This window comes from Xanthobacter oligotrophicus (assembly GCF_008364685.1).
GTDB classification, from domain to species: domain Bacteria; phylum Pseudomonadota; class Alphaproteobacteria; order Rhizobiales; family Xanthobacteraceae; genus Xanthobacter; species Xanthobacter oligotrophicus.
In genome coordinates, this window is sequence record NZ_VTTL01000002.1 from 392686 (window position 1) to 448616 (window position 55931).

Sequence of the window (55931 nt, forward strand, 5' to 3'; positions counted from 1 at the left end):
TCTTCACCCCTCATGATGCATCGCCCCCTTGCACGTCCCCCCCGCATGTGGCAGAGGAAGCCGCCTGACGACGGCAATGCCCGTCGCCTTCCGGGCCGGCGGAACAGTCCCTCTCGGGATAGTCCCAGGTCCACCCGGCGCGCTGCGGTAGCTCAGTGGTAGAGCACTCCCTTGGTAAGGGAGAGGTCGAGAGTTCAATCCTCTCTCGCAGCACCAGCCCAAAGAGTTCTCTGGCCTTAGCTTATTGAAAATTAGGGATTTTCGGGTCGCTCACTGGTACACAGGAGCGGCACACAATGGCCCTTCGCATGCCCCGTCCCGTCCGTCGCCCCGACACCTCATTCCTATCCTTCCGCGCCCGAGTCCCTGCGGATATCGTTGATGCAGTGAAGGGGCTGACCATTGCCCTGGCTTTCCCTGCCGAAGCCGGAGAACCGGAACACGTCGCCCTTGTCAGGCCGGGGCGGGAAGTGAAGTTCTCGTTGCGCACCCGCAATCCGGCCGTCGCCAAGTCCCGCCACGGCATCGCGCTTGCCCAGCTTGAGACGCGGTGGAACGCGATACGCTCCGGCCCTAGGCCCCTTTCCCACCGCCAAATCATCGCACTATCGGGCGAGGTGTATCGGCTGTTCGTGGAACGCTTTGAGGAGAACCCCGGTCCTCCCGAAATGTGGGCCGCGGTGAAGGCCTTCAATCGCGCGGCCCGTGAGGGGCGTATCTCGACTGCGCCCCGGCTGTCGGCAGAGGAAGTGGACAGCAGCGTTGCAGCCGCCGAGCCGTGGCACCCGGACCTGACGGGCTCCGTCAACTCCCTTCCCCGCGACACCACGAATCGCCTGGAAGCAATGGAGAGCCGTTTTGGCTGGTTGGCCGACTGGGTGCTGGCGACCCATGGCGTCGTGACCGATGGCCTGAGCCGTGTCCGCTTGTTGGATGCCGTGGAACAGGCCGCGACGGATGCGGCATGGCGCCTGAAGCGAGCTGCAGCTGGGGACTATTCTCCCGATCCTGCGGCCCAGCGCTTTCCGGCCTTTGCTCTCGCCTCCGTTGCTCCACCACCGCGGGCCACGTCCCGCCGCAAGGCCGATGTTTCTCTCTCCGCCCTCGTGGAAGCTTGGGGGCGGGAGCGGCAACCGAGAGCAAAGACCCTGTACGAACACCAGCGAGTGGTTCGCGCCTTTGAGAAGCATTTGGCCCACGACGACGCCGCGGCGGTGACACCCGAGGACGTTGTGGCTTGGAAGGACGCGCTTGTCGCCACGGGCAAGCTGGCCCCCAAGACGATCAACGCCAAGTATCTCACCCCGCTCAACACCGTCCTGAACTGGGCCAAGGCGAACCGTCGCATTCCGACCAACCCGGCCCAGGGCATTCGCTCCGCAGGCAAGGCGCTCCCTCGCGCACGGGATCGCTCCTTCACCGCCGAGGCCACCACGATTCTGAAGGCGGCGCTTGTGGCTTTCGCGTCTCCGGGGCGCAACACGCGCGAGACGCTGGCGGCTCGGCGGTGGGTGCCGTGGATCTGCGCCTATTCCGGTGCCCGCGTCGGCGAGGTGGCACAGCTCCGGGGGCAGGACTTCCAAGAGGTGCAGGGGGTGTGGGTCTTCCGCATCTCGCCGGAGGCTGGCGCCGTGAAGACGGACAAGCCGAGGACGGTGCCACTACACCCCGACCTCATCCGGCAAGGCATTCTGGAGTTCGTCCGCGAGCGCGGCGAAGGCCCGCTGTTTTATAGGGAGACGAGAGCCCGTCGCGGCGGCAAGGCCCAGGCCCATCCCTCGAAGACGGTAGCCGGGCGGCTCGCCGGGTGGGTTCGCCTCGTCGGCGTGAAGGACCCGAACGTGCAGCCGAACCACGGCTGGCGGCACCTGTTCATGACGTTGTGCAGGGCTCATGGCGTGGGCGAGGAAGCTCGCTACTTCGTCGTCGGGCACACCAAGCGGGATACGGGACAGCACTACGGCGAGGCGTCGGTTGTCGCGCTCCATCGCGAGATATCCAAGCTCCCAGCCTTCAAGGTGGACTGAGCCCGCGACACCCCATCACAGCTTGCCGCCGGCTTTGCCCGCCACCGCCCGTCGCAATGCATCGTCTATCCGGGCCTGCCAACCGGGGCCGCCAGCCTTGAAATACTCCACCACATCGCGGCTGAGCCGGATCGAGACAGGCACCTTGGTCGGTGTCCGCTGAGGGCCGCGGACTCGGCGGGCTGCCTCGGCAAGGTCTGGGAAGGCCTCGGCGAACGGCCGGGCCTGCGCCAGCTCCGCCTCTGTGGCTTCGGGCGCGTCGGACACGGCATCCCAATCGGGCTGCGTGTAGCCGTGGCCCGGCTCGAATTGCTTTCGCTTACGGCTTGCCATCAAGCACCCTCCGTTCCTTCGCGCTGGCGCGTCGCATGCTGATGATGGCGACTCCTTCCGCACCAAGACGGGCAAAAACTACCGCCACCGTGCCATCCGCCAGACGCCCGATCGCCATGGAGCGCCCAAGCTTGACCGGGACCACCACCGAGGACAGGAAGAATTCCACGTCCAACGCCGCGAAATCGAAGCCGTGCTTGTCGATGTTCGCGAGGCGCTTGGGCTCATCCCAGGTGATGATCATGTAAATTGTATATGCAATTTGCATAGACCGGTAAAGCGTGATGACGGCAATAAGCCGCGCGATCAGCGGCGCCCCCTTGCTTTCCCGTCCGGCGAACCGCCCTCAAGCGACGCAATCTACCCACTCGACAGGGCATTAGCGACCGCGCCCACAGGCACCAGAGACGCGCAATAGGCCCCTGTTTTCTTGGGCTTTTGGCCGGTGGAGGGCCATTTCTGACGCCTCCAGGCGCCTCCGAAATAGGTCTCACCCTAGGCTAAACTGGACCGTTCGCGCAGCATGGCTCGCCCGGTCCCACGCCCGCCCCACACCTGCACCCGTCGCGTCCCCAGACGGCACCCCTGCGGCCGGGGCCTATCCCTCCTCACATCGGACACACCATGACCTCTTCTATCCTCCCCGCTCCCCGGCGGGGCACGGCCGCGTTCGGCCGAAACATCCGCCAAGCCCTCACCTCCCGCATGATCATCGCCATCCTTCCCCCCGCCCTCCTGCTGCTCACGCGACATGGCGTCGCAGCCCTTCTCCCGGCCGTGGGAGGCGCCGCATGATCACGGCCCACGCAGATGGCTCCTGCCTCGGCAATCCCGGCCCCGGCGGCTGGGCAGTGGTGATCGTCGAAACCGACGGCGCTGCCCGCTCCCTCACCGGCTCCGCTCCCGACACCACGAACAACCGCATGGAACTGACGGCCGCCCTCGCGGCGCTGAGGGCATTGCCCGCCGACGTTCCGTCCGTGCTGTTCTGCGATAGCGAATATGTGGTGAAGGGCCTCACTGCATGGCTGCCCGGCTGGCAGGGGCGCGGCTGGAAGACGGCCCAGGGCAAGCCCGTCGCCAATCCCGACCTCTGGCAGGAGCTCGGCGCGGCGAAAGCGGCACGGCCCTGCACACAAGTGCGCTGGGTGCGCGGCCACGATGGCGACGCCATGAACGAGACCGCCGATCGTCTGGCACGGGCCGAAGCGGAGAAGGCGAAGCTGAGGCTGCGTCGGGCCGTCGCCTCGCCTCAGGCTCCCGCACCGTTCGGCCGCGTGGTAAGCGCTGCGCGATGACCCGCCCCCATTGCCCTTCCGATGGCCTTCCCGCGAAGGCCGCCGGCTCCCCCATCACCACCTGCGTGGACATCGCCGACATCATCACCCGCGCCGACTGGCAGGTGCGGGTCCGGATCGATGATGCCACCGTGCGGAGCTATGCCGGCATCATGCGGAGCGGGGGCGGGATGCCCCCCGTCTCCATCGCCCGCATCGACGGGGCGCTCTATCTCGTGGACGGCTGGCATCGTCTGGAGGCCACCAAGCTCAACGGCGAGACCTTCGTCGAAGCCACCGTCTGCGGCATGAGTGAAGAGGCGGCGCGATGGGCAGCCGCGCGAGCGAACCTGACCCACGGGCTGCCCCTCAAGCCTCGGGAAATACGCTCGGTGTTCCGGGCCTATGTGGGCAGCGGTCATCACCGGGACGGTGTCCGGTTCAAGTCCTACCGTGACATTGCCGCCGACCTCGCCCATCATGTGCAGCATACCACTGTCAGGAACTGGATGCGGCAGGATTTCCCGGCCGTGTTCGCGGCCATGGGCGGGGGCGAGCCCGCCGAAGAGACCGGGGACGCTCGGGACATCCCCACCGTCTCGCCGCTCGCGCGAGCCAAGGCCAGCCTTGATCAGGCCGTGGCGGAGGCCCGGCGGCTCTCGGCGGAGGACCGTCGGGCGTTGCTGGAACACCTACGGGAGGCGGAGAAGCGCCTTGCGGAGGCTGCGCCCTGGGAGCCCTTGGACGACGCCGGCCCCGACTTCTGAACGGCGCTGGGGGTGCTGTTCAAAATGAACGCCTCAAGACACCAGAAGGGGCCGCAAGGCCTTCTGCGACAAAGGCCTGGGGCGACGCGCCCCGTGTTCGCGTCCGGCGCCGGCACCGAGCGGCAGACATTGGCGGAAATTTCCGAAGCCCCATCGATCCGATAATGCTCCTGCGTTTCCCCCCGTGGCGCCCTTCGCGCCATGTGGGGGCACCCGGGGGGCCGGCCTGGACCGCTTCCCGCCCGCCGCCGTCTCGGAGGACTTCACGCCGCCTCGGAGAAGGCCGTGGGCCTATACCGAAACCCTCCCCGGAAATCGGTCTTCCCGCCCCTGCACCCATGCGGGTTTGCGCAGCTGGCTTGACGCATTCCGTAAACAGTTGTTATCGGTATGGACACCGTCAGCTTCCCGGAGCCCTGCCGTGTCCCGCAAGATCGCTCGCCGCGTCGCCCTCTACCTGCGCGTCTCCACCTCCGAACAAACCACCGAAAACCAGCGTCGCGAGCTTCAGGCCGTGGCGGAGAAGGCCGGCTGGGAAGTGGTGGCCGTGTTCGAGGATGCCGGCATCTCCGGTGCCAAGGGCCGCGACCAGCGCCCCGGCTACGACGCCATGCTGAAGGCCGTGACCCGCCGCGAGGTTGATATGGTGGCCGCGTGGTCGGTGGACCGCCTGGGCCGCTCCATGGCGGACCTCGTGGCCTTCCTCGGCGACCTTCACGCCCGTGGCGCCGACCTCTACCTGCACCAGCAAGCCCTCGACACCTCGACGCCCTCCGGCCGGGCCATGTTCCAGATGATGGGCGTGTTCGCCGAATACGAGCGGGCCATGATCCGGGAGCGCGTGAACGCCGGGCTGGCGCGGGCGAAGGCGGAGGGGAAGAAGTTGGGCCGGCCCACGGTGGGCGCCGAGACCGAGGCCCGGATCAAGGAGCTTCGGGCGCAGGGCATGGGGATGCTGAAGGTGGCGAAGACGCTGGGGGTGGGCGTGTCGGCGGTGCAGCGGGTGGTGGGCAGTGAGACGCAGGACGGGGCGTGAGGGCCGGGGATTTCCCTCGCGTCCCTCTGCCCATCTGTTTTTTTGTCGGCGCTGTGGAAGAAGAGCCTTTTGGGATTGCTGTGAGAGCCGATAGGGGCGCGATGTGCGGATCGTCACGTGGAATATGGACAAAGGCTTCGCCTGCAAGTCAGAGCACGTCAGGCGCCTCCGGCCCGACATCGCCATCTTGCAAGAAGTCGACGAGAAGAGCCTGCATGAAACGGGGCTCTTTCCAGATGCACCTTGGATCGGGAATGTCGGGCGATCGGGATTGGCTGCTGTCGCCTTCGGGGATTGGCGCATAAGCCGTGCACCTGTTTCGGTCAACGAACCGTGGTTCATGCCGCTGGTGGCAACCGATGGCATCGCCGCCGTGCAGATTATCGCCGTGCAAGTGTCGACGCCTCATCGGTATGGGGCTGCAACTCTGAATGCCATAGCACAGCTTGGTGACTTCATCCGGTCCGCGCCTACACTCGTCGCGGGCGACTTCAATAACAGCGTAGCTTATGATTATCGCAAGCCACGAGGTAAGAGGTTCTGTGATGTTCTCTCGGCGTTGGACGCACATGGGCTGACCAGTGCGTGGCACGCCTACACGGGAGAAATGCACGGAGAGGAGAGCGCGGCCACGCTATACTACCGGAGGAAGGCGGACCGAAGGTTCCACATCGACTACGTATTTCTTCCGGCATCCGCTCGGATTGAGAGAGTCGCAATCGGGACCTTTGAGGAGAGCGCTCAAGCCAAGATCAGCGACCATGCACCCATCGTGGTGGACTTCACCCACGCGCCGTCCCCAATGATCGCCCCCGCAGAAGCGCGGAGCGATGCGCTGTGTGACATCGTCCCAGCACAACCATCGAGTTAGACATTCCTCGGACGTTCTGGGAGATTGGGCTGCGGATGGTCGCGACCGCCGAGGGGGGAATGGGCTCGGTCAACTTCGGCTTTCTCGACGCGCATGACGCCAAGCTGTCGGCCCTGGGGGCACTCGCGGAGCGCTATTTCCGCGAGGACCCCTCCACGTCGATCGTGAAGCTGCGCCAGTTCGCCGAGTTGACGGCCAAGATCATCGCCGCCCGCCATGCCTCCTATCGCGGCGAACGCGAGACGTTCGATGAGACGCTGAGGCGCCTATCCTACGATCGCGTCATCCCCAAAGAGGTTGCCGATGTGTTTCACGCCTTGCGCAAGGTCGGCAACGCCGCCGTGCACGAGGCCAAAGGTGGACATGCGGACGCGTTGACAGCGTTGAAGCTCGCCCGGTCGCTCGGCGTCTGGTTCCACCGCACCTACGCGCGGCTGCCCAATTTCAATCCCGGCCCCTTTCTGCCACCGCCAGAACCGATAGATGCCTCGGCGCCTCTACGTGACGAGATCGAGGCGCTACGCCGCAGGGTGGCGGAAAGCGAGGATGTTGCCGCAGCCGCGCGTCGTGAGGCCGAAGAGCATGCCCGCGCCCGCGAGACGCTGGATGAGCGGCTGAGGCGGGAAGCCGAGGAGAGGACGGCCTGGGAGCAGCTCGCCCAGGAGACGGAGGCACAGAAGACTGCGATCGCCGCAAAGCTGGCGAGCCTCCAGTCGCAAGCCGAGGCCGCCCCGCGGCAAGAGGCAATGGAGCTTGTGGAGCGCGGCGAAGAGGCCGCCGCCCGGCTTGAACTGGACGAGGCAGAGACCCGCGCCCTTATTGACCAGCAGCTTCGGGACAGGGGCTGGGAGGCCGATACGAAGGCCTTGCGCCACAGCGCTGGCGTTCGTCCGGCAAATGGACGCAACATGGCCATCGCCGAATGGCCGACCGCAAACGGGCGGGCGGACTACGCCTTGTTCGTCGGCACCACCCTCATCGGGGTGGTGGAAGCCAAGCGCCAGCGCAAGAGTGTCTCGGGCGCCATCGACCAATCGGAGCGCTATTCCATAGGCATCCGCAACGGCGACGACTTCGCATATGCGGGTGGACCATGGGGTGAGCACCGCGTCCCCTTCGTCTTCGCGGCGAACGGCCGCTCCTACCTGAAGCAGATCGAGACCGAGAGCGGCATCTGGTTTCGCGACACGCGCCGAGGGGCGAACCACCGCCGAGCCTTGGTGGACTGGCCCACGCCCCAGGGCCTCACCGGCCAACTGGAGGTGGATAAGGACGCGGCCGATGCGGCGCTCAAGGCACAGCCCTTCGTCTTCGGCTTCCCGCTCCGCCCCTATCAGGAAAGCGCCATCCGGGCGGTGGAGGAGGCGCTGGCGAACGAGCGTCGCTCCATGCTGGTGGCCATGGCGACGGGGACCGGCAAAACCAAGCTCGCCATTGCGCTGCTCTATCGGCTGCTGTCTGCCAAGCGCTTCCGCCGCATCTGCTTTGTTGTGGATCGCTCCGCGCTCGGGCACCAGACCGAGGGCGAGTTCTCAACCACCAAGGTCGTGTCGGGCAAGACATTCGCGGAAATCTTCGGGCTGAAGGGCCTCGACGACGTGACACCCGATCTGGAAACGAAGGTGCACATCTGCACCATCCAGGGGCTGGTGAAGCGGGTGCTCTATGCGGCGGACGGGTCCGAGGCGCCGCCCATCGACCAGTATGACCTCATGGTCATCGACGAATGTCACCGCGGCTACCTGCTCGATCGTGAGCTGTCCGACCCTGAACTCGGCTTCCGGGATGAAACCGACTACATCTCCAAATATCGGCGGGTGCTGGAATATTTCGACGCGGTGAAGATCGGCCTTACCGCCACGCCCGCCCTGCACACCACGGATATCTTCGGCGAGCCGATCTTCCGCTATTCCTATCGCGAGGCGGTCGTCGATGGCTTCCTCATCGACCATGAACCCCCGGTGCGCATCGAGACCGCCCTGGCGCGGGACGGCATTGTCTTCGCGCGGGATGAGCAACTCGACCTTCTGAACACTCGGACCGGCGAGGTCGACACCGCCACCCTCCCGGACGAAATCCGGTTCGAGGTGGAGCAGTTCAACAAGCAGGTCATCACGCCGGAGTTCAACCGGGTGGTCGCCGAGGAGCTGGCTCGCCACATCGATCCCGCCTTAGAAGGCAAGACCCTGATCTTCGCCGCAACCGACGCCCATGCGGATATGGTGGTGAACGCCATCAAGACCGCCTTTGCGAAGGCCTATGGCGAGATCGACGATGTGACCGTGAAGAAGATCACCGGCAGCGTGGACAAGGTGCAGAACCTCATCCGCTCGTTCCGCAACGACGCCAATCCGAAGATCGCCGTCACGGTGGACCTGCTCACCACCGGCATCGACGTACCCAAGATCGTGAACCTCGTGTTCCTGCGCCGGGTGAACAGCCGCATTCTCTATGAACAGATGATCGGCCGGGCCACGCGCCGCTGCGACGAGATTAGCAAGGAGGTGTTCCGCATCTTCGACGCGGTGGACCTCTATCCCCACCTCCAGAACCTCACGGACATGAAGCCCGTGGTGGTCAATCCGTCCATCAGCTTCGCCCAGCTCGTCGCGGAGATGCTCGGCGCCACCGACGACGCGCAGCGCGAAACGATCCGGGAGCAGTTCGCCGTCAAGCTGCGTCGTCGGCTGAGAAAGATGCCCGAGGAAGCACGGCAGCGCTTCGAGGCGGTGGCCGGCGAGACGCCGCAGCAGATGCTTGATCGCGTCGTGAACGGGGATGCACCCGCCCTCGCGGCATGGCTCAAGGATCGTTCGGCCATCGGCCCCATCCTGGATTGGCAGGCGGACGGTGCCACCCCATCGCTCATTCCCATCTCGACCCACGCCGATGAGGTCGTCGCCGTCACCCGCGGCTATGGCACCGCCGCTCGACCCGAGGACTTCCTCGACAGCTTCACCGCCTTCGTCCGCGACAATATGAACACCATTGCTGCGCTGAAGCTGGTGGTGCAGCGCCCCCGAGACCTCACACGCGCCGACCTCAAGGAATTGCGCCTCGCCCTCGACCGCAAGGGCTATTCGGAAGCGAACCTGCGCCGCGCCTGGGCCGATGCGAAGAATGAGGAGATCGCCGCCTCCATCATCGGCTTCGTGCGACAGGCGGCCATCGGCGACCCGCTGGTGCCCTACACCACGCGCGTGAAAGCTGCGATGCGCACCATCCTGGCGAGTCGCGCCTGGACGGAGCCGCAGAAGACGTGGTTGAAGCGCATCGGCGAGCAGATCGAGAAGGAGGTCGTGGTGGATCGCGAGGCCATCGACACCGGCCAATTCTCGTCCCATGGCGGCTTCAGTCGCTTGAACAAGGTGTTTGGCGGGGAGCTTGAGAGCATCCTCGCGGGGATCAACGAAGAGATGTGGAAGAAGAGCGCCTGATGACCACCGCCTCGACCCCCACTGCCAATATCGTGGCCAAGCTCTGGGGCCTATGCCATGTGCTCCGCGACGATGGCGTCACCTACAACGAGTATGTGACCGAGCTGACCTTCCTTCTGTTCCTCAAGATGCTGGAGGAGACCGGCCACGAGGAACGGTTGCCGGACGGCTGGCGCTGGAGCCTCCTCGCGAAGAAGGAGGGCATGGAGCAGCTCGACTATTACAAGTCCATGCTGCTCGCCCTCGGCAAGGCGCCGGACAAGCTGGTCGGCGCCATCTTCACCGATGCGCAGACCAAGCTGCGCAAACCCACGAACCTCAAGGCGCTCACCTCCAGCATCGACCTGCTGGACTGGTTCTCGGCCCGCGAGGAGGGGCTCGGCACCCTCTATGAGGGCCTGCTGGAGAAGAACGCCGCCGACAAGAAATCCGGCGCCGGGCAATATTTCACGCCCCGCCCCCTCATCGATTGCATCGTGCGGCTGATGAAGCCGCAGCCGGGCGAGATCGTGGAGGACCCGGCGGCTGGCACGGCGGGTTTCCTCGTCGCCGCCGACCGCTACATCAAGGACCGCACCGACGACCTCTTCGAGCTGACGGAGGCGCAAGGCTTCTTCCAGCGCAACAACGCCTTCGTCGGCGCCGAGCTGGTGCCGGACACCCACCGTCTGTGCCTCATGAACCTGCTTCTGCATGGCATCGAGGGCGGGGTGGAGAGCATGGACACCCTCTCCCCCGATGGCGAGGGGCTTCCGAAGGCGCACCTCATCCTCACCAATCCGCCCTTCGGCACCAAGAAGGGCGGTGGGCGGCCCACCCGCACCGACTTTTCCGTGACGGCGGACAGCTCCAACAAGCAGCTCGCCTTCGTGGAGCACATCGTTCGCGGCCTGCGCCCCGGCGGACGCGCCGCCGTGGTGGTGCCGGACAACGTGCTGTTCGAGGACAACACCGGCCGGCGCCTGCGCTCATGGCTCATGGACCTGTGCGACCTGCACACCATCTTGCGGCTGCCCACCGGCATCTTCTATGCGCAGGGCGTGAAGACCAACGTGCTGTTCTTCCGGCGCGGCACGAAGGAAAAGGCCAACACCAAGGCCGTGTGGGTCTATGACATGCGGGCCAACATGCCCGCCTTCGGCAAGACCCGGCCCCTCACCGTCGCCGACTTCGCCGCCTTCGAGGCCGCCTATGGGGACGATCCCAATGGCGGGGCGAAGCGCACGGACGAAGGCGAGGAGGGCCGCTGGCGCTGCTTGTCCCGTGCCGCCATCGCCGAGCGCAATGACAATCTCGACATCTCCTGGCTGCGCGACACCGAGGCGGAGGCCGAGGAAGCCCTGACCGAGCCGGAAGACATCGCCGCCGCCCTCATCGGCCATCTGAAGGCGGCGCTGGAGGAGATCGAGGCGCTATCGGAAGAGCTGGAACCGGAGGATGAGGCCGCGGTGCCGGAGGCGGCGGAATGAACGGGCTGCCGAAGGGGTGGGTGGCCGCGACCGTTGGCGACACCGGTGAATATGTAAACGGAATGGCATTCAAACCAACGGATTGGGATGATGTCGGCCTTCCTATCATTCGCATCCAGAACCTCACAGATCCCACGCGGACACCAAATCGCACATCTCGCAAAGTTGAAAGGCGCTACATTGTCGAGCGTGGGGATATCCTCGTTAGCTGGTCCGCGACATTGGATGCCTTTCTGTGGGATCGAGAACAAGCCGTACTGAATCAACACATCTTCAAAGTGATCCCGGATCAGGATGTCGTTGATAGGAGCTTTCTATTTCACAGCCTACGGCACGTCATTGCTGAGATGATGGAAGGGGAGCACCTTCACGGCAGTACGATGAAACATATCAATCGGGGGCCATTCCTGGCTCATCCATTTCCCCTCCCGCCCCTCCCCGAACAGCGGCGGATCGTGGCGAAGATCGACAGCCTGACGGCCAAGTCCAGACGCGCCCGCGATCACCTCGACCACATCCCCCGCCTCGTCGAGAAGTACAAGCAGGCCATCCTCGCCGCCGCCTTCCGGGGGGATTTGACGCGGGAGTGGCGAATGCAGCGCGGTGCCGCGACATTCTGGGAGGCGACAAGCCCCGCCGACCATTTCGTCTGGTCAAGCGGAAAGAACCTTCCCACGAAGAAGCAGGTTGAAGGATCTGTGCCGGTTATCGGTGGCAACGGAATAGGCGGTTACCACAACGAACCTTTGATTGATTTTCCTACACTCGTCATCGGCAGAGTGGGGGCTCAATGCGGAAATGTGCATCTCACGTCCGGGCCGGCATGGATAACTGATAACGCGATATACGCTAGGTCCATCTCCAAAAGTGTTGATTTGGAGTATGCAGCTATTTTTTTCCGGAATGCTAATCTCAATCAGCTGGCTGGAGGCAGCGGACAACCTTATATCAATCAATCGACTTTAAATTCCCTATCCTTAAATCTTCCTAATTTTTCTGAGCAACGCGAGATCGTTCGACGGACGCATCTTATGATTAACTGGATCGATCGCCTCGCCGCCGAGGCTGCCAGCGCCCGCAAGCTCATCGATCGGCTGGATCAGGCCTTGCTCGCCAAGGCCTTCCGGGGCGAGCTGGTGCCGCAGGACCCAGCCGACGAGCCGGCAAGCGTGCTGCTGGAGCGCATCCGGACCGAGCGCGGCACGGCCCCCAAGGCCCGGCGCGGACGGCGGCCGGCGGCGGAGGCGTGAGATGGCCATTCCCGACTATCAGACCCTCCTGCTGCCCCTGCTGAAGATTGCCGCCGAGGGTGAGACACGCATTCCCGATCTGGAAGAGCGCATCTGCAACGACTTCGGCCTGAGCGAGGCGGAGCGGGAGGCCCTGCTCCCCTCCGGCCGGCAGAAGGTGATCCACAACCGCCTGCACTGGTCGAAATTCTACCTCACCCGCGCCGGCCTCATGGACGTGCCGAGCCGCGGCCGCTTCGTGGCCAGCCCCGCCGGGCGTGAGCTGCTCGCCCGTAACCCGCCCCGCATCGACATCCCTTTGCTGGAGACCTATCCGGCCTTCCGCGAGTTCTATCGCAACGCCCGGGAAGGCGCGGGGGAGAACGGGGCCGGTGCCGAGGTGGCGCCGCCGCCCGTCCCCGCCACCGTGACGCCGGAAGAGCAGGTGGAAGCCGCCTATGCCGCCTTGCAAGCCGCTCTGCGGCAGGACCTCCTCGCCCGCATCCTCCAGAACCCGCCCGCCTTTTTCGAGCGCGTCATCGTCACCCTGCTGGTCGCGATGGGCTATGGTGGCTCCCACCGCGACGCCGCCCAGCAGCTCGGCCGCAGCGGCGACGGCGGGGTCGATGGCGTCATCAATGAGGACCGCCTCGGCCTTGACCGTGTCTATGTCCAGGCCAAGCGCTATGCCCCCGGGAATGCGGTGGGGCGCCCGGAGGTGCAGGGCTTCGTTGGCAGCCTCGTGGGCCTCGGCGCCACCAAGGGCGTGTTCGTCACCACGTCCGCCTTCAGCACTCAGGCGCGGGATTTCGTGCGCCACCTCACTCAACGCGTCATCCTCATCGACGGCCAGCAGCTCGCCGACCTGATGATCGAGCATAATGTCGGCGTCCGCCTCACCCGCGCCGTCGAGTTCAAGCGCCTGGACGAGGACTTCTTCGCCGACGAGGAGTGATTGTCCCGCGTCCGTCTCTGTCCCGTTGCCCACCCGCCCCAGGACTGGTACACAAGCTTCTTCAGAGATCCGAAATTTCTCTTTTATTCTCAGCGACTACAGCCCAGCCAGTTGGTTTTCAATCCTCTCTCGCAGCACCATTCCGGTCGTTAGCAATCAATACCTTGAGTTGAATGGCCAAGCGTCAGGCTCGACCCGTTCTGCGGGCACTTAACGGAACAGACGCGGAACATGAACTGTTCATGTGTGCAAAATCCGTTCAGGCGCCTCGCCGCGGGCACGGACAAGGTCCGCAACCGCGACAGCAAGAGGTGGCTCCCGTGGATTTGTGTCTATGGAGGCCTGCGGATCAGTGAGGCCGAGCACCTGCGCAAAGACGATTTCTTCGAGGTGGACGGCGCCTGGTTCTTCAGGATCACCACCACTGGGCGCCGCTCTCTCAAGACGAGGTCCAGCGAACGGGTCATTCCAGTCCACCCCGCCATCGTCGACGAAGGCTTCATGGACTGGCTCAGGGCGACGCCCGACGGGCAGCTGTGCAGCTGTTCGGCAGCTCCGCCGTTCGTATATGAGCTGCTGGGTGCGGTCGGAGAGGCCCTCACATGCCCCCCTTGGAACGCCGTTTTGCAACCGGTTGCAACGCGCGGCCGGGGCGCTTGGCCTTTTCGCATGGGCGCAGGACGGCGGGGAGATGACGCGCGCCCTGGCAAGCCCGTTGCGCCCCCACGCCCGCTGTGAACACCGCCTCAGCGCCAGCCCAGCGCGGGCGCCACATGGGTGAGGATGGCCTCGATGACGTGCGCGTTGTAGTCGACGCCCAGCTGGTTCGGCACGGTGAGCAGCAGCGTGTCCGCTTCGGCGATGGCCTCGTCCGCGGCGAGCTGCCGGATGAGCGCGTCCGGCTCGTCGGCGTAGCTGCGGCCGAAGATGGCGCGGGTCTTCTCGTCGATGAAGCCGATGGAGTCCTCGTCCTTTCCGCCCCGGCCGAAATAGGCGCGATCGCGGTCGTCCACCAAAGCGAAGATGGAGCGGCTGACCGAGATGCGGGGGGCGCGGGCGTGGCCCGCCTCCGCCCACGCGGCGCGGTAGGCGCGGATCTGCGCCGCCTGCTGGACGTGGAAGGGTTCGCCGGTCTCGTCGTTCTTCAGGGTGGAGCTCTGGAGGTTCAGGCCAAGCCTTGCCGCCCACACCGCGGTGGCGTTGGAGCTGGCGCCCCACCAGATGCGCTCGCGCAGTCCCTCGGAATGCGGCTCCAGCCGCAGCAGGCCCGGCGGGTTGGGGAACATGGGCCGCGGGTTGGGCTTCGCGAAGCCCTCGCCCTGCAGCACCTGAAGGAAGACCTCGGCGTGGCGGCGGGCCATGTCGGCGTCGGTCTCGCCCTCCGGCGGGGCATAGCCGAAGTGCCGCCACCCCTCGATGACCTGTTCCGGCGAGCCCCGGCTGATGCCGAGCTGCAGTCGTCCGCCGGCGATGAGGTCGGCCGCGCCGGCATCCTCCGCCATGTAGAGCGGGTTCTCGTAGCGCATGTCGATGACGGCGGTGCCGATCTCGATCCGCCGCGTGCGCGCGCCCACCGCAGCGAGCAGCGGGAAGGGCGCGGCAAGCTGGCGAGCAAAGTGATGGACGCGGAAATAGGCGCCGTCGGCGCCCAACTCCTCCGCCGCCACCGCAAGCTCGATGGATTGGAGGAGCGCATCGGCAGCCGAACGCGTCTGCGACTGGGGCGAGGGCGTCCAGTGTCCGAACGAGAGAAAGCCGATCTTCTTCAAGGCAGATGCTTCTGGGTTGTGCAACGACGCGCCAGCCTAGCCCGACGCCCCGCCGCACGCACCTGACACGCCGCCGCGGTCGCTCGGCGACCCGCTCACCACCATGGTGGGGTGCCTGGCTGTCGTGGAGGGCGTCATCACGCCGGCCCTGGCCAACCTCTACGAGAAGGACGAGGCAGTCTGCCGGCGCTGGACGGGAGGCCCGGCCCAGGTGAAGTTCGTCCTGCCCGAGGGCGTCGGCGCGGAAGCCGTCATCCCCTATTTCAACGACGCAGAGCACGTCACTGACGTCGAGATGGCTCGTCGCCCAAGGCTCCGTGATCGCCGACCTTTACGGGCTCGTCGGGACGCGAGGACACTGGCCGATGGAGCGGGACGCACGGGAATTCACGATGCACTGCTGAAAGTGCTCCATCAAGCGATCTCCAGCACCTCCACCTCGCGGCCGGCCACCAGAGCCACATCACCCACGACCTTGCTCATCAGGGCTTTTGCCAGCGGCGAGACATAGGACACCGAGCCTTTGGCCGGGTCGGCCTCATCCTCGCCGACGATGCGAAAGACCTGGCGGCGGCCATCCTCGCGGTCGATGGTGACGGTGGTCCCGAACTGGACCGACCGGGGATGCGCAACAGCCTCGACCAGTTGGGCACTGGCCCGCCGGGCGCTGTAGTAGCGCAGGTCGCGGGTCGCCCGCGCCATGGCCATCCGGTCGGCCTGCACATCGCCGGTCTGCGCCTGCGCATAGGCGGCCCGTGCCTCGCCCAGGGCCGCATCCAGCGCCGCCATCCCGGCGGGCGTCACCAGATTTGGATGCGGCGAGATCGGCCGGTCTGGCAGGTCGGCTGCGGTCGCTTCGAGGTCATTTTCGCGCGTGAAGGCGACGGACATGCTGAACGGGGTCCATGTTGGCCAAGACCGGAGAGCATACAACGTGGCCCCCGCAAAGTCGCCCGTTTGCCCCGGGGTGATCCCGCCGCTCGACGGAGCGCCTGGATCGGCGCTTCCGAGTCCATTTCAGTGCAACCAGTTGCACCGGCGCCGAGCGGCCGCCGCCCACAGCACTTGACATAACGTAAGCAGACAGGCTGTGATCCGCCCATGAGCGCGACGACCCACACCCTCCGCCGCCCCTGCCCCATCGCAGGACAGTAGCCCCGCGCTCGGCCTCCGCGCCCCGAGCGCCGGGGTGATGATGTGTCTCGCCGTGCGCCTGCACGGCACACGATGACGGCGCTCCAACGCTCTCCCCATTCCCCAAGCCTTGCCCGTGCTGCCGCTCGATCGTGGCTGTGCGATGCCGGCATTCCTATGACGACGACACTCATGATGAAGAAGCAATCCAAGTCCCCATCAAGGTCCCCTCGCCTGCCCGCGCTCGTTCTGAGCCATCCGGACCACGAACGCCTCGCCGGCCTCGCCACAGCCGCGCTCGACCGCATCCCCGACGTGGCGGAAGAACTGCTCGCCGAGTTGGACAGGGCGCGCCTCGTGGCCCCCAGCCGCGTCCCCGCCACCGCCGTGCAGATGGGCTCCAAAGTGACCTACGAAGCGGGCGGCAACGCACGCACCGTGACGCTGGTCTACCCGGAAGACGCGGACATCGCCGCCGCCAGGGTATCGGTGATGACGCCCATCGGGGCCGCTCTCATCGGCCTCTCCGAAGGCCAGTCGATCTGCTGGACGGCCCGTGACGGTCGCCGCCACGAGCTTAAGGTCATCCAGGTCCAGCCGCCGCAGGGAAAAGCCCTCGCCTGACATCAGAGCCTGTTTGGGAATTCAAAAGGGTATAACCGCAATCCCGACCGTCATGCCCGGGCTTGTCCCGGGTATCCACGCCGAACCGCTTGAGGCAGCGTGCGAAAATTGCTCCCAGCCTCCCTGCGTGGATGGCCGGGACAAGCCCGGGCATGACGGTGATAAAGCTCTTGCGAGGGCTGCAAGTGCCAAAATGGGCGAATTTCCAAACGGGCTCTCAGGCACCATCACCAGTCTGATCGTTGCAACCGGTTGCACCACCTCCAAACTGACCCGACAGCAGCCTGAGGTGGCACCCGCCCAGCTCGGGACCGCCCGAGCCGGGCGGCGAGGCGGCCTGATACCGACCCGTCCCCTGCCGAGATCGCATGAAAGCGAGCACTGCGTTTCCGGAGCGTTGCCGCCCATCGCCATCGGCGCGGCAGAATCCTTGATCTTGCGCGCCATCGCGTCACCATGCACACGATGGCGCGAACCAGACAGGGACAGCGACACCAACAGCAACATGGCGACGACAACTCTTCCTCTCGTGCGGGCATCCGCCGCCTTTCCACTCATGATCTGGCTCAGGGACAACGGCCACCCGCTGGACCGCGTGCTCCAGGATGCCGGTCTGCCGCCCGCCTTCGTCGCCGATCCCGACCAGCCGATTCCCCTGCGGACGGCCATCGAATTCCTGCATTCCGTGGCACGCGCCGAAGGGCTCGACATTGGCTGCCGGGTGGTCACCCCTGACGGCATCGACCAGCTCGGCTTCATCGGAGTGCTGGTGAGGGCGTCGCAGACCCCGCGCGAAGCGTTCCAGCTGGTGACCCGCGCCTTCTTCCACCACGGCTCCCACGGGATGCTCACCTTCACGCCCCATGCCGGCGGAGCCACGGTCCGTCACGTGTTCCGGGTGCCGCTCGATGCCGAAGCTCTGTTCGTCGCGCAGCAGTTCATAACCGCCCTGATCGTCAGCGTGGTCACCCGCGAAGGCCAGGATGGGTCCGCCCCCGAGCGCGTGGAGCTCACGCCCCATCCGGTCCTGGGGCTGACGCTGCTCGAACCCCATTTCGGCTGCCCGGTCTGCCCCACCCTCACCGGCGCGGTGGCCGTGACCTTCAGCGATCAGGTGCTCGATCGACCCTTTTCCCAGCGCCGCGTCCCCCTCGACCAGCAGGTGACGGAGGGGAGCGGGGCGATCCGTGGCGACGGCACCCTCGCCGGCTCCATCCGCACCATCCTGCCGCTGCTGCTGGCCCGCGGCGGCGAGCCGACGCTGGCCGAAATGGCCCGCTTCGCCTTCATGAGCACGCGCACCCTGCAGCGCCGGCTCACCGCCGAAGGCTCCAGCCTGTCGCGGCTGATCGAGCAGGAGCGCTCCGCCCGCGCCGTCGCGCTGCTGACAGCCAGCACCACGCGGGTGCAGGAGGTCGCGGCGGAGATGGGCTATGGCTCCGGCGCCAGCTTCACCCGCGCCGTGCGCCGCTGGACCTCGGCGCCGCCCACCCGCCTGCGCAAGGACAGGACCGGCGACTGATACCAATGGCCCGTGAGCTTGACTCATGGGCCATTGGTCAAGCCCGCGCGACGCTTGAGCGTACCCACCTGGCATCGGTCGAAGACCGAGGCCGATGGTATGATGCGGCGACCCGACATCACCGACGGACCGCCGCGAGCGCCGGATCCGGCGGCTGGCCGAAGCTGCGCATCTCGCCCAGAAGCCAGGATTCCAGTGCCCTGAGGTCGGAGCGAAATGCGACCTGCGGTGCGATCCACATCTTGAGATGCCGCCCGCCGGGCACGAAGCCGAAGGGCGCGATGAGGCGGCCGGACTGAAGCTCGCTCAGGGCCAGCATGTGCGGCACCACCGCCACGCCGAGGCCGCAGGCGGCGGCCTGGATCAACAGGTAGAAGTGCTCGAAGCTGCGCTGTGCCTTCAGGCCGAGGTCACCGTTGCCGGTGGCCTGCGCCCAGTCGCGCCAGGCCTCGGGGCGTGTATTCGTGGACAGAAGATGCGCGCTCCCGAGATCCTCCGGCGCGGTGAGGTCCCGGCCGGCAAGATAATCGGGCGAGCACACCGGCCCGATCCATTCGGTTCCCAGCTCGCGGATGATGGCGTCCCGTGGCGGCACGATGGTGCTGGAGCGGATGGCGACCGAAATATTGTCGCGGCTGAAATCCACCTTGTCGTAATTCATGTTCAGCTCCACCTGCACATCCGGATTGCGGCGGTGGAAGCCCGCCATGCGCGGGATCAGCCAGCACAGCATGATGGAGGCGGAGCAGGAGAGCGTGAGCGGGCCGGGCCGCAGCCGGTCGAGGGTGGCGTGGATGAGGCCGAAGGCGGTGGACAGGCCCTCGGCGAGCCGTTGTCCCTCGGGCGTCGGCTCGCTGGCGCCGCCGCCGCGCGCGACCAAAGGCACCCCCAGCGTCGCCTCCAGCGCCTTGATGTGGCGGCTCACCGCGCCGTGGGTGACGCACAATTCCTCGGCGGCGCGGGTCATGCTGCGATGGCGCGCCGTGGCCTCGAACGCCCGCAGCGCCACCAGTGAGGGCAAGGGCTGGTTGCCGAGTTGCGACATGAGGCCAAGATCCTGCTTTTGCATCTCTTATTGCTGCATCGCAGCATCCATGATGTGAGTTTAGCTCACAATCCAAGGACAACAAATCGATTGTTCCGGCCGCTGTCGGGCGCCTAATGGCGAGCGTCAATACCCCGGCTCGGCGGCCCGCGTGCCGCCCCCTGCCGGGGCAACAAGAACAAGAAGCGCAGTCGCCGAAAGATCTGCACCATTTCCTGGAGGAAATCCCATGACGGAGCCCGAGGCGTCCGCCGTCGAGCGGTCGGCCATTTCCAAGGTCTCGTGGCGGCTTGTGCCGTTCATTGGCCTGATGTTCTTCATCAACTTCCTGGATCGCACCGCCGTGTCCTTCGCAGGACCCAACGGCATGTCGCGCGATCTCGGCCTCACCGCCTCCCAGTTCGGGTTCGCGGCGGGCATTTTCTTCCTCGGCTACATCCTGCTGGAAGTGCCGAGCAACCTGGCCCTGCACAAGTTTGGCGCCCGCCGCTGGCTCGCCCGCATCATGGTGACCTGGGGCATCGTCGCCCTGCTGTTCACGTGGGTGAGCAGCGTGGAAGGCCTCTATGTGCTGCGCTTCCTGCTCGGCGTCGCCGAGGCGGGCTTCTTCCCCGGCGCCATCCTCTATCTCAGCCTGTGGGTGCCGGCGCGCCACCGCAACAAGGTGCTGGCCCTGTTCTATGTGGCACAGCCGCTCACCATCGTCATCGGCGCGCCCTTCGCCTCGCTGCTGCTGGGCGCGGACGGCCTGATGGGCCTCGCCGGCTGGCGCATCATGTTCTTCGGCGTCGCCATTCCGGCGATCCTCGTCGGCATCGTCGCCTGGTTCTACCTGGTGGACCGGCCTGCCGACGCCAAATGGCTCACCAACGCCGAGCGCGACTGGCTCACCGGCGAGCTTGCCAAGGAAGAGAAGACCAAGGCGGGCAAGCACAACATCCTCGCTTCCGGCGCGTTGCTGAACGGGCGGGTGTGGCTGCTGTCCTTCGTCTACTTCGGGCTGATCTACGGCCTTTATGCGCTGGCCTTCTTCCTGCCCACCATCATCGGCGGCTTCGAGGCCCAGTTCGGCACCAAGTTCGACGTGATGCAGAAAGGCCTCATCACCGCCATTCCCTACCTGCCTGCGGCGGCGGCGCTGCTGCTGTGGAGCCGGCATGCGGCGAAGACCGGGGTGAAGCCCTGGCATGTGGGCCTGCCGGCGCTCATCGGCGCCGTCTCCATCCCGGTGGCGCTGTTCATGAACTCGCCCGCCGCCACGGTGGCGGTGATCACCATCACTGCCTGCTCCATCTTCTCCGCGCTGCCCAACTTCTGGGCCATCCCGGCGCGGTTCCTGTCGGGGGCCGGCGCGGCGGCGGGCATCGCCCTCATCAACACGGTGGGCAACGTGGCCGGATTTGCCGCCCCCTTCATCACCGGAGCAGTGAAGGACGCGACAGGCTCGTTCCAGGTCGCCATGCTGGTGGTGGGCGGCTTCATGATGCTCTCCGCCGTCCTCACCCTGGTGGTGGCGCGGCAGCGCGACAGCGTGCCGGACGCAGCGGCCATGGCCGCCCGCTCGGCCTGATAAACAGGGGGCCGGGCGAACCGGCCCCATTCATCAGGGACCTTGTCCCGGAGTGTTGGAGATACCGGAATGAACGCGAAGATCGCCCTGTTCGGCGCCGGCGGGAAGATGGGCGTGCGCCTGTCCAAGAACCTCGCCAAGTCGGACTTCCAGGTTGCCCACGTGGAGGTCAGCGACATCGGCCGCAAGCGCCTCAAGGATGAGGTGGGCGTGGACTGCACCGAGATCGACGCCGCCCTCGACGGTGCCGACGTGGTCATCCTGGCCGTGCCCGACACCCTCATCGGCAAGGTCGCGCACAGCATCTCGCCGAAACTGAAGGCGGGCACCATGGTGATGCTGCTCGACGCGGCTGCCCCCTTCGCCGGCCACCTGCCGGACCGCCCGGACCTCATCTATTTCGTCTCCCACCCCTGCCACCCGCTCATCTTCAACGACGAGACCGACCCGGTGGCGCGGCGCGACTTCTTCGGCGGAGCGGGAGCCAAGCAGTCCATCACCTCCGCCCTCATGCAGGGGCCGGACGAGGCGTTCGCCCTGGGCGAGGCGGTGGCGAAGGCCATATACGCCCCCATCCTGCGCTCATACCGCCTCACGGTGGACCAGATGGCGATCCTGGAGCCCGGCCTGTCGGAGACCATCTGCGCCACCCTGCTCGACGTGATGCGCGAGGCCATGGACGAGACCGTGCGCCGCGGCGTGCCGGAGGAATGCGCCCGCGACTTCCTGCTGGGCCACATGAACATTCTCGCCGCGGTGATCTTCAAGGAGATCCCCGGCGTGTTCTCCGACGCCTGCAACAAGGCCATCCAGTTCGGCAAGCCGCGCCTCATGCGCGACGACTGGATCAAGTGCCTCGACAAGCCGGAAATCGCCGAGAGCATCCGCCGCATCACCTGATCGCGCGGACGGGGGCATCCCCAAAGGGACCATCCCCCGCCCCGCTTCACGGCCCGGCTCCTCTCCTGCATCGCAGAGGGGGCCGGGCCGCGCTACACACAGACGGCTGCAGGAACCTGTGCCATGAGCGAACGCGTCTATGCCACCTACTGGATGGAGACCGGCGGCGACCCGGCCCGCACCGCCGAAGTCATCGCCGGCGAGCAGTCCAGCGGCACCTTCGTGGCGCTCGCCACCGAGACCGCGGAGCTGAAGGAGCGCTCCGGCGCGCGGGTGGAACGGCTCGACATCCTCGATACGGCGGACACGCCCAGCCTGCCCGGGGGCATGGTCTCAGACCGATACACCCGCGCCATTCTCGAACTGTCCTGGCCGGTGGAGAATTTCGGCCCGTCCCTGCCGAACCTCATGTCCACCATCGCCGGCAATTTGTTCGAGCTGCACCAAGTCTCCGGCCTGCGCCTGCTGGACCTGAAGCTGCCGGCCTCCTTCACCGGCGCCTTCGCCGGTCCGGCGTTCGGCATCGCCGGCACCCGCAAGCTGGCCGGGGTGGCGCAGGGGCCGATCATCGGCACCATCATCAAGCCGTCCATCGGCCTCACGCCGGAAGAGACCGCCCAGCAGGTGCGCGAGCTGATCGCCGGCGACATCGACTTCATCAAGGACGACGAACTGCAGGCCGACGGCGGCCGCTGCCCGTTCGAGGCGCGGGTGAAAGCGGTGATGCGCGTGGTGAACGACGCCGCCGACCGGCGCGGACGCAAGGTGATGGTGGCCTTCAACATCACCGGCGACCTCGATGAGATGCGCCGCCGCCACGACCTGGTGCTTGCCGAGGGCGGCACCTGCGTCATGGTGTGCCTGAATTCCACCGGCCTCGTGGGGGTGCGCGAGATCCGCCGACACACCCAGCTGCCCATCCACGGCCATCGCGCCGGCTGGGGCACTCTCTACCGCTGCCCGTCGCTGGGGTGGGATTATGCCCCCTGGCAGCAGCTGTGGCGGCTGGCGGGCGTGGACCATCTGCACGTGAACGGGCTCGACAACAAATTCTCGGAACCCAACGACAGCGTCATCGCCGCCGCGCGGGCGGTGCTCTCGCCCCTCAACGATAAGGCGCCCATGGAGGCCATGCCGGTGTTCTCCTCCGGCCAGACCGGGCGGCAGGCAGCGGAGACCTATGCGGCCATCGGCTGCGCCGATCTCATCCACACGGCAGGGGGCGGCATCTTCGGCCATCCGGCAGGGGTGCCGGCGGGGGTGGAGGCGCTGCGTGCGGCCTGGCGCGCCGCCATGGCCGGCGCCAGCCTGGAGGACGAGGCGACGCGCAGCCCCGCTTTGCGCAGCGCCCTCGGGTTCTGGCGATGACGGCGGGCGCCTCTTCCGCCGCCTCATGGCCCGCCGGCCTGCTGCTGGCCTATTACGGCGACGACTTCACCGGCTCCACCGATGCGCTGGAAGCCATCACGGCGGCGGGCGTGCCCTCTGTCCTGTTCCTGCGCCTGCCCACGGACGAGATGCTGGCCCGGTTTCCCGGCGTGCGCTGCATCGGCCTTGCCGGCTCCTCGCGCGGGCGCTCACCTGAGTGGATGGACGCCGAGCTGCCGGCCGTGTTCACCCGGCTCAAGGCCTTGGGCGCGCCGATCCTGCACTACAAGGTCTGCTCCACCTTCGATTCCGCCCCGTACGTGGGCTCCATCGGCCGTGCCGTGGATCTGGGCGTTGGGGCGATGGGCGGGCGCTGGAGCCCCATGGTGGTGGGCGTGCCGCGCCTCGGCCGGTTCCAGATGTTCGGCAACCTGTTCGTCACCGTGAACGGCACCACCTATCGCCTCGACCGCCACCCCACCATGTCGCGCCATCCGGTGACGCCCATGGACGAGGCGGACCTTGGCCGCCATCTCGCCCGCCAGACGGCACGGCGCATCGACCTCATCGACATGGCCCAGATCCGTGCCGGCAACGCCGACACCCGCCGCGCCACGCTGGAGGACGACGACACCCCCGTGGTGCTGATCGACGTGATGGACGAGGACACGCTGGCCGAAGCCGGCCGCCTCATCTGGGAGAACCGGGGCGAGGGCCTGTTCTCCGCCTCCTCTTCCGGCCTGCAATATGCGCTGGCCGCCCACTGGCGCCGGCTCGACGTTCTGCCCACGCAGCCCGGCCTGCCGGCGGCGGCGGGCGTGCCGCAGATCGCGGTGGTGAGCGGCAGTTGCTCCCCGGTCACCGCCGCCCAGATCGGCTGGGCGCGAACCCACGGCTTCCACACCGAGCGGCTGGGCCTATCCCGCGCCCTCGATCCGGCCGCCCGCGAGGCGGAGATTGCCCGCACGCTGGAGGTCGCCCGCGCGGCGCTCGGGCGCGGCGAAAGCCCGGTGATCTACAGCGCCGAGGGGCCGGACGATCCCCACGTCCTCGCCTTCGACCAGACGGCGGCCGCCCTCGGCCTCACCCGCGCGGATGCGGCGCGGACGGTCGGCACCGTGCTGGCGGAGATCATGCGGCGCATGGTGGAAGCCCGGCTTGTCCGCCGCATCATGGTGGCGGGGGGCGACAGTTCCGGTGAGGTGATGGAGGCGCTCAACGCCTTCGCCCTCGACATCGCCGCCGGCCTCGCCCCCGGCGCGCCCCTGTGCCGGGCATGGTCGGATGATCCCCTCTATGACGGGCTGGAAGTGGTGCTGAAAGGCGGCCAGATGGGGCCCACCGACTTCTTCACCACCGTCCGCGACGGCCTGCCGGCGGCGCCGGTCCTCGCCACGGGCCAGAGCGCCGTGGCGTAGCCGGATGGCGACCGGGTCCCGTCATTCGCCGTCGCGGTTCCATGGCTGCGGAAGGCGGGAAGTCGTTCTGCCGCTTGGGGGCACGGCCAGACGCTCTCGCAGACCGCAGATCATGCCCCGCGCACCGGCACGCCCCGGATACCGGCGCCGCGCCTCCTGCGGCTTGCGGAAGTCCCTGCCCTCCCCATTTCCGAGACCTGCGGCCCGAGCCAGTGGTATAAGCACGCCGCAGTTCGAGAAACGCGCGCCAAGCGCGCCGCAGGACAAGGAAGGCATCCCATGGGCTCGAAACAATGGCTTCTCGCAGCTTCGATCCTGATCGCCGGCGCGCCGGCTGCACTGGCCCAGACCCCCGCACCGGCAGCACCCGCCGCACCGGCGCCCACCGTGGTCAAGGCGGACCTGGTCGGCAATAACGGCAAGCCCATCGGCACCGCCACCGCCACCGGGACCGACCGCGTCACCATCGTACGCCTCGCCCTTCAGCCCGGCGCCATCCCGCCCGGCTGGCACGGTATCCATTTCCACGCGGTGGCCGACTGCTCGGACACCGAGAAGTTCCTGGCCTCCAAGGCGCATGTGAACCACGGCGGCAAGGCCCACGGCCTGCTCAATCCCAACGGTCCCGACGAGGGCGACCTGCCCAACATCTTCGCCGGCGCCGACGGCTCGGTGTCCGCCGAGGTGACGAGCCCCGTCGGCCTCACCGGCGCCAACGGTCTGCTTTCTGCGACGGGCTTTGCCCTCGTGGTTCATGCTGCGCCGGACGACCACACCACCCAGCCCATCGGCGGCGCCGGCGCGCGCATCGCCTGCGCCGCATTCAAGCCCTGAGGCCGAACAGCGGCACGCGCTCTAGAACCGGAAAACGGCGGCGCCGCCGGTGAGGCCGGCGCCGGCGGCGGCGATGAGCAGCACGTCGCCCTCCCCATAGGCCCGGGTGGCGCGCAGCGCCGACAGGGTAAAGGGCACGGTGGCGGCGGACGAATTGCCATAGTCGGCAACGCTCGACAGGGTCCGTTCCGGCCCGATGGCGAGCTTCTCCGCAACCGCCGTGATGATGCGGGCATTGGCTTGGTGCGGCAGGAAATGGGTCACGTCATCCAGGGTGAGCCCGGCCTCTTCCAGCGCCGTGCGGCAAGAGGCGGCCATCATGACCACCGCCCGGGAAAACACCGTGCGACCCTCCCGCATCACCATCCGCCCGGCCCCGGCTTGACCCGTCGCCGACAAGCGGCTGCCGCTGTCGGGGATCTGGATGAGATCGTAGCCCGACCCGTCGGAGGCGAGGCAAGACCCGACCACGCCGGCCCCGTCCCGTGGCGAGGGGGCCAGCACCACGGCCCCCGCCGCATCGGCAAACAGCGCCGCCGTCGACGGATCGGCGGGATCGATGCGGCGCGACAGGATGTTGGCCGCTACCACCAGCACCGCGCGACCGGTCGTCCGCACGAAGCCGTCGGCCAGCACCAGCGCATAGAGGAAGCCGGCGCAGGCCCCGGTCAGGTCCACCGCGCCGCTCGCAGGCAGGCCGAGGCGGTGGGCCAGCAGGGGCGCGGTCGGCGGCAGCAGATGGTCCGGGGTGCTGGTGGCCAGCAGGGTGAGGCCGATGGCGGCCTTGGGGAGCCCCGCATCGGCCAGAGCCATTTCGGCGGCCGCGCACGCAAGGTCGCTCACCGCCTCGTGCGGCGCCGCCACCCGCCGCGCGCGGATGCCGGTGCGCCCGAAGATCCACCCCTCCGCAAGGCCCAGCCCACGCTCGATCTGCGCGCTCGTCACCACCTGTTCCGGCGCGTAGTGGCCGAAGCCGGCGATGCGGGTTCCGACGATGGGTGCTTTTGCCATGCTCAAGCCCGCCCGAAGCGGTCGGCCGCTGTGGCGATGGCCCCATAGACGAGGTCGAGGTCCTCAGCCGTGGTGCAATAGGGCGGCATCACATACAGCGTGTTGCCAAGGGGTCGAATGAGCAGCCCCTCGTCCCGGAAGAAGGCGGCAAGCCGCGGCCCCACATCCGCCAGATAGCCGGGATCGGGCGCCGCAAGGTCCAGCGCCGTGATGGTGCCGAGGCGGCGCACGTTGGCAAAGCGCCGGTCGTCGCGAAAGCGCGCGAGGCGATCTTCCTGCGCCGACCCGAGGGCGGCGAGGCGCCTGCCGACCGGCTCCTCCGCCCAGATCTTCAGGTTGGCGACGGCCGCCGCGCAGGCGATGGGATTGGCCGTGAACGAACTGGAATGGAAGAAGGTGCGCGCCCGGTCGATGGAATAATGGGCATCGAAGATGGCGCTCCGGCACAGGGTGACGGCCAGCGGCAGCGAGCCGCCGGTGAGGCCCTTGGCGTAGCAGGCGATGTCCGGCACCACGCCCGCCTGTTCGCAGGCAAACAGGGTGCCCGTGCGGCCGAAGCCGGTCATCACCTCGTCGGCGATGAAGAGCACGCCGTGGCGGGCACAGATCGCCGCCATTTCGGCCAGCACCGCCGGGCCATAAATGTACATGCCGCCGGCGCCGAGGATCAGCGGCTCCACCAGCAGCGCGGCGGGCGCCTCCCGGCAGGCGGCTTCCAGCGCGTCCAGGGTCGCCTGCTCGCGGCCGGCCTGCGGAAACGGCAGCCGCGTCACCTCGAACAGGAACGGCTCGTAGGCCGCGTTGTAGACGCCGCGCGCGCCCACCGACATGGTGCCGATGGTATCGCCGTGATAGCCGTGCTCCAGCGCGAGGATGCGGGTGCGCTGCTCACCGGTGTGGCGCCAGTAGCCCGCAGCCATTTTCAGCGCCACCTCCACGGCGGTAGAGCCGCTGTCGGAGAAGAAGACGTGATCGAGCCCCTCCGGCGTCATGGCCACGAGGCCGCGCGCCAGCGCTTCGGCAGCCGGATGGGTATGGCCGGCGAAGATCACCTGGTCGAGTTGCGCGGCCTGTTCCGCGATGGCGGCGACGATGCGCGGATGGCAATGGCCGTGGGTGATGACCCACCACGAGGAAATGGCATCGAGGATGCGCCCGCCGGCGGCGGTCTCCAGCCACGCGCCCTGTCCGCGCACCACCACCGGCGGCTCCGGCGCAAGCGCGTGCTGGGTGAAGGGATGCCAGACGGGAGAAGGGCTTGCGGTCATGGCCGGAGGTCCTCTCGGCGGAAATCATCCAGCGTGAAGGCGTCCGCGAAGGCCGCCTTGAGCGTGTCGGGCGCCACTGCGGACAGGTGCGGAAGGCGCCCGAGGCGGCGCGTGCCGCCAAGGTCAGCGATGATCTGCTCGCTGTCCTCGTTCGCGTCGCCGATGAAGGCGACGCCATGGATCGCGATGCCCCGCCGCGACAGGGCCTCGATGGCGAGCAACGTGTGGTTGATGGTGCCGAGGCTGGTGCGCGCACACAGGATCACCGGCAATCCCCACGCCGCGAACACATCGGCGAAGAGCCGGCGGCGGGTGAGCGGCACCAGCGGTCCGCCGGCCCCTTCCACCACCAGTGGTCGCGTAGTCACCGGAAGCACGAGCGCGTCCGGGTCTATGGCAATGCCCTCGGCCTCCGCCGCCCGGTGGGGAGAGGCCGGCAGGGCGAGTCGGTAGGCTTCCGGCAGGATGCGATCGGGCGCGAGGCCCGACAGCCGCTGCACCACCTGAGAATCCGTCTCTTCGTCCAGGCCAGCCTGCACCGGCTTCCAGTAGGCCGCATCCAGGGCGCCTGCGAGGGCAGCCGCGAACACGGTCTTGCCGATACCGGTGTCCGTCCCGGTGACGATGTAGCCGGTCATGGGGCCGACCTTTCCGCCTTCGTTCCCGGTTCCGCCGCGAGGGCCAGCCTGAGGGCATCCACCAGCGCGTCCAGAGCCGTTTCAGGAACGTTGAGCGTGAGCGCGACGCGCAGGCGCGCGGTGCCCTCCGGGACAGTGGGCGGGCGGATCGCGCGCACGTCGAACCCCTGCGCCTGCAAGGCGGCGGCGATAGCGGTCGCCCGTCGGTCCGAGCCGAGAATGACCTTCTGGATCTGCGAAGAGGTCGCCGGCAGGCCGATCCCCGCCAACGCCCCCCGGGCATGGGCGATGCGCGCCATGAGGCGGTCCCGCCGGTCCTGCGCCGCCTCGACGAGGGTCAGCGCCGCCCGCACGGTGGCGGCCAGCAGCGGCGACGGCGCCGTAGCGTAGATGAAAGGCCGCGAACGGTTGACCATGTAATCCTTCAGCCCGCGCGGCAGGCACACCAGCGCGCCCATGACGCCCAGCGCCTTGCCGCAGGTGTGCAGCGTCACCACGTTGGCGCGCCCTTCCAGATGCGCGGCAAGGCCCCGCCCCGCCGGCCCATAGACGCCGGTGGCGTGGGCCTCATCCAGCAGCAGCATGGCGTCGTGCCGCTCGGCCACGGCGCACAGATCGTCCAGCGGGGCGAAATCGCCGTCCATGCTGTAGAGGGTTTCCGCCGCGATCCAGGCCCGGCCCCGCCCGCCCTTGGCGCGCCAGGTGCGGATGGCGTCGTCCACGCCTCCCGCGTCGGCATGCCGCGTGGCCACGGCCTCCACGCGCTCGGCCGACGAAGCCCCGGCGAGGCCCTCATGGACGCTGGCGTGGATCAGTTCGTCATAGACCACAAGATCGCCCCGGCGCGGCAGGGTCGATACCAGCGCGGCGTTGGCGGCAAATCCGCCGGCGAAGAACAGGGCCGCCTCGGCGCCGAAGAAGGCCGCTGCCTCGGCTTCAAGTGCCTCGTGCTCCGGGTGGTTGCCGCGCAGCAGGCGCGATCCGCCGGCCCCGAGCGGCACGCCGCGGGCCAGCGCGGCGGCGGCCGCCTGCCGCAGTTCCTCGGACTGGGCGAGGCCGAGATAGTCGTTGGAGGCGAAATCGGCCCCCTGCGCGGGTGCCAGCGTGCGCAGCCGGCCCCGGCGGCCCAGCGCCGCGAGCGCCGCCTCATGCGCCTCCATGCGAGGCCCCGCCGGTGTCCATGCCCGTCATGCCCCGCCGCGCGAAGCGGGCGGACTCGCGATCTTGCCCGGCTTTGGCCACGGCGCGAAACGGGTCTGCCGGAGGATTGCACCGCGCGGCCACCATGCCGATCTCCGAATGAGCGATCAATTTTCTCGATTTATCGCGCGTAACTTCCACAGGATCCCGGAAACGACAAGTAGCCCTTCCGCGCGTGCTCCCCGGATCGTGAAGCCGCCGCAGTCTGGAATCCGTCAAGAAAGCGGGCTAGCATACCGGTCTGGAACCATCTGCGTCGGGGCGACGCCATGGTTCCTTGGGGCGTGTGGAATACGCGTCCCCCTCCCCTATCGAGCACAGATGCGGCTGTGCCTCTCGCAACAACGAGGTACCCATGGCCGTCACACTCACCGTGAACGGACAGGCGCGCACCGTCGACGCCGATCCCGATACCCCGCTGCTCTGGGTCCTGCGCGACGAACTTGATCTCGTCGGCACCAAGTTCGGCTGCGGCCAGGCCCTGTGTGGCGCCTGCACCGTGCATCTCGACGGCACCCCGGTGCGGTCCTGCCAGACCGCGCTCGGCGATGTCGGCGACGGCAAGGTCGTCACCATCGAAGGCATCCAGGGCCGCGAGGCCGAAGCGGTCCGCGCTGCCTGGGTCAGCCTCGACGTGGTCCAGTGCGGCTATTGCCAGTCCGGGCAGATCATGTCCGCCGTGGCGCTTTTGGCCGAGAACAAGAAGCCCACCGATCCCGACATCGACGCGGCGATGGACGGCAATGTCTGCCGCTGCGCCACCTACCACCGCATCCGGGCCGCGATCCATGACGCGGCCCGCCGGCTGGAGGCCTGATACATGCACATGCTACAGAAGCTGGAGCCGGGCGCCGTTTCCGGCCTTGCCGCCGCGCTCTCCGGCGCCGCGCAGACGCCGCTCTCCCGCCGCTTCGTCCTCGCCGCCATGGGCGGGGCGGGCATCGGCCTCGTGCTCGGGCTCAGACCTGAGGTGGCGCACGCCGCTCCGGCCGGCGCGGACGCAGCCGGGCAAGCCTTCAACCCCTTCGTCAAGATCGCGCCGGACGGCACGGTCACCGTCATCGTCAAGCATCTCGACAAGGGCCAGGGCATCGCCACCGGCCTTGCGACCCTCGCCGCCGACGAGATGGATGCAGACTGGTCCAAGGTGACCACCCAGTTCGCCCCCGCCGACGCCAAGACCTACGGCAACGCCTTGTTCGGCGGCGCCCAGGGCACCGGCGGCTCCACCTCCATCGCCGCGAGCTACACCGTCTACCGCACGGCGGGAGCCGCCGCCCGCGCCATGCTGGTGGCCGCCGCAGCCAAGCAGTGGGGCGTCGATCCCTCCACCGTCAAGGTCTCGAACGGCGTGGTGAGCGCCGGCAGCCGCAGCGCCGGCTTCGGCGCCCTCGCCGAGGCCGCCGCCAAGGAGCAGGTGCCTGCCGAGCCGAAGCTGAAAGAGGCCGCCGCCTTCACCCTCATCGGCAAGGAAGGCGTCCACCGGGTGGACAACGTGGCCAAGACCACGGGCGCCCGCATCTACACCCAGGACCTCAAGCTGCCGGACATGCTGGTGGCGGTGGTCGCCCATCCGCCGCGCTTCGGCTCCACGCCGAAGAGCTTCGACGCCACCGCCGCGAAGGCGGTGAAGGGCGTGAAGGACGTGGTGATGGTGCCGCAGGGCGTCGCCGTGCTGGCCACCACCACCCACGCCGCCATCAAGGGCCGCGACGCCCTGAAGGTGGAGTGGGACGAAAGCGGCGCCGAGACTCGCAGCACCGCCGACATCCTCGCCGACTATCGCGGCGCGCTCACCAAGCCCGGCCTGCCGGTGGAGGCCCACGGCGACGTGGAGGCAGCGCTCAAGGCCCCCGGCGTGAAGCTGGTGGAGGCCGAGTTCGAGTTCCCCTATCTCGCCCACGCCGCCATGGAGCCCATGAACGCGGCGGCGCAGGTGAAGGACGGGGCGGTCACCATCTGGACCGGCTCGCAATTCCCCTCGGCCGACCTGCCCAACGCGGCCCGCACCGCCGGCGTGGCGCCGGACAAGGTGGAGATCGTCAGCCAGTGGGCCGGTGGCAGCTTCGGCCGCCGCGCGCTCGCCAGCTCCGACTTCGTGGTGGAGGCGGTGGCCATCGCCAAGGCTCACGGCAAGGGCGTGCCGGTGAAGCTGGTGTGGACCCGCGAGGACGACATGAAGGCCGGCTATTATCGGCCGTTCTACGTCCACAAGGTGCGCGCGGCGGTGGATGCCTCGGGCAAGCCGGTGGCGTGGCATCACCATGTGGTCGGCCAGTCCATTCTCGCCGGGACCTTCTTCGAGCAGGTCATGGTGAAGAACGGCGTCGATGAGACCTCCATCGAGGGCACCCACGGCGCCTACGACATTCCCAACGTGAAGGTGGAGCTCACCACCATGAAGGCCGGCGTGCCGGTGCTGTGGTGGCGCTCGGTGGGCCACACCCACACCGCCTATGCGGTGGAGGTGGTGATGGACCAGCTCGCCCGCGCGGCGGGGCAGGACCCGGTGGCCTTCCGCCTCGCCCATGCCACCGACGAACGGCTGAAAGCCGTCATCCGCCTCGCCGCCGACAAGGCGGGCTGGGGCACGCCGCTGCCGGCGGGCCGCACCCGCGGCATCGCCGCCCACAAGAGCTTCAACACCTATGTGGCGGAGGTGGTGGAGATTTCCCTCGCCGATTCCGGCGTGAAGGTGGAGCGCGTGGTGGCGGCGGTGGATTGCGGCGTGGTGGTCAATCCGGACGTGGTGCGGGCCCAGATCGAGGGCGGCATCGGCTTCGGCCTCGGGGCCGCGCTTCATGATGCCATCACCCTCGACAAGGGCGCCGTGGAGCAGGCCAACTTCGACACCTACGAGCCCCTGCGCATGTCGCAGATGCCGAAGGTGGAAGTGCATATGGTCGCGTCGGCCGCGGCGCCTACGGGCGTGGGCGAGCCGGGCGTGCCGCCCCTCGCGCCCGCCGTGGCCAATGCGGTGCTCGCCGCCACCGGCCGGCCGGTCCATCGCCTGCCCTTCGCCGGGCAGGCGTTCAAGCCGGCCTGATCACAGGCCAACCGACATAATACCAAAGGCCCGTGAGCTTGACTCATGGGCCTTTGGTCAAGCCCGCGCGGCGCCTGAGCGCGACCCTCTCGGCGCCGGTCAAAGACCGGAGCCCTTGGTATAAGATGGTGGCGGGGCAGGCTTGCCCTTCCCCCCGCGCCACTACCCATCCACCAAGCCTGAAGACCGCCTGCTCCCGGACTTTGAAAGCCCGGCCCTCCTCATGAACGCACGCCGGCTTGGGCATCTCGCCCACCGGCCGCGCCTCAGCATGCGGCGTCACCTCACCAGGACTTCGACTCCGGGCAGCCTACGGCGCGCCATGCCTGCCGCGTGGGGCGGCCTTACGCCCCGCCGGCGCACCTCTTACCTCCGCGGGGGGAAAGGGGCACCATGGGCGCAACAGTCAGGATCGGCCCGAAGGGAAACACGCATGTCGGCAGCCGCGCGCATCCTCGCCTCGCTCAAGGCCTCCATTGGCGACGTGGTGTTCGGCATGGAGGACGGCACCGTCTCCATCTTCGGCCTCGTCTTCGGTGTCGCCATCAGCACCGATGATCCGCAGACGGTGCTGATCGCCGGGGCCACGGGGGCGGCGGCCGCGGCCGTGTCCATGATGGCGGGCAGCTATCTCGATGCCGAATCGGTGCGGGATGCCCGCCGGGCCCGCCGCGACGGACCGGTGGATCCGCTCATAGCGCACACCGAGGCGCAGGCCATCACGTCGGCGCTCGCCCGCAGCGGCATGGCGCCCCAGGATGTGACGCTGGTGGCCGACGCCTTCGCCCGCGCGCCGCGCGCCGTGGCAGGCCTGCGCACGGAACTGGCCGAAGCGGACGACGGGGCGAGCCCCACGTCCCATGCCTTCTGGATGTTCATTTCAGACCTCTTCGCCGGGTTCACGCCGGTGCTGCCGTTCGCCTTCCTGCCCATGGACAGCGCCCGCATCGTCTCCCTCGTGCTCACCACCGTGCTGCTGGTGGCGCTCGGCATCGGCCGCGGGCTGGTGGCGAAACGCTCTGTGGTGCGCGCCACGCTGGAGACTTTGGGGATCGCCGCCGCCGCCGCTTTGGCCGGCATCGCCATGGGCCACTTCCTGTCCTGACGTGGCCGCAGAGCCGAACGCGCCGGCTCGGAGCGCCGGACGCCCGGCGCTCAGAAATCGCCACCATCGTCGGGCGCGATCACCACGAGCATCCGCTCCAGACCCGGTTCCAGCTTGAGCTGGCAGGACAGCCGGGAGGCCAGGGTGCGGTAGCGGCTCGTCGCCAGCATCCGGGCTTCTCCCGGCCCGACCTGCGGCAGCACGACCCCTTCGGGTGGGGTCACATAGACATGGCAGGTGGCACAGGCGCAGCCGCCGCCGCACTGGGCGACCACCTCTTCCACGCCCGCCTTGCGCATGGCCTTCAACAAGGTCGCGCCGTCCCGGCCCGTCACCTCCATCTGGTCGCCGTTGCGCGTCTGTACGGTGAAGCGTGCCATGTCCCAGCTTTGTCCCAGCTTTCAGTCGGTGAAATGCGCTGCGCCCGCCCTACCCAATGGTCACCGCAGCGTAATCTACGGCCACCGGATGGTTGCCGCCCCCGCCGCCCTCCCGCGCGATCCGCGTAGTGGCGAGGCCGGCGGCCTTGGCGGCATCCAGCTCGTCCTCATTCTCGGACAGCACCAGGATCTCCGCCGCCGGCAAGGCCAGTTGCTCGGCGATGGCCTTGTAGGATTCTTCCTCCAGCTTCTGGCCGACGCGGGTATCGAAGAAGCCCTCGAACAGCTCCGCCCCCGCCGACCCGAGCCACAGCCTCTGCGCCAGCTCGGAGCTGGACGAATAGGTGAACAGGCGGATCCCGGCCTCCTTCCAGGCGCCAAGGCTCGGTGCCACATCCGGGAAGATCTCGGCGGTGAAGGCGCCCGCCTCATAGCCCTGCTGCCAGATCCGGCCCTGGATGATCTTGAGGGGTGTCGGATTGCGCCCCTGCTTCATCCAGCGCTGCAGCAGCGCCTCCGCCTCCACGGGCTTCAGCGAAAAGCCGCCCATGAGGCGCCCGGCTTCCTCCAGCGCCTCCTCGATATCGTCATCCTCGGCATGGGTGGCGATGAAGGCGCCAAGCTGCTCCCGGGCATAGGGCAGCAACGTTTCCTTCAGAAAGGACAGGGGACCGGCGGCCCCCTCGATGTCGGTCAGGATGGCTCTTATGGTCATGGACGAGCCCCCGCCGGCGCCGTGCGTGGCGGGATATGCTCCCCCGATTGTTTGGAAATCGCCATGGACCGGGTGCTCCGTGCCGTGATCAGGCCTTCAGTGCAGGCCCAAGCACCGGGCGTGCCAGAGGGACACGCCCCTTCACGGACGAACGCGCCGCCGGCCCGGCAAGACGGAGCACAGGCTTGTTTTCGAACATGGAGCGTCGAACACAAGAGCGCGGCTCGGGAAAGGCGCGTGACGGCGATTGCCGGCATGTTGATTGCATCGTCTCGAAGGATGAACCAGACGCTGTCATTCTCCGACACATGCTTCCCGTCACAGGATGGCCTGAACAGCGGGTTTGCCGCACATGGCGATCGCCAACATGCCATGACGGCGCCTCGGCTTCCGGCGGGCATTGTGTGCCTTTCCTTTCGGCCCCACACCTTTCGTGCAGATATCCTCATATGAGCAAGTTCATCTGTGCCCATGCCGGCGATGCCAAATGGGAAATCGCGCTGGGGTCCTGCTGGGGCCAGGTCCGCTACCAGCTTCAGGATGCCCCCAGGCCCAATCTGGGCTGGTGCTACCTCACCGACCATTACACCCAGGCGGCGGGGAACATCATGGAGGCGCTGCGCGAGCACATGCCGGGGGTCCATTGGGTGGGCACGGTGGGCGTCGGCGTGGGGGCGGAAGGGGTGGAATATTTCGACGAGCCGGCCATGGTGCTCATGCTGGCCGATCTGCCGCCGGACTCCTTCAAGCTGTTTTCCAGCCCTCAGCCGCTGCAAACGCCCCCGGAAGGCGGCTCGAACGGCTTCGAGGCCTTCACCGCGCTGGTCCATGCGGACGGTGGCAGCCCCGACCTGCCGATCCAACTGAAGGACCTGAGCGGAAAGACCACCACCGGCTACCTGTTCGGCGGCCTGTCCTCGGCGCGGAACCAGCCCCTGTGCTTCGCCGACGAGGTGTTCCTCGGCGGCCTTTCCGGGGTGGCTTTCGGCCCAGAGGTACCGGTGCTGTCCCGGGTCACCCAGGGCTGCCAGCCCGTCGGCCCCCAGCGCACCATCACCCGCGCCGAAGGCAATTATCTGGTGACCCTCGACAAGGACCGGGCGCTGGACTGCGTGCTGGAGGACCTGGGCCTGAGCCTCGACATCCCCGACCCGGAGCTGCGCAATGAACTGGCCCAGACCCTCGCGGGGCTGATCGCCGCCGACGAGGACGTGTCCGCGAAGCCCGGCCAGTTCGGCACCAATACCGAGGTGCGCCATCTGCTGGGTGTCGGGCGCCAGAGCGGCGTCCTGGTGGTGGCGGAGCAGATCGCGGCGGGCATGAAGCTCGCCTTCTGCAAGCGCAACGCGGAGGCGGCCAAGCATGACCTGCTGCGCATCGTCGGGGAGGTCCGGGCCCAGGCGGAGGCCGCCGGCGGCATCCGGGGCGCCCTGTACATCAGCTGTTCCGGGCGGGGCGGCCCCCATTTCGGCCACCGCAACGCGGAATTCCAGATGGTCAGCGAGGCCCTGGGCCCGGTGCCCCTGATCGGCTTCTTCGCGGGCGGGGAGATCGCCCGCCACCATCTCTACGGCTACACCGGGGTGCTGACGGTCTTTACCGGGGCGGCCTGAGGACGGGGAGGGAAATGATGAAACCACAGCGCTTTCCCGCCAGGCCGACCCCGGTTCGCACGCCCGTGGAGGCCTGAGCATGCCGGCTGCGGATCGAGCCTCGACGGGCAGCGGCGAAGACCCGGGCCGCATCGTCTCCGCGCGCGGGGTGGCCATGCCCCGGATCCTCTACGGCACGGCCTGGAAAAAGGAACGCACCGCCGCGCTGGTGGAACTGGCGCTGCGCTCGGGCTTTCGCGGCATCGACACCGCCTGCCAGCCCAAGCACTACCACGAGCCGGGGGTGGGCGAGGGACTGGCGGCCGTGTTGGGATCCGGGCTCACTCGCGCGGACATCTATCTGCAAACCAAGTTCACTGCCGTCGCAGGGCAGGACCCCGACACTATCCCCTACGATCCCAAGGCCAGCCTGGGCGAGCAGGTGCGGCAATCCTTCCAGGCCTCGCTCACCAACCTGCGCACCGATTATCTCGATGGGCTGGTCCTCCATTCCCCCTATCCCGAAGACACGGATACGCTGGAGGTGTGGCGCGCCATGGAAGGCCTTTGCGAGCAAGACCGCGTCCGTCAACTGGGCATCAGCAACTGCTACGACCTGCGCCGGCTCGAAACCCTTTGCCGACAGGCTCGGATCAAGCCGGCGCTGGTCCAGAACCGCTTCTATGCCAAGACCAAATACGACCGGCGGCTTCGCGCCTTTTGCGGCAACAACGGCATTCTCTACCAGAGCTTCTGGACCTTGACTGCCAATCCCGAGGTCCTGGCCCAGCCAAGCCTCGTCGCGCTGGCCGCCAAATATGGCCGCACCCCGGCCCAGGTGTTTTTCCGCTATCTGACCCAGATGGACATGGTCTGCCTGACCGGCACCACGTCACAGGACCACATGAGCCAGGACCTGGCCATCTTCGAGTTTCGCCTGAGCCCCGCCGAGTGCGAGACCCTGGACGCCCTGCTGCACTGATCCCGGCGGAGGCCATGGGGGAGCCTGTCGCCCGAAGGGCGCCTACCGCCCGCGCTGGTCCCAGGAGCCGCCCATGGTCTGGACGAGGTGGATATAGTCGAACACGTCGCTCAGCATGAAGTGGCGGTTCTCGACGGTTGTCATGTGCGCGACCGTATGCGGGTCCCCTTCGAGATAGCGGAAGGCGGTGGTGCGGAACTGCTCGGGCAGGCTGAGATTGAACGCAGAGGGCTGGGTGAGCATGCGGCAGATCTGATCGAACAGCAGCCGGAACCGCTCGTCCTCGGGGTCCATGTAGACATCCCCGAAGTCTTCCTTGTACCGGCTGAAAAGGGCGAGGTAATCGCCACTGTCAGGCTTGCTCTGCATGGAGCCCATCCGTGTGTCCCTGCCGCGTAATGGCGCGGCAATCAAAAACAATGCCACCGTGTAGCAACCCGTCGATCAGGTCAGAAAGTGCAGTACGGAACGCAGGATATCCTCATGGGGCAAAGGGAGGCATGGCAATGATCGAGGTGCGGCAGAGCGCCGGCGGGGATCCCTTGAAATTCGCGGTGGCGGTGCGCGACGACAAGGGGGAGACCCACCACGTGGTCACCATGGCGCCGGCCACCTATCAAGAGCTGACGGCGGGCGCGTATAGCCCGGCCAAATGTATCGAGGCCGCATTCCGTTTCCTGCTGGACCGGGAGGCGAAGGAGCAGATCCTCGGACGCTTCGATATGGCGGTCATCCCGCATTACTATCCGGAATTCGAGCGGAGTTTCCCCGATTACTTGTCGCAGGCGTGACGGCTGCCGCCCTTTACGCCACGCGCCCGCCCGGGGAGCCGGCCAGATACTGGATGGCGCGGTGGATCAGCTCGGCGAGGTTGCTGGCCCCGAGCTTGGCTTTGAGCTGGGAGCAGGTGTTGGCCACCGTCTTGTAGCTCACCCCCAGGTCGTCGGCGATCTGCCCATAGGCCTTGCCTTCCGCCAGCAAGGCGAGGACCTGCAGCTCGCGCGGGGTGAGGTCCGCCATGGATCCCGGCCGGCCGCGGGTGGCCAGCAGCGCCACCTCCATGGCCAGGCCGTGGCTGATATAGGGCTGGCCGCGGCGCACCTTGTCGAACGCCTCCAGAAGGTCGGCGACGGACGTGTCCTTCAGCAGATAGCCGGTGGCCCCGACCTCCAGCGCCCGGCTGGCGATCACCGGATCGGCATGCATGCTGAACACGAGGATGGGCATGCGCGCCGCTTGCGCCCGCAGCCGCCGCACCAGGGCGAGCCCGGCAAGGCCGCTGCCGTTCAAGGCGAGGTCCACGATCACCATGTCCGGCCGCTGGCGCCGGAACAGCCGATAGCCGGCAAGGGCGCTGCTCGCCTCCAGAAGTTCGCAGATCCCCGCATCCTCCAGAATGTAGCGGCACCCCTGGAGGATGATGGGATGGTCGTCGATCAGCAGAACCCTGGTCATGTCCGCGAACGCTCCAGATTGGCAGGCGGCCGGTCCCCGGCAACGGGGATCTCCACCACGAGGCATGCGCCGCCCGTTGGCGAGGCCAGGAGGCGGCAATGGCCGCCCAGCGCACGCACGCGCTCGCGCATGCCGGTGAGACCGAGCCCCTCGGCCACGGTGGCCGGCGGGCCGCAGCCGTCGTCCGTCACCACGAGGCGAAGGCGCGGCGCGGCCAAGTCCTCCTCCGACTGCGTCTGCGTCAGCGCCACGTGTACGGTGCGTGCGTCGCCGTGCCTGAGGGCGTTGGTGACGGCCTCCTGGACGCAGCGATAGAGCGTCGCGTCGTGGGCGGGACCATAATGGTCGGCGAGCCGTCCGGGCTCGAACAGGAAGCGGCGCGCGCCATCGTGCTGCCGGAAGTCGGCAAGGAGGTTCGACAGCACGTCGCACAGCGCCACGTGCTCCAGGGCCGCGGGACGGATCTTGCGCAGGAGACGCCGGTTGGCGAGCTGCATCCGCTCCACGATGCCAACAAGGGCCGAGGTTCGCGCCGCGATGCGTCCGGCGACCTCCGGCGGCGCGGCCGCGGCAAGGTTCTGCAGGGACTGGGCGCTGGCCTTGAGGCCGAACATCAGCGGCCCCAGCTCATCGTGCAGTTCACGGGACAGCTGCCGCCGCTCGTCCTCCTGCAGGCTCACGAGGCGGGCATTGAGGCAGGCATTGTCCTCGCGCGCTGCATCCAGGGCTGCGGCAAGGGCGTTGAAGCGCTCCGCCACTTCCGCCAGCTCGCGGGTGCGCGGCAGGTCCACCCGACAGGAGAAGCGGTTCTGTTCCAGTTCGCCGAGCGCGCTGCGGAATTGCCCGAGGTCGGAGCGCACTCGGCCCAGCGCGAGCGAGAGCGCAAGCAGGATGGCCGCGTTCACCGCGATGGCGACGACGGCGAAGTCGGTCACGTCCTCCCAGACTTCGTCCACCTCGTCGTCTGGCACGCCGGCGACACGCACACGGGAGAAAGGCATGCCGTTGGCTTGCACCTCGATATCCCGCGCCACCTCGCTCACGCCCACGAGGCGGGCGAACCACGCGGGCGCGCCGCCCTCGGCGTCCTTCTGCTCCGCAGACTGAGGCGGCTCAAGCAGGATGGGGCACCCCTGCGCGTCTTCGATGACGATACGAACATGGCGCAGGTGCCGCAGGTGGAGCGGCCAGCCCGCCACTTCCCCGGCTGTGGAGGCCGCGCCCCCGGGCGCCTCGGCCATCCGCTCGGCGCTCTCGCGCACCATGCGCTCGGCCATCTCGACGGAGGCCGTCATCTCCCGCGCGGCCGCCACCCGCGCATTGTGGATCACCACCGCGCCGGCCACCACGGCCGCGGCGGCATTGATGGCGAGAACGACGCCGAGGACCCGGACCCGCAACGAAGCCCGCCGTCCCACAGCCGCCGAAGGCTGCGCCCGTGGCCCTTCGCTCGACGCGGGCCGGGGCTGGAGCGAGGATGGCAGGGCACCGGGCAGGCTCATGGCTTGGGGCTCCCCTGCCCGGCCCGGGCCAGCGCCTCCAGCGCGGCGCCGCGGCCAAGCCCCGATGCCCTGAGATTGTAATAATGCTGGCAGAGGTCGCCGAAGCCCGAACGCCTGCCGGGGCGTGCGTCTTCGCGGGCGAGGCGGATGAAGTCTTCCAACAGCTCCTGCGGCGGTTCCGTCACCGCCTTGTCGGCGAGCATGCGCTGGAGCTGCGCGGTGCGGTTGGCCAGCATGCGCGGGGTTTCGTCGAACAGCGCGTCAGCTTCCTTCAGCAGCGCCGCCATGCGGGCGGGATCCGCGGGCGGGCTGGAGCGGGCGGCGAGCCAGATCTCGGGCGGCACCGCATCGGCCCGCTCCAGCCAGTCGCGCGCGGGACTGGCTTGGGCCGGCGAAGCCGCCGGACCGGATGCTCCGGCCGCGGTTTCGACGGTGGCCGCAGGCTTGCGCGCGGCCACCTCGTCCTCCCCGCAAGCGGCAAGCACGGCAAGGCATGGCCCGAGGAGCAACGCGACGCCGCGCACACGCTCCCCTCGCGATGCCGGACGGCGCCCCACACCTTGACCCGCGCGCATTCTGCGCCCTGAGAAAACTCTTATGATCTTTTGCATATGGAGATCTGAACTCTCGTCGCGCCGATTATACGTCACGACATCTAGCCCAGAACCTGAAATCCGAGCCCCGGCCCGCATCTCCGCCCCTCCTACCCCAAAACATAATTTATTGTTTTATATCATAATATTAGAACTACAACCCGACAGATATTGCCAAATCTTCCCGGATCATATTGCACAAATACCGCGAGACAACAGCCCGCGGAAGTCGTCATCTGCATGAACCAAAAGCAAATATCTAATAAAAAAATAAGAATTACGGCATTCAGGTCGCTATCGGAGGACGACCGGCACCACCCGTTTTGATCATACCCTGATCACCGACGCGCGGGCGCGCGCGCCTTTTTGCCAGCTGCCATCGTGCGGCGGGCGAAGGCCACGCCCGACGGGGCCTTCCCGTCGGCCGCCCGACGCACGCCGGCCAGCCCCCATCGGGGCGGCGCGGCGGCCGGCGCCGGGACCCCCAATGAGAGCGGGAACACCGCTCCGAAGGTGCGCGCGAACGTGCGCCACCTCGGCGAAAGGGTCCGCCGAACCTCGTCCAAGACCAAGGACTTGAACGTGAGGAAACCCCGAGGAAGCGCCAAATGACAAGACTGTTCTCTTCCGTGTCCCTGTGTGCCGTGACGCTCGCCCTGGCGGCGGGGTCCGCCGCCGTGTCCATGCCGGCGCGCGCCAACGACAAGCTCGTCGAACTCGCCAAGAGCGACGACAACTGGCCCATGACGGGCAAGAATTACGACGCCAACAACTTCAGCCCGCAAAAGCAGATCAACAAGCAGAACGTCAAGGACCTGAAGGCATCCTGGTCGTTTTCCACCGGCGTGCTGTCGGGCCACGAGGGCACGCCCCTCGTGGTGAACAATGTGATGTATATTCACTCGCCCTTCCCCAACACCACCTTCGCCGTCGGCCTGGATGATCCCGGCCGTATCCTGTGGCAGCACAAGCCCAAGCAGAACCCCACCGCCCGCTCGGTGGCATGCTGCGACGTGGTGAACCGCGGCCTTGCCTACTGGCCCGGCGACGGCAAGACGCCGCCCCTCATCCTCAAGACCCAGCTCGACGGCCACATCGTGGCGCTGAAGGCGGACACCGGCGAGGAGTTCTGGAAGCTCGAGAATTCCGACATCAAGGTGGGCTCGACCCTCACCATCGCGCCCTATGTGGTGAAGGACACGGTGCTGGTGGGCTCCTCGGGCGCCGAGCTGGGCGTGCGCGGCTACGTCACCGCCTACGACGTGCGCAGCGGCGCCCAGAAGTGGCGCGCCTATGCCACCGGCCCCGACGACCAGGTGAAGCTCGCCAACGACTTCAACAAGGCCAACCCGCACTACGGCCAGAAGGGCCTCGGCACCCAGACCTGGGAGGGCGATGCCTGGAAGATCGGAGGCGGCACCAACTGGGGTTGGTACGCCTTCGATCCGACCACCAACATGGTCTATTACGGCTCCGGCAACCCGGCACCGTGGAACGAGACCATGCGTCCCGGCGACAATAAGTGGACCATGACCATCTGGGGCCGCGACATCGACACTGGTGAAGCGAAATTCGGCTACCAGAAGACGCCTCACGACGAATGGGACTACGCCGGCGTCAACGTGATGATGCTGTCCGAGCAGAAGGACCAGACGGGCAAGATGCGCAAGCTTCTGACCCATCCGGACCGCAACGGCATCGTCTACACCCTCGACCGCACCGACGGCACCCTCATCTCCGCCGACAAGATCGACGATACGGTGAACTGGGTGAAGCAGGTGGACATCAAGACCGGACTGCCGCGCCGCGATCCGGAATTCGGCACGCGCATGGATCATGTGGGTCGCGACATCTGTCCCTCGGCCATGGGCTACCACAACCAGGGCCACGACAGCTACGACCCCGAGCGCAAGTCGTTCTTCATGGGCATCAACCACATCTGCATGGATTGGGAGCCCTTCATGCTGCCCTACCGGGCGGGCCAGTTCTTCGTCGGTGCGACGCTGAACATGTATCCCGGCCCCAAGGGCGACCGCCAGAAGGTGCTCGGCCTCGGCCAGGTGAAGGCCTATGACGCCATCAACAACAAGTTCAAGTGGGAGGTGATGGAGCGTTTCGCGGCCTGGGGCGGCACGCTTGCCACCGCTGGCGGCGTGATGTTCTACGGAACGCTGGACGGCTTCATCAAGGCCCGCGACAGCGACACCGGCCAGTTGCTCTGGAAGTTCAAGCTGCCGTCCGGCGTCATTGGTCATCCCATGACCTATACCCACAAGGGCGTGCAGTATGTCGCCATCTACTACGGCGTCGGCGGCTGGCCGGGCGTGGGCCTGGTGTTCGACCTGAACGACCCCACCGCCGGCCTCGGCGCCGTGGGCGCCTTCAAGCAGCTTCAGCACTACACCCAGCAGGGTGGCGGCGTGATGGTCTTCTCCCTCGACGGGAAGGGCCCCTACGACGATCCGAACGTGGGCGAATACGGCTCGGGCGGCTGATCGCCCGCAAGCCTTGGGGCGGATGACCTCCGACACCGCCCCCGCCGGGCGCCGCCATGCCCTGCGGCGACCGGCTCCTTCCCGCATCACCCGCAGGCGCGGGCCTTCCCATCGGGAGCGCAGCATGACCCATTCCGCACCCACCGCCCGCCGTTTCCTCTTCGCCGGCCTGCTCCTGTCGCTCGGCGCGGTGCCGGCCGCGGCCCAGTCGCCCGCGGCACCGGCGCCCCAGGCAAAGGCGCAGGACACCGCCAAAGCCGCCGCCCCCGCCGATCCCGGTGTGCTGCGCGTGTGCGCCTCGGAGGTGGAAGCGCCCTTCTCGCAGAAGGAGGGCAAGCCGGGCGAAAAAGCCGGCTTCGAGAACCGCATCGCCGAGGTGCTCGCCACCGCCATGGGGCGCAAGGTCCAGTTCGTCTGGACCGCCAAGCCGGCGATCTACCAGGTGCGCGACCAGCTCGATCCCAAGTTCTGCGACGTGGTGATGGGCGTCGATACCGGGGATGCGCGCCTGCTCACCTCCAAGCCCTATTACCGCACGTCCTACGTGCTGGTGACCCGCGCCGACCGCAACATCACCGCCACCGACTGGCAGGACCCGCAGGTCAAGGCGCTGGGCGGCCACTTCGCCATCCGCTTCTATTCCCCCGGCGAGACCATGCTGAAGCGGCTCGGCAAATATGAGGACAATGCGGCCTATCTCTACGGGCTCGTGAACTTCAAGTCGCCACGCAACCAGTATGTGCAGATCCCCGGCGACCGCATCGTCTCCGAGGTGGCGAGCGGGGAAGCCGAGATCGCCTTCGCTTTTGCGCCGGAAGTCGCGCGCTATGTGAAGGCCTCGCAGGTGCCCCTGCGCATGTCGCTGGCCGGAACCTCCATCACCCGCTTCGACGGCACGGACGTGCCGCTGCACTACGACCAGTCGGTGGGCGTGCGGCGCGACGATGCCGCCCTGCTCGCGCAGATCGACGCGGCGCTGGTGAAGGCCCGGCCACAGATCGACGAGATCCTCGTCGAGGAAGGCATTCCCCTCCTCAAGCCCAACAGCTGAGCCACGCGCCCCCGCGCTTATTGTTGAACGCACATTCCGGCAGGTCCTGATGCTCAAGAGTTTCCGATCGCGCGCCCTGAAGGGCCTCGTCGCCATTGCCCTCGCCTCCGGCTTCACGCTCGCGGCCCATGCGGCGCTGACCTTCACGAACACTGTAACGGGCCAGCCGCTCGACCTGTCGGAGGCGATGGAGGAGGGCCGCGACACCGAGGCGGTGAAGAAATTCCTCGCCACCGGCGTCAACCTCTACATGGAAAATCCCACCTGCCTCGCCAGGGGCAAGGACCTGTTCACCTCCATGTGCTCGGGCTGCCACGGCCACTACGGCGAGGGCAAGATCGGCCCCGGTCTCAACGACAGCTATTGGACCTACCCGAAGAACATGACCGACCAGGGCCTGTTCGAGACCATCTTCGGCGGCGCGCAGGGACAGATGGGGCCCATGTACGGCGCCCTCACCCTGGACGACATGCTGCTGGTGATGGCCTGGGTGCGCCACATCTACAAGGACGACCCGAACGATGCGGTGTGGCTGACGCCGGCCCAGCGCGCCGCCTTCAAGCCGTTCAGCGAGAAGGAGGATCACACGCCGCCTGTGGAGCAGGCGCCGGTGTGCAAGGTGTCGACCGCCAGTGCGGCCGGCCTGAAGTGAAAAGGGGAGGAAACCACATGACCCGTTATGATCGCACCCGCCGCCGCATCACCCTCTGCGCCGCCGCCGTTTCGGCGGCCGGCCTTCTCGCCGCCTCGGGCGCCCTTGCCTATGACGGCACCAATTGCCGCGCGCCCGGCAATTGCTGGGAGCCGAAGCCCGGCTTCCCGGAACAGGTGGCCGGCTCCAAGTTCGACCCCAAGCACAATCCGGCTGAGGTCGCCAAGCAGTCGCAGTCCATCACCGCAATGGAAGAGCGCAACCAGAAGCGCGTCGCGTATTTCCAGAAGACCGGCCAGTTCGTCTACGACGTGAGCAAGATCCCGTCCAACTGACGACGGTCCCTGCAATCCCCCACCAGCAAGGCAAGGCCTCATACTCCGAGCCGGGCAATCCTCCGATGGATGGTGGGCAACTGGCGCGGCCGGCCGGGATGTCATGCGGGACCCTTTAGTCCCCCAGCCCGGCGGCTGCGCCCTTTTCACCGCGCGGCTTTCAGGAAGGCGTACCCCATGCAGGTCCTCGCCGGCTCGGCCCCCTCGCTCGCGGACTGGCGCGCCCGTGCGCTCGAATTCGAGCGCGAGGTGGCGAAGGTGGTGCTAGGGCAGGAGCGGGTCATCCGCCTCCTCACCATCGCGGTGTTCGCACGCGGCCATGTGCTGCTGGAAGGCGACGTGGGCGTGGGCAAGACCACCCTGCTGCGGGCCATGGCCCGCGCCATCGGCGGCACCTATGAGCGGGTGGAGGGCACCATCGATCTGATGCCCACCGATCTCGTCTATGACGCGCGCATCGGCGACGACGGCCGCCCCCGGGTGGACCCCGGCCCGCTGCTGCGGCGGGGCGACGACCTCTCCATCTTCTTCTTCAACGAGATCAACCGGGCGCGCCCGCAGATCCATGCCCTGCTGCTGCGTCTGATGGCCGAGGGCACCGTCTCCGCCTTCGGGCGCGAATTTCACTTCCCCCATCTCCAGGTGTTCGCCGATCGCAACCGGGTGGAGCGGGAAGAGACCTTCGAGCTGCCCGCCGCGGCCCGCGACCGCTTCTTCATGGAAGTGCAGGTGAAGGCCCCCACCGACGCCGCCAGCCGGCGCGCCCTCATCTTCGATCCCCGCTTCCACCTCATGGACCGGCTGATCGACACAGTCGCGGAAGGTGTGCTCGACCACGCCCGGCTCGATGCCATCGCCGGCGCCATCCAGAACGGCGTCCACGCCAGCGAGGCCATCGCCGCTTATACGGTCGCCCTCTGGGATGCGGTGCGCGCGCCCGACGCCGCCGGCATCACCCTGCCGGGGGTGCGGATGGATCGCCTGGTGCAGGGCGGGGCGAGCCCGCGCGGCATGTCTTATCTGGTTCGGGCGGCGCGGGTGCGGGCCTGGCTCGAAGGCCGCGACATGATCGTGCCGGAAGATCTGCGCGCCGTGTTCCCGGAAGTGATGGCCCACCGCATCTTCTTCGATCCGGTCTATGAGATGCGGCGCGAGGAGATCGCCGGCGCCCTCTGCCGCGCCGCCTTCGAGACGGTCCCTGCGCCATGATGAACCTCGAAGAGGCTGGCGCCCCTCCCGATCAGCCGCTTGCCCTGCCCTATCGGCTGCGCTGGCGCCCACGCGGCGAGCGGCCGGGCGCCCATCCGGCCCGTGGCGAGGGCGGCGACGGCACCTTCCGGGGCCTGCTGCCCCTCATCGCCCGGCCCGATCCCCGCCGCATCGACCTGCGCGCCTCCCTGCGCGACCCGTTCGAGGCGATCCATGTCCGCAACTTCGCCCCCCGTCGCGCCATGACGGTGGCGGTGCTGGCGGACGTGTCCGCCTCCATGGCGTTCGACGGGGTGCGCGAGGCCACCGCCGAGTTGGCCGCGACACTGGCCGCTTCCGCCGTGGCTGGAGGAGACGCCTTCACGCTGCTTGCCGCCGATGCGGGGACGCGCGACGACATCGACCTGCCCGCCACCCGCCGCCGGGGCCTGGCGCAGGAGGTGCGCGCGCGGCTTCTCGAAGCCCCCTTCACCGGACGCTCGGCCGGCGGGCTGGTGGAGGCGGCTCTGCGGCTGCCCCAGCGCCGCTGCCTGGTCTTCCTCGTGTCCGATTTCCTTTTGCCCGCCGCCGACCTCGGAGCGCTGCTCGATGCCCTGTGGCGGCACGATGTGGTGCCCGTGGTGCTGCGCGACAGCCGCGCCGAGGGCGATCTGCCCGCCTTCGGGCTGATCGAGACGCGAGATGCGGAAACCGGCGCACGCCGCCTCGTCCTCATGCGCCCGGCCTTGCGCGAACGCTGGCGGGCGCAGGCACGCGAACGCATCGCCGCCCTCGACGCCCTTTTCGCCGGGCGTGGCCTTGGCGCCTTCCATCTCTCCGACCGGTTCGATGCCGATGCCCTCGTGGATTTCCTGGCGCGCCGCTAGAGCGCGATCCGGGCAAATTGAACCAATTTGCTCGGTGAATCGCCCTCTAGACTCAAGAAGGAGAACACGTCGTCCGATCAGCTTGCACGGCAAGCTGATCGGCGCGTGCTCTCGGCGCAGCCTTCTCGCGGCCTGCCTTCTCGTCGCGCCCCTCGTCGCCGCGCCAGCGCGCGCGGCGACGGTGGAGCTGTTCGCGCCGCGCCCGTTCGGCTATTTCCTGGGCGACCTGATCACCCTTGAAGCCGTGGTCACGCTGGATCCGGGCTTCCGGCTGGAGCCGGGCAGCCTGCCCCGCCCACGCCCTGTCACCTATTGGCTCGACCTGCGTAGCGCCGATCTGACCGAGCTGCCGAACGCCAACGGCGCCCGGCGCTATCGCCTCCTCCTCACCTACCAGAGCTTTTACGCGCCGCTGGAGACACGGGCGCTCGACATCCCCGCCGTGCCACTCACGGCCCGAGACGGCGACCATGTGCTCAACCTCACGGTGCCGGGCTGGAGCTTCGCGTCCTCGCCGCTGCGCTCCCTCGTCGCCGGCGGCGCCGCCAATCCCATGGCGCTCCAGCCGGATATCGCACCCTCGCCCCATCCGCTCCGCGCTGACCTGAGGCGCGCGGCCGGGGCGGCGGCGGTGGCGCTCGCATGCCTCCTCGGCCTCGCAATCCTGCGCGGCTGGGGGCCGTTCGGCCGCCTGCGTCCGCCGTTCGCGGCGGCCGCGCGGGACATCCGGCGCATTCTCGCCGCACCGACGGCGGAGGCCTATGCCAAGGCCCTGCTGAGGCTCCACCGCGCTTTTGACGCAGCCGCCGGCCGCCGCCTGCTGGCCGACGATGTGCCCGCCTTCCTCGCTGAAGCTCCCCACCTCGCCACCGAGGCGGACGCCATCACCCGCTTCTTCCATGCCTCACGCCTCGCCTTCTTCGGCAAGGGCGCGGACGCGGCCAGGGCGCAGATGACGCCAGACGCGCTGCTCTCCCTCGCCCGGCGGCTGGCGGTGGCCGAGCGCAAGGGCGCGGCGCGACCGGCGGCTGCTCACGCCCCCCGGGAGGCGACGGCATGAGCATGGCTGTCGATCACCCGACGCTGCTGGCGCTGCTGGCCTTCTGCCTGCTGCCTCTCGTAGCCCATGCACTCTCGGGAACCCGCGTGCCGGGCCTCGTGACCGTTCCACGCGATGGCCTCTCCCGTGCCGTCGATGCGGGATTGAAGACAGCGGGCGTCGTCGCCATCGCCGCCTTGGTGCTCGGCCTCGCCGGGCTCCACCTGACATCGCAGACGGTCACGCGGGTGGGATCGGGCGCGCATCTGGTGCTGCTGTTCGACCGTTCCGCCAGCATGGACAACACCTTCGCCGACCGCCAGCCGGGACAGGGGGAAGAATCCAAATCCGCCGCCGCCAAGCGGCTCATCACCGATTTCCTCGGCCGCCGGCCTCGGGATCGCATCGGCGTCACCGCCTTCTCCACTTCGCCCATACCGGTGCTGCCCCTGACCGACCACCACGACGCGGTGGCGGCCGCGGTGGCGGCCATCGACCGACCGGGCCTCGCCCTCACCGACGTGGGCCGGGGGCTGGCGCTGGCCTTGTCCACCTTCGACCGGGACGACGCGGGCGCTGCGCGGGCGGTGCTGCTGGTGTCCGACGGGGCGGCGGTGATCGACCTTCGGGTCCAGGCGGCCCTGCGAGACGCGGTGAAGCGCAGCCCGGTGCGCATCTACTGGCTGTTCCTGCGCACCGCCGGCTCGGCTGGCATCTTCGACACCCCCCGCGCGCCGGGCGAGGACACTCCCCAGGCCATGCCGGAGCGCCACCTCAACCTGTTTCTCGCCAGCCTCGGCGTGCCCTATCGCGCCTTCGAGGCGGGAAGCCCGCAGGCGGTGGCCGACGCCATCGCCGAGATCGACCGGCAGGAGACCGCGCCCCTCTCCTATGTGGAGCGCATCCCGCGCCGCGACCTCGCGCGCCCAGCCTATGCCCTCGCCGCTCTGGCGACGATGCTGCTTCTCCTCGCCCGCAGCGCCGAGCGCGGGCTCGGGGCGCGGCCGGCGTCCCGCCCGCAGGACGCCGGCCGGGATGCCGGCCAGATCAGGAGGGCGGCATGAGACCGATCCCCCGGGCTTGGCCCACCAACTGGCCCACGCGGAGGCTCATCGACGCGGCGCTTCTAGCTCTCGGCGTCGCCGCGTTCGGCATGCTCCTCGCCCTCGGCGCGCGCATCGGCCTGAACGCGTTCGAGAACCGCACCATCACCGCCCTCGCCGATGGCCGTGACGTGCCGGTGGCGGATACAGCCACGCCCCGGCTGCTGCTGGCACGGGCGCATTTCCTGATGGTGCGCGACCGCTTCGACGAAGCCCAGCCCCTGGTGGATCGCCTCTCCCGCACCGACGAGCGCGCGCTTGCCGTCGCCGGCCTGTATGATCTCGCCAATGCGCGCCTTGCCCGCGCCATCGCCCATCTGGAGCAGACTGAGATCGACCCCGCCATTCCGCTGGTGCGGCTGGCCAAGGCCGGCTACCGGGCGGCGCTGGAGCGGGATCCGGGGTTCTGGGACGCGAAATACAATCTCGACATCGCCATGCGCCTCATCCGCGACTTCCCGCAGATTGAGCAGGAGCCGCAGGACGACGCCCAGGAGACGCCGAAGCGGCTGTGGACCGATTTGCCCGGCCTGCCACAGGGCCTGCCGTGATGGCCCGCCCCCGTCCGCGCACCCTTCTCCTCGCCGCGGCGCTGGCGGCGGCCCTTGCCGCCACGCTGGCCCCGCGCCTGTCGACCCGCACCACCGCCTTCCGCCTCCTGGCCGTGGTGGATGTGACCTTGTCCATGAACGTGCGGGACCACACGCGCGATGGGCGGCCCGTCTCCCGCCTTGAGGAGGCGAAGACGACGCTGCGCGCGCTGGCCGCCCGCCTGCCGTGCGGCTCGGAACTGGGCCTCGCCATCTTCACCGAGCGGCGCAGCTTCCTGCTGTTCGAGCCGATGGAGGTGTGCGCGGATTTCGCCCCGCTCGACGGCGCCATCGGCAATCTGGACTGGCGCATGGCCTGGGAGGGCGACAGCTACATCGCCTCGGGCCTCTACTCCGCCATCGCCCTCGCCCGCCCCCTCAGCGCCGACCTGCTGTTCTTCACTGACGGGCAGGAGGCGCCGCCCTTGCCCGCCTCCGGCATCCCGCCGTTCGAGGGCGAGGCGGGGGCGGTGCGCGGGCTCATCGTCGGCGTCGGCGGCCCGACGCCCGTGCCCATCCCCAAATTCGACCGCGACGGCCGCGAGATCGGCTTCTACGGCATGGACGACGTGCCGCAGGAGAACCGCCACGGCCTTCCGCCCACGGGTTCCGAAGAGCGCGAGGGCTTCCATCCCCGCAACGCACCCTGGGGGGCCGATGTCGCCACCGGCGCGGAGCATCTCAGCGCCGTCCGCACCTCCCACCTGGAGGCCCTCGCCGAGAAGACCGGCCTCGCCTACGCGCCGCTCGCCGATGCGCCGGCCCTTGCCGACGCCATCGCCGCAAGCGCCCGCCCCCGCGCGGTGCCGGGCATCTGGGACAGCGCCCCGCTCCCCGCGGCCCTCGCGCTGGCATTGCTCATCGCCTTCTTCGCGGCCGGCGTATGGCGCGCCCGCCGGTCCCTCCCTCATCCCATCACAAGGATCCGCGTTTCATGAGAGTGCATCTCGCCGCTCTGGCCGTCGCCTGCACCACCCTCTTCGCGTGCCCGGCCACCGCCCACGGGCCGACGCCGCAGAAGGCCGAGGTGCGCACCACCATCGCAGCCTCCCCCGATGCGGTGTGGAAGCTGGCTGGCGATTTTGCCGGCATCGGCGCCTGGCATCCACTGGTGAAGGCGGTGAAGGCCACCGGCGGCAACGCGCCCGGCGCCGAGCGCACGCTGGTGCTGGAAAAAGGCGAGATTACCGATGGCCTCGATACCTACGACGCCGCGACCCGCAGCCTCAGCTGGCGCCTCAACACGGAGAATGCGGAGGCGCTGCCGGTGAGCTTCTACACCGCCACCATCACCGTTTCCGGCGCCGGTGCCGGCAGCGCGGTGGTGTGGGGCGCCCGCTTCTATCGCGGCGACACCAGCAACTTCCCGCCCGACGAGCTGAACGACGAAGCCGCAGTCGCCGCCATGACCGCCTTCTTCGAAGCCGGGCTCAAGGGCCTCAAGGCCAAAGTCGAGGGCAAGTGAGGATCGCGCCGTCGAGGAGCGCGCGGGCGCTGCTGCTCGGCGCCCTTCTGGTTCTGGCGCAGATGGCGGGCGCCGTGGTGGCGCAGGCGGCGCGGCTGTTCGTGGTCTGCCAGGCCGGAGCCGAAATCAGCGTGATCGACACGGAAAGCGGCACGGTGGAGCATACCATCGCCGTGGCCAAGGCGCCCGCTGGCATCGGCCTGTCGCCGGACGGCAAGACCGCCTACGTCACCCATCCCGATGCCGGCCTCCTCACCCGGATCGACACGACGATGCGGCAGGTCATCGATACCACCTCCATCGGCGGCCAGCCCTTCGCCGTGGTGGCCGATCCCGGCAGCGGCGTGCTCTATGTGAGCGACTGGTCGGCGGACGCCGTCTATCGGCTCGACCCGCACACGCTGGCCCGGACCGGAACGGTGAAGGTCGGACGATCGCCGGCCGGCCTCGTCCTCGACGCCCAAGGGCGTCGGCTCTATAGCGCCGACCGTGAGAGCAATGCCGTCAGCATCATCGATCTTGCCTCATTTTCCCGCCTTGCTTCGGTGGCTGTCGGCCAGGCGCCCTACGCTTTCGACACCGGAAACGACCCGCGCTTCATCGCCGTCGCCAATGTGCGCTGCGGCGATGTCTCACTGATCGACAAGACGGACCACACGGTTTCAAGCCTGCCAGCGGGCAAGATGCCCTACGGCCTCGCCGTTATCCCCGGGACCGGGCGCATCCTGGTGGCGAACCAGCAATCGGGCACCGTGAGCCTGCTGGACCCGCAGGCGGGCCGCCAAGCCGGGTCCCTGCGTCTCGGTGGCTCGCCCGAGAGCGTCGTCATCAGCCCCGACGGACGGCAGGCCTATGTGAGCGAATGGTTCGACGACGCGGTGGCGGTGATCGATCTTGAGGGTTTGGCGATGCGAGCCCGGATCAAGGTCGGGCGGGGGCCGCGCACCATGGCCCTGGTGCCGTGATCCCGCGTCGCATCTCCGGCACAGCGGTGCCGGTGTGGCGCCGCGCCATGTGCGCAGGACGGCCGGCCTCGGTCCACCCGCGTCCGCGCGGCGGCCTCACCCACCCAGATAAGCGCGGACGAGGCGCTCGTCGTCCAGCAGCGCCGGCCAGCCGCCGGGGGGCACCTCATGCACCAGGCGCCCCAGGGACATGACATAGCCGCGATCCGCCACCTCCGCGATGAGGCGCACGTTCTGCTCCACCACCAGGATGCCCATGCCCCGCCCCTTCAGGTTGTGCAGCAGCTCCAGGATGTGCTTCACGATGAGCGGCGCGAGGCCGGCGGAGGGCTCGTCCAGCATCAACAGGCGGGGGCGCAGCAGCAGCGTGCGGGCGATGGCGACCATCTGCTGCTGCCCGCCGCTCAGAAGCTGAACCGGCGCGTCGATCCGCTCCTTCACGACCGGCAGCAGGTCGAACAGCTCGGCATCGTCGCCGAGGCATCTGGGGCGCCCGCTGCGCTGGCCCATCCGCTCGGCGAGGGCGAGGTTCTGGCGCACGGTCAGCTCCGCGAACAGCGCCCGGTTGTCGAGCACGAAGGCCATCCCCTCTCCCGCCCTGCGGTGGCCGGGCTCGGCCGTCACGTCGCGTCCGGCGAAGCGGATGGCGCCTGCGCTCGGCCGCAGCAGGCCGGCGAGGGCGGCGCGGGCGTTGAGCTCCTGCGGGGCGAGCAGATGCACCACGCAGGTGCGCCTCGCCTCCACCGCCGGCCCCATGCCGGAGAGCGCCACCTGCGGCAGCTTGACGGAATCGGTGAGGCCGCCGATGGCCACCGTGCTCGGCAGGTTCGAGGAGCCGATCAGCGCCCGGACCCTGGTGGAGCGGATGAGACCCGTCGCCTTCGAGATGGCGGTGTCCGGATTGGAGGAGTCGTCCTCGATGACCAGCTTCAGCGGCCGGCCGCCGATGCCGCCCGAGGCGTTGACGATCTTTTCCGCGAGCAGAGCGCCGTCCCGCTCGGGCTGGCCGACGCCCGCCACCGGGCCGGTGACCGAGAGGATGGCCCCGATGGTCACCGGCTCCCCGGAGGTCGCCTGTCCCTGCGCGCGGGCCGGGGCCGTTCCGGCGGTGGACAAGGCCATGCCGGCGATGAGCAGCAGGACACGACGGCGCTGGGCGCCGCATGAGGTGCGTCGCATGAAGGTCTCCTCCCCCATTGGTTTCTTGGCGCTGAAGCACGATGATGCGACGCTATGAATTAAATTCGATTATATAAAATATCTTCGAAAATAAATCTGAGCTAGGATGACCTTGGCGATCGGAAATCGCCAAGGCGGGAGAACGACGGTGGCGCAAGCGGCAAGCGTGAAGGTGGCCGGAGCAGCGGCGGAGCGCGGTGGACGCACCCGAACCGCCGGCGTCTACGAGGAATTGCGTCGCGACATCGTGCGCAGCCTCTGGAAGCCGGGCGTGCGCCTGCGTTTCGAGGAGTTGAAGGCGCACTATGACGTGGGGCTCAGCCCGCTGCGCGAAGCGCTGATGAAGCTCGCCTCCGACGGGCTCGTGGAACTGGAGGAACACAAGGGGTTTCGCGTCGCGCCGGTGTCGCGCGCCGGCCTCCTCGACATCACCAACATGCGCAAGGAGCTTGAATCCATGGCGATTCGGCTCTCCATCGCCCATGGCGACGACCACTGGGAGGCCGGCATCGTCGCCGCGCTCCACGAACTGGCAAAGCGCAGCAAGCTCGGCCCGGACGGCCTGGTCGACGACGAATGGGAGACGCGCCATCGCGCCTTCCACAACGCCCTCACCGCCGCCAGCGGCTCGGAATGGCTGCAGCGCTTCCGCTCCCAGCTCTACGACCAGGCAGACCGCTACCGGCGGGTCGCAGTCCATTACATGCACGCGCCGCGCGACGACCTCGCCGAACACCGAGAGATCGCCGATGCGGTGCTGGCGCGGGACACGGAGGCCGCCGTGTTCCTGTCGCGCCGCCATCTCGACCGCACCTGCCAGATCCTCCTCTCATCTCCATCCCATATATTCGGTGATTGACTACATTTTCGAAAATAAACTTGAACGTGCGAAAATCGTCCCCTAAGGTGCCGTCATCCTAAGGAGGCACCCCCATGCGTCTGGTTTCCTATGCTCTGGACGGCCGTACCGGCCTGGCGCTGCGCACCCCCGACGGGCTGAGGGACCTCGGTCCGCGCAGCCTGGAAGACATCCTCGCCGCCGGCCCCGAGGCCCTCGCCGCCCTCGCCGCCACGGACGGGCCGCTCCTTGATGCGGCGGCGGTCGCCTACCGGCCCGTGCTCGCCCGACCTGGCAAGATCCTGTGCATCGGCCTCAACTACGTGGACCACGCGGCCGAGAGCCCTTACCTGAAGGTGCCGGACTATCCGGCCGTGTTCCCCCGCTTCTCCTCCAGCCTCATCGGCCACGGCGCCCCCATCATCCGCCCCACGCTGTCGCGTGATCTCGACTTCGAGGGCGAGGTGGCGGTCATCCTCGGGCGACCCGGCCGCCACATCGCCAAGGCCGATGCGCTCGCCCACGTGGCCGGCTACTCCATCTTCAACGACGCCTCCCTCCGCGACTACCAGTTCAAGTCGGCGCAGTGGACCGTGGGCAAGAATTTCGACGCCACCGGCCCGTTTGGCCCGGACTTCGTCACGGCGGATGAACTGCCTCCGGGCGCCCACGGGCTGAGGATCGAGACCCGGCTCAACGGCACGGTGGTGCAGGGCGCCTCCACCGCCGACATGTGCTTCGACGTGGCGGCCCTCGTCTCCATCGTCAGCGAGGCCATGACCCTGGAGGCCGGCGATGTCATCATGACCGGCACGCCCGCCGGCGTCGGCTTCGCCCGCAAGCCGCCCCTGTACATGCGCGACGGCGACATCTGCGAGGTGGAGGTGGAAGGCCTCGGCATCCTGCGCAACCCGGTCCACGACGAGGTGGCCTGCCTCCACGCCGCCGCCTGAAGCGTTCAGGCCGGGGCGCCGGCACGCGGCGCCCCCTTCTTCAAGAAGAGTTTCGAAACCCGAACCAAACTCCGACAAGAAGCCGCGCCACAGCGGCCGCAACACAAGAGGAACGCCAT

53 protein-coding genes and 1 tRNA gene (1 of these 54 running past the window's edge) are annotated in these 55931 nt (G+C 68.1%); 38 read left to right on the forward strand and 16 right to left on the reverse strand.

The features are described 5' to 3' along the window. The first annotated feature begins 141 nt into the window (after positions 1–141). Together FZ033_RS04680 and FZ033_RS04685 are read left to right on the forward strand one after the other, a co-directional pair. A tRNA-Thr gene (locus FZ033_RS04680) sits at positions 142–216 on the forward strand. Between the two features lie 80 nt (positions 217–296). Next, complete coding sequence (locus FZ033_RS04685) at positions 297–2027, forward strand: DUF6538 domain-containing protein (RefSeq protein ID WP_149574976.1); 1731 nt, start codon at positions 297–299, stop codon at positions 2025–2027. 15 nt (positions 2028–2042) lie between these two features. On the opposite strand, the gene FZ033_RS04690 is transcribed toward FZ033_RS04685, so the two are convergent. After that, the gene (locus FZ033_RS04690) at positions 2043–2360 is read right to left on the reverse strand and encodes a BrnA antitoxin family protein (protein WP_149574977.1); all 318 of its coding nucleotides are present in this window, start codon (positions 2358–2360) and stop codon (positions 2043–2045) included. Then, positions 2347–2604, reverse strand: coding sequence for a BrnT family toxin (locus FZ033_RS04695; RefSeq protein ID WP_149574978.1), 258 nt, complete (start codon positions 2602–2604; stop codon positions 2347–2349). Before FZ033_RS04695 ends, FZ033_RS04690 begins: the two co-directional genes overlap by 14 nt. Before the next feature lie 547 nt (positions 2605–3151). Between FZ033_RS04695 and rnhA the strand changes: the two genes are divergently transcribed. The 8 genes from rnhA (at position 3152) to FZ033_RS04735 (ending at position 13401) form a co-directional block, all read left to right on the forward strand. Beyond that, entirely contained in the window at positions 3152–3658 is a 507-nt protein-coding gene (gene rnhA / locus FZ033_RS04700; RefSeq protein WP_149574979.1) for a ribonuclease HI, read from the forward strand. After that, positions 3655–4404 (forward strand): ParB/RepB/Spo0J family partition protein, encoded by a 750-nt coding sequence (locus tag FZ033_RS04705; protein ID WP_149574980.1) that lies wholly within the window; start codon positions 3655–3657, stop codon positions 4402–4404. Before rnhA ends, FZ033_RS04705 begins: the two co-directional genes overlap by 4 nt. Positions 4405–4825: 421 nt before the next feature. Continuing rightward, positions 4826–5440, forward strand: a complete 615-nt coding sequence (locus tag FZ033_RS04710) for a recombinase family protein (RefSeq protein ID WP_149574981.1) — start codon at positions 4826–4828, stop codon at positions 5438–5440. A gap of 103 nt (positions 5441–5543) precedes the next feature. Beyond that, a complete protein-coding gene (locus tag FZ033_RS04715) occupies positions 5544–6311 on the forward strand; it encodes an endonuclease/exonuclease/phosphatase family protein (RefSeq protein ID WP_149574982.1) in 768 nt (255 codons plus the stop codon). 35 nt (positions 6312–6346) lie between these two features. Further along, on the forward strand, positions 6347–9748 hold the full coding sequence (gene hsdR, locus FZ033_RS04720) for a type I restriction-modification system endonuclease (protein ID WP_232847329.1): 3402 nt from the start codon (positions 6347–6349) through the stop codon (positions 9746–9748). Beyond that, on the forward strand, positions 9748–11217 hold the full coding sequence (locus FZ033_RS04725; RefSeq protein WP_149574983.1) for a class I SAM-dependent DNA methyltransferase: 1470 nt from the start codon (positions 9748–9750) through the stop codon (positions 11215–11217). The genes hsdR and FZ033_RS04725 overlap by 1 nt, the downstream gene beginning before the upstream one ends. Beyond that, on the forward strand, positions 11214–12467 hold the full coding sequence (locus FZ033_RS04730) for a restriction endonuclease subunit S (protein WP_149574984.1): 1254 nt from the start codon (positions 11214–11216) through the stop codon (positions 12465–12467). The genes FZ033_RS04725 and FZ033_RS04730 overlap by 4 nt, the downstream gene beginning before the upstream one ends. A 1-nt stretch (position 12468) precedes the next feature. Then, a complete protein-coding gene (locus FZ033_RS04735) occupies positions 12469–13401 on the forward strand; it encodes a restriction endonuclease (RefSeq protein ID WP_149574985.1) in 933 nt (310 codons plus the stop codon). A 746-nt stretch (positions 13402–14147) separates the two neighbouring features. On the opposite strand, the gene FZ033_RS04740 is transcribed toward FZ033_RS04735, so the two are convergent. Together FZ033_RS04740 and greA are read right to left on the reverse strand one after the other, a co-directional pair. Then, entirely contained in the window at positions 14148–15170 is a 1023-nt protein-coding gene (locus FZ033_RS04740) for an LLM class flavin-dependent oxidoreductase (RefSeq protein ID WP_149574986.1), read from the reverse strand. 414 nt (positions 15171–15584) lie between these two features. After that, on the reverse strand, positions 15585–16061 hold the full coding sequence (gene greA / locus FZ033_RS04745; protein WP_149574987.1) for a transcription elongation factor GreA: 477 nt from the start codon (positions 16059–16061) through the stop codon (positions 15585–15587). Positions 16062–16496: 435 nt separating this feature from the next. Between greA and rnk the strand changes: the two genes are divergently transcribed. Both rnk and FZ033_RS04755 read left to right on the forward strand, forming a co-directional pair. Next, positions 16497–16928 (forward strand): nucleoside diphosphate kinase regulator, encoded by a 432-nt coding sequence (gene rnk, locus FZ033_RS04750; RefSeq protein ID WP_149574988.1) that lies wholly within the window; start codon positions 16497–16499, stop codon positions 16926–16928. 505 nt (positions 16929–17433) lie between these two features. Further along, a complete protein-coding gene (locus tag FZ033_RS04755; protein ID WP_188079303.1) occupies positions 17434–18450 on the forward strand; it encodes a helix-turn-helix domain-containing protein in 1017 nt (338 codons plus the stop codon). 118 nt (positions 18451–18568) lie between these two features. Here the strand turns inward: FZ033_RS04755 and FZ033_RS04760 are convergent, their stop codons facing one another. After that, on the reverse strand, positions 18569–19495 hold the full coding sequence (locus FZ033_RS04760; protein WP_149574990.1) for a LysR substrate-binding domain-containing protein: 927 nt from the start codon (positions 19493–19495) through the stop codon (positions 18569–18571). A 229-nt stretch (positions 19496–19724) separates the two neighbouring features. On the opposite strand from FZ033_RS04760, the gene FZ033_RS04765 reads away from it, so the two are divergent. The 5 genes from FZ033_RS04765 to FZ033_RS04785 all read left to right on the forward strand — a co-directional run bounded on the left by FZ033_RS04765 (position 19725) and on the right by FZ033_RS04785 (position 25585). Next, positions 19725–21065: an MFS transporter gene (locus tag FZ033_RS04765; protein ID WP_149574991.1), complete on the forward strand. Its 1341-nt coding sequence runs from the start codon at positions 19725–19727 to the stop codon at positions 21063–21065. A gap of 69 nt (positions 21066–21134) precedes the next feature. Continuing rightward, positions 21135–21965, forward strand: coding sequence for a phosphogluconate dehydrogenase C-terminal domain-containing protein (locus tag FZ033_RS04770; protein WP_149574992.1), 831 nt, complete (start codon positions 21135–21137; stop codon positions 21963–21965). A 123-nt stretch (positions 21966–22088) separates the two neighbouring features. Beyond that, positions 22089–23333, forward strand: a complete 1245-nt coding sequence (locus FZ033_RS04775) for a ribulose-bisphosphate carboxylase large subunit family protein (RefSeq protein ID WP_149574993.1) — start codon at positions 22089–22091, stop codon at positions 23331–23333. Beyond that, entirely contained in the window at positions 23330–24751 is a 1422-nt protein-coding gene (oiaK, locus tag FZ033_RS04780; RefSeq protein ID WP_149574994.1) for a 3-oxo-isoapionate kinase OiaK, read from the forward strand. Before FZ033_RS04775 ends, oiaK begins: the two co-directional genes overlap by 4 nt. Before the next feature lie 279 nt (positions 24752–25030). Next, complete coding sequence (locus tag FZ033_RS04785) at positions 25031–25585, forward strand: superoxide dismutase family protein (RefSeq protein ID WP_149574995.1); 555 nt, start codon at positions 25031–25033, stop codon at positions 25583–25585. A gap of 21 nt (positions 25586–25606) precedes the next feature. Here the strand turns inward: FZ033_RS04785 and FZ033_RS04790 are convergent, their stop codons facing one another. Genes FZ033_RS04790 through FZ033_RS04805 form a run of 4 tightly spaced genes read right to left on the reverse strand, consistent with a single transcriptional unit; the run spans position 25607 to position 29662 of the window. Next, positions 25607–26596 carry a beta-ketoacyl-ACP synthase III gene (locus FZ033_RS04790; protein ID WP_149574996.1) on the reverse strand — a complete coding sequence of 330 codons (990 nt, stop codon included), beginning with the start codon at positions 26594–26596 and terminating at the stop codon, positions 25607–25609. A gap of 2 nt (positions 26597–26598) precedes the next feature. Continuing rightward, positions 26599–27864 carry an adenosylmethionine--8-amino-7-oxononanoate transaminase gene (locus tag FZ033_RS04795; RefSeq protein ID WP_149574997.1) on the reverse strand — a complete coding sequence of 422 codons (1266 nt, stop codon included), beginning with the start codon at positions 27862–27864 and terminating at the stop codon, positions 26599–26601. Further along, entirely contained in the window at positions 27861–28502 is a 642-nt protein-coding gene (gene bioD, locus FZ033_RS04800) for a dethiobiotin synthase (RefSeq protein WP_149574998.1), read from the reverse strand. Before bioD ends, FZ033_RS04795 begins: the two co-directional genes overlap by 4 nt. Then, positions 28499–29662 carry an aminotransferase class I/II-fold pyridoxal phosphate-dependent enzyme gene (locus FZ033_RS04805; RefSeq protein WP_149574999.1) on the reverse strand — a complete coding sequence of 388 codons (1164 nt, stop codon included), beginning with the start codon at positions 29660–29662 and terminating at the stop codon, positions 28499–28501. Before FZ033_RS04805 ends, bioD begins: the two co-directional genes overlap by 4 nt. 395 nt (positions 29663–30057) lie before the next feature. On the opposite strand from FZ033_RS04805, the gene FZ033_RS04810 reads away from it, so the two are divergent. The 3 genes from FZ033_RS04810 (at position 30058) to FZ033_RS04820 (ending at position 33853) form a co-directional block, all read left to right on the forward strand. Beyond that, the gene (locus FZ033_RS04810) at positions 30058–30519 is read left to right on the forward strand and encodes a (2Fe-2S)-binding protein (protein ID WP_012114903.1); all 462 of its coding nucleotides are present in this window, start codon (positions 30058–30060) and stop codon (positions 30517–30519) included. A gap of 3 nt (positions 30520–30522) precedes the next feature. Continuing rightward, complete coding sequence (locus FZ033_RS04815) at positions 30523–32748, forward strand: xanthine dehydrogenase family protein molybdopterin-binding subunit (RefSeq protein WP_188079304.1); 2226 nt, start codon at positions 30523–30525, stop codon at positions 32746–32748. 433 nt (positions 32749–33181) lie between these two features. Continuing rightward, a complete protein-coding gene (locus FZ033_RS04820) occupies positions 33182–33853 on the forward strand; it encodes a VIT1/CCC1 transporter family protein (RefSeq protein WP_188079305.1) in 672 nt (223 codons plus the stop codon). A gap of 50 nt (positions 33854–33903) precedes the next feature. Here FZ033_RS04820 and FZ033_RS04825 read toward each other — a convergent pair whose 3' ends face one another. Together FZ033_RS04825 and mtnC are read right to left on the reverse strand one after the other, a co-directional pair. Next, positions 33904–34233 carry a 2Fe-2S iron-sulfur cluster-binding protein gene (locus FZ033_RS04825; protein ID WP_149575001.1) on the reverse strand — a complete coding sequence of 110 codons (330 nt, stop codon included), beginning with the start codon at positions 34231–34233 and terminating at the stop codon, positions 33904–33906. Between the two features lie 49 nt (positions 34234–34282). After that, on the reverse strand, positions 34283–34948 hold the full coding sequence (gene mtnC, locus FZ033_RS04830; protein WP_149575002.1) for an acireductone synthase: 666 nt from the start codon (positions 34946–34948) through the stop codon (positions 34283–34285). 449 nt (positions 34949–35397) lie between these two features. Between mtnC and FZ033_RS04835 the strand changes: the two genes are divergently transcribed. Continuing rightward, entirely contained in the window at positions 35398–36561 is a 1164-nt protein-coding gene (locus FZ033_RS04835) for an FIST signal transduction protein (RefSeq protein ID WP_149575003.1), read from the forward strand. A gap of 79 nt (positions 36562–36640) precedes the next feature. Continuing rightward, the gene (locus FZ033_RS04840) at positions 36641–37522 is read left to right on the forward strand and encodes an aldo/keto reductase family protein (protein ID WP_149575004.1); all 882 of its coding nucleotides are present in this window, start codon (positions 36641–36643) and stop codon (positions 37520–37522) included. Between the two features lie 42 nt (positions 37523–37564). Here FZ033_RS04840 and FZ033_RS04845 read toward each other — a convergent pair whose 3' ends face one another. Next, positions 37565–37891: a hypothetical protein gene (locus FZ033_RS04845; RefSeq protein ID WP_149575005.1), complete on the reverse strand. Its 327-nt coding sequence runs from the start codon at positions 37889–37891 to the stop codon at positions 37565–37567. A 131-nt stretch (positions 37892–38022) separates the two neighbouring features. Here FZ033_RS04845 and FZ033_RS04850 point away from each other — a divergent pair, with 131 nt between their 5' ends. Further along, complete coding sequence (locus tag FZ033_RS04850) at positions 38023–38313, forward strand: hypothetical protein (RefSeq protein ID WP_210247858.1); 291 nt, start codon at positions 38023–38025, stop codon at positions 38311–38313. Between the two features lie 13 nt (positions 38314–38326). On the opposite strand, the gene FZ033_RS04855 is transcribed toward FZ033_RS04850, so the two are convergent. The 3 genes from FZ033_RS04855 to FZ033_RS04865 are packed head-to-tail and all read right to left on the reverse strand — an operon-like array spanning position 38327 to position 40937. Further along, a complete protein-coding gene (locus FZ033_RS04855; protein WP_149575006.1) occupies positions 38327–38977 on the reverse strand; it encodes a response regulator in 651 nt (216 codons plus the stop codon). Next, positions 38974–40479, reverse strand: coding sequence for an ATP-binding protein (locus FZ033_RS04860; protein WP_149575007.1), 1506 nt, complete (start codon positions 40477–40479; stop codon positions 38974–38976). The genes FZ033_RS04855 and FZ033_RS04860 overlap by 4 nt, the downstream gene beginning before the upstream one ends. Next, the gene (locus FZ033_RS04865) at positions 40476–40937 is read right to left on the reverse strand and encodes a hypothetical protein (RefSeq protein WP_149575008.1); all 462 of its coding nucleotides are present in this window, start codon (positions 40935–40937) and stop codon (positions 40476–40478) included. Before FZ033_RS04865 ends, FZ033_RS04860 begins: the two co-directional genes overlap by 4 nt. 743 nt (positions 40938–41680) lie before the next feature. On the opposite strand from FZ033_RS04865, the gene FZ033_RS04870 reads away from it, so the two are divergent. The 12 genes from FZ033_RS04870 to FZ033_RS04925 all read left to right on the forward strand — a co-directional run bounded on the left by FZ033_RS04870 (position 41681) and on the right by FZ033_RS04925 (position 52842). Continuing rightward, complete coding sequence (locus FZ033_RS04870; RefSeq protein WP_149575009.1) at positions 41681–43567, forward strand: methanol/ethanol family PQQ-dependent dehydrogenase; 1887 nt, start codon at positions 41681–41683, stop codon at positions 43565–43567. Positions 43568–43691: 124 nt separating this feature from the next. Beyond that, the gene (gene moxJ, locus FZ033_RS04875; protein WP_149575010.1) at positions 43692–44618 is read left to right on the forward strand and encodes a methanol oxidation system protein MoxJ; all 927 of its coding nucleotides are present in this window, start codon (positions 43692–43694) and stop codon (positions 44616–44618) included. A 49-nt stretch (positions 44619–44667) separates the two neighbouring features. Next, positions 44668–45270, forward strand: coding sequence for a cytochrome c(L), periplasmic (gene moxG / locus FZ033_RS04880; protein WP_149575011.1), 603 nt, complete (start codon positions 44668–44670; stop codon positions 45268–45270). Between the two features lie 17 nt (positions 45271–45287). Continuing rightward, positions 45288–45605 (forward strand): methanol dehydrogenase [cytochrome c] subunit, encoded by a 318-nt coding sequence (locus FZ033_RS04885; protein WP_149575012.1) that lies wholly within the window; start codon positions 45288–45290, stop codon positions 45603–45605. Between the two features lie 177 nt (positions 45606–45782). Then, complete coding sequence (locus tag FZ033_RS04890) at positions 45783–46814, forward strand: AAA family ATPase (protein ID WP_149575013.1); 1032 nt, start codon at positions 45783–45785, stop codon at positions 46812–46814. After that, a complete protein-coding gene (locus FZ033_RS04895) occupies positions 46811–47680 on the forward strand; it encodes a DUF58 domain-containing protein (protein WP_232847330.1) in 870 nt (289 codons plus the stop codon). The genes FZ033_RS04890 and FZ033_RS04895 overlap by 4 nt, the downstream gene beginning before the upstream one ends. A gap of 82 nt (positions 47681–47762) precedes the next feature. After that, entirely contained in the window at positions 47763–48740 is a 978-nt protein-coding gene (locus FZ033_RS04900) for a nonribosomal peptide synthetase MxaA (RefSeq protein ID WP_188079306.1), read from the forward strand. Continuing rightward, the gene (locus tag FZ033_RS04905) at positions 48737–49783 is read left to right on the forward strand and encodes a vWA domain-containing protein (protein WP_149575014.1); all 1047 of its coding nucleotides are present in this window, start codon (positions 48737–48739) and stop codon (positions 49781–49783) included. The genes FZ033_RS04900 and FZ033_RS04905 overlap by 4 nt, the downstream gene beginning before the upstream one ends. Then, the gene (locus FZ033_RS04910) at positions 49780–50373 is read left to right on the forward strand and encodes a tetratricopeptide repeat protein (RefSeq protein ID WP_149575015.1); all 594 of its coding nucleotides are present in this window, start codon (positions 49780–49782) and stop codon (positions 50371–50373) included. Before FZ033_RS04905 ends, FZ033_RS04910 begins: the two co-directional genes overlap by 4 nt. Further along, positions 50373–51350, forward strand: coding sequence for a VWA domain-containing protein (locus FZ033_RS04915; protein WP_149575016.1), 978 nt, complete (start codon positions 50373–50375; stop codon positions 51348–51350). Before FZ033_RS04910 ends, FZ033_RS04915 begins: the two co-directional genes overlap by 1 nt. Further along, positions 51347–51877 carry an SRPBCC family protein gene (locus tag FZ033_RS04920; protein ID WP_149575017.1) on the forward strand — a complete coding sequence of 177 codons (531 nt, stop codon included), beginning with the start codon at positions 51347–51349 and terminating at the stop codon, positions 51875–51877. The genes FZ033_RS04915 and FZ033_RS04920 overlap by 4 nt, the downstream gene beginning before the upstream one ends. Next, positions 51874–52842 carry a YVTN family beta-propeller repeat protein gene (locus FZ033_RS04925; RefSeq protein ID WP_149575018.1) on the forward strand — a complete coding sequence of 323 codons (969 nt, stop codon included), beginning with the start codon at positions 51874–51876 and terminating at the stop codon, positions 52840–52842. The genes FZ033_RS04920 and FZ033_RS04925 overlap by 4 nt, the downstream gene beginning before the upstream one ends. Positions 52843–52938: 96 nt before the next feature. Here the strand turns inward: FZ033_RS04925 and FZ033_RS04930 are convergent, their stop codons facing one another. Beyond that, on the reverse strand, positions 52939–54021 hold the full coding sequence (locus FZ033_RS04930) for an ABC transporter substrate-binding protein (RefSeq protein WP_188079307.1): 1083 nt from the start codon (positions 54019–54021) through the stop codon (positions 52939–52941). Positions 54022–54169: 148 nt separating this feature from the next. Here FZ033_RS04930 and FZ033_RS04935 point away from each other — a divergent pair, with 148 nt between their 5' ends. The 3 genes from FZ033_RS04935 to FZ033_RS04945 form a co-directional block, all read left to right on the forward strand. Then, positions 54170–54880, forward strand: a complete 711-nt coding sequence (locus tag FZ033_RS04935) for an FCD domain-containing protein (protein ID WP_188079308.1) — start codon at positions 54170–54172, stop codon at positions 54878–54880. A gap of 74 nt (positions 54881–54954) precedes the next feature. Continuing rightward, entirely contained in the window at positions 54955–55812 is an 858-nt protein-coding gene (locus FZ033_RS04940; RefSeq protein ID WP_149575021.1) for a fumarylacetoacetate hydrolase family protein, read from the forward strand. A gap of 117 nt (positions 55813–55929) precedes the next feature. Then, positions 55930–55931, forward strand: a 2-nt sliver of a protein-coding gene (locus FZ033_RS04945) for a VOC family protein (RefSeq protein WP_149575022.1). Its footprint extends 916 nt past the window's final position; just 2 of its 918 coding nucleotides fall inside the window; the start codon is cut by the window's right edge — 2 of its three bases fall inside, at positions 55930–55931; its stop codon lies off the right edge, out of view.

Bases quoted from the DNA above. Each gene is read 5' to 3' on its own strand.
- FZ033_RS04885 (WP_149575012.1), top strand. From the start codon at position 45,288: ATGACCCGTTATGATCGCACCCGCCGCCGCATCACCCTCTGCGCCGCC.
- greA (WP_149574987.1), bottom strand. From the start codon at position 16,061: ATGTCCGTCGCCTTCACGCGCGAAAATGACCTCGAAGCGACCGCAGCC.
- FZ033_RS04810 (WP_012114903.1), top strand. From the start codon at position 30,058: ATGGCCGTCACACTCACCGTGAACGGACAGGCGCGCACCGTCGACGCC.
- FZ033_RS04705 (WP_149574980.1), top strand. From the start codon at position 3,655: ATGACCCGCCCCCATTGCCCTTCCGATGGCCTTCCCGCGAAGGCCGCC.
- FZ033_RS04795 (WP_149574997.1), bottom strand. From the start codon at position 27,864: ATGACCGCAAGCCCTTCTCCCGTCTGGCATCCCTTCACCCAGCACGCG.
- FZ033_RS04730 (WP_149574984.1), top strand. From the start codon at position 11,214: ATGAACGGGCTGCCGAAGGGGTGGGTGGCCGCGACCGTTGGCGACACC.
- rnk (WP_149574988.1), top strand. From the start codon at position 16,497: ATGATGAAGAAGCAATCCAAGTCCCCATCAAGGTCCCCTCGCCTGCCC.
- FZ033_RS04695 (WP_149574978.1), bottom strand. From the start codon at position 2,604: ATGATCATCACCTGGGATGAGCCCAAGCGCCTCGCGAACATCGACAAG.
- FZ033_RS04905 (WP_149575014.1), top strand. From the start codon at position 48,737: ATGAGCATGGCTGTCGATCACCCGACGCTGCTGGCGCTGCTGGCCTTC.
- moxG (WP_149575011.1), top strand. From the start codon at position 44,668: ATGCTCAAGAGTTTCCGATCGCGCGCCCTGAAGGGCCTCGTCGCCATT.
- FZ033_RS04915 (WP_149575016.1), top strand. From the start codon at position 50,373: ATGGCCCGCCCCCGTCCGCGCACCCTTCTCCTCGCCGCGGCGCTGGCG.
- FZ033_RS04765 (WP_149574991.1), top strand. From the start codon at position 19,725: ATGACGGAGCCCGAGGCGTCCGCCGTCGAGCGGTCGGCCATTTCCAAG.
- FZ033_RS04775 (WP_149574993.1), top strand. From the start codon at position 22,089: ATGAGCGAACGCGTCTATGCCACCTACTGGATGGAGACCGGCGGCGAC.
- FZ033_RS04690 (WP_149574977.1), bottom strand. From the start codon at position 2,360: ATGGCAAGCCGTAAGCGAAAGCAATTCGAGCCGGGCCACGGCTACACG.
- FZ033_RS04790 (WP_149574996.1), bottom strand. From the start codon at position 26,596: ATGGCAAAAGCACCCATCGTCGGAACCCGCATCGCCGGCTTCGGCCAC.
- FZ033_RS04895 (WP_232847330.1), top strand. From the start codon at position 46,811: ATGATGAACCTCGAAGAGGCTGGCGCCCCTCCCGATCAGCCGCTTGCC.
- FZ033_RS04815 (WP_188079304.1), top strand. From the start codon at position 30,523: ATGCACATGCTACAGAAGCTGGAGCCGGGCGCCGTTTCCGGCCTTGCC.
- FZ033_RS04825 (WP_149575001.1), bottom strand. From the start codon at position 34,233: ATGGCACGCTTCACCGTACAGACGCGCAACGGCGACCAGATGGAGGTG.
- FZ033_RS04855 (WP_149575006.1), bottom strand. From the start codon at position 38,977: ATGACCAGGGTTCTGCTGATCGACGACCATCCCATCATCCTCCAGGGG.
- hsdR (WP_232847329.1), top strand. From the start codon at position 6,347: ATGGTCGCGACCGCCGAGGGGGGAATGGGCTCGGTCAACTTCGGCTTT.
- FZ033_RS04840 (WP_149575004.1), top strand. From the start codon at position 36,641: ATGCCGGCTGCGGATCGAGCCTCGACGGGCAGCGGCGAAGACCCGGGC.
- FZ033_RS04755 (WP_188079303.1), top strand. From the start codon at position 17,434: ATGGCGACGACAACTCTTCCTCTCGTGCGGGCATCCGCCGCCTTTCCA.
- FZ033_RS04920 (WP_149575017.1), top strand. From the start codon at position 51,347: ATGAGAGTGCATCTCGCCGCTCTGGCCGTCGCCTGCACCACCCTCTTC.
- FZ033_RS04725 (WP_149574983.1), top strand. From the start codon at position 9,748: ATGACCACCGCCTCGACCCCCACTGCCAATATCGTGGCCAAGCTCTGG.
- rnhA (WP_149574979.1), top strand. From the start codon at position 3,152: ATGATCACGGCCCACGCAGATGGCTCCTGCCTCGGCAATCCCGGCCCC.
- FZ033_RS04870 (WP_149575009.1), top strand. From the start codon at position 41,681: ATGACAAGACTGTTCTCTTCCGTGTCCCTGTGTGCCGTGACGCTCGCC.
- FZ033_RS04930 (WP_188079307.1), bottom strand. From the start codon at position 54,021: ATGCGACGCACCTCATGCGGCGCCCAGCGCCGTCGTGTCCTGCTGCTC.
- FZ033_RS04850 (WP_210247858.1), top strand. From the start codon at position 38,023: ATGGCAATGATCGAGGTGCGGCAGAGCGCCGGCGGGGATCCCTTGAAA.
- FZ033_RS04910 (WP_149575015.1), top strand. From the start codon at position 49,780: ATGAGACCGATCCCCCGGGCTTGGCCCACCAACTGGCCCACGCGGAGG.
- FZ033_RS04940 (WP_149575021.1), top strand. From the start codon at position 54,955: ATGCGTCTGGTTTCCTATGCTCTGGACGGCCGTACCGGCCTGGCGCTG.
- FZ033_RS04760 (WP_149574990.1), bottom strand. From the start codon at position 19,495: ATGTCGCAACTCGGCAACCAGCCCTTGCCCTCACTGGTGGCGCTGCGG.
- FZ033_RS04735 (WP_149574985.1), top strand. From the start codon at position 12,469: ATGGCCATTCCCGACTATCAGACCCTCCTGCTGCCCCTGCTGAAGATT.
- FZ033_RS04785 (WP_149574995.1), top strand. From the start codon at position 25,031: ATGGGCTCGAAACAATGGCTTCTCGCAGCTTCGATCCTGATCGCCGGC.
- oiaK (WP_149574994.1), top strand. From the start codon at position 23,330: ATGACGGCGGGCGCCTCTTCCGCCGCCTCATGGCCCGCCGGCCTGCTG.
- FZ033_RS04845 (WP_149575005.1), bottom strand. From the start codon at position 37,891: ATGCAGAGCAAGCCTGACAGTGGCGATTACCTCGCCCTTTTCAGCCGG.
- bioD (WP_149574998.1), bottom strand. From the start codon at position 28,502: ATGACCGGCTACATCGTCACCGGGACGGACACCGGTATCGGCAAGACC.
- FZ033_RS04890 (WP_149575013.1), top strand. From the start codon at position 45,783: ATGCAGGTCCTCGCCGGCTCGGCCCCCTCGCTCGCGGACTGGCGCGCC.
- FZ033_RS04835 (WP_149575003.1), top strand. From the start codon at position 35,398: ATGAGCAAGTTCATCTGTGCCCATGCCGGCGATGCCAAATGGGAAATC.
- FZ033_RS04770 (WP_149574992.1), top strand. From the start codon at position 21,135: ATGAACGCGAAGATCGCCCTGTTCGGCGCCGGCGGGAAGATGGGCGTG.
- FZ033_RS04685 (WP_149574976.1), top strand. From the start codon at position 297: ATGGCCCTTCGCATGCCCCGTCCCGTCCGTCGCCCCGACACCTCATTC.
- FZ033_RS04820 (WP_188079305.1), top strand. From the start codon at position 33,182: ATGTCGGCAGCCGCGCGCATCCTCGCCTCGCTCAAGGCCTCCATTGGC.
- moxJ (WP_149575010.1), top strand. From the start codon at position 43,692: ATGACCCATTCCGCACCCACCGCCCGCCGTTTCCTCTTCGCCGGCCTG.
- FZ033_RS04805 (WP_149574999.1), bottom strand. From the start codon at position 29,662: ATGGAGGCGCATGAGGCGGCGCTCGCGGCGCTGGGCCGCCGGGGCCGG.
- FZ033_RS04860 (WP_149575007.1), bottom strand. From the start codon at position 40,479: ATGAGCCTGCCCGGTGCCCTGCCATCCTCGCTCCAGCCCCGGCCCGCG.
- mtnC (WP_149575002.1), bottom strand. From the start codon at position 34,948: ATGACCATAAGAGCCATCCTGACCGACATCGAGGGGGCCGCCGGTCCC.